Consider the following 57,671-nt stretch of genomic DNA (forward strand, 5'->3'; position numbering starts at 1 on the left):
CAAGGCCGTCAAGACGGCAGAAAGTGGTCAGGTCAGGGCTGTGGAAGGTAGCGTTGTTCACGAGGGCCTTGTGGAAGAGGGATCAGATCTAGACAATCCGATTCTCTCCCAAGGCCCTCACCTTGTTTCGGACCAACTCAACGAACTTCAGCTCACCATGCCGCGGAGCCCACTACACCCTCAATCCGGAAGAGCCGGTTATGCTGCCAATCACCAGAACACTGCCGATTTTGGGCACAGTAAACGTCATGGGGGTCCTTTTGTGTTGAAAAATGGGGTGTGGAAGTCCGCGGTTTAGGCTAGTGAATCGCTGGTGCCGAACAGGATTTGCGGACGGTCAGCTTCACCGGCAGCACCATGTGCCGAAACACCCGCCGTTCACCTTCATCTGCTTCTTCGATCCGAGCCAGGAGAAGGTCAGCCGCGGCATGGCCTTCGGCGATGGCCGGACGTGAAATCACGGTGACTGGTGCAGGCAGCAGTTCAGCAAGGTCGAAATCGTCAAAGCAAAGAAAGGAAAGGTTCTCTGGAATGGAGACACCGGCCGCATGGAAGGCCAGCAGGGCTCCTTGGGCCATCGTATTGTTGCCGACGAACACTGCCGTAATGCCTGTGTCAGCATCCATTAGTTCACACGCGGCCTGGTGCCCAAATGCCCTCGTGAACTCACCGATCTTGGTGTCCTCCCCCTTGACGTCAACACCAGCTGCGGAGAGAACGTCCAGGAACTCTGTGTGCCTGACTTGGCCGGGGAGTGTTTCCTGCCGACCGCTGATGATGCCAATCCGGCGGTGCCCCAGCGATAGGAGGTGCTCGGCCGCCATTCGGGCACCGCCAGCGTTGTCAACATGAACCAAATCGAACTCCGGGTTCTCACCCACGGTCCGGTCGATGAGAACGACTGGTTTGCCCAGTTCCGCCAGCATACGGCGGGTGCGCTCGCTCGCCTCGGCCGGCACAATGGCCACAGCGTCAACGGCATCGATGAGGCCGCCCAAAACATCAGATTCGGCAGTGAATTGTTCGTCACTGCTGGCCACAATGATCCGGAAGCCCTTGGTCATGACACGTTCCTCGATGCCACGAACCAACGTGGCGAAATACGGGTTGGAGATGTCCGGCACAATCACGGCAATGGTGTGGTGCCGCCCCAGTCGAAGTCCGCGGGCACTGGCGTTGGGGCGGTAGCCCAGTTCGCCGATGGCCCGTTCCACTGCCGCCCGGTTGCGGATGTTCTCGCCCGATAACATGCGGGAGACCGTGGCGATGGAAACGCCTGCGCGTTGCGCAACATCGTGGATGTTTGCCATGGTGCGCGCTCTCCTTTGAGTCGTATGAAGTTTCTTCCCTGCCGGGAATTCCAGGGTTCCGGAACGTTGCGTGAGTAGGATCACGCTCCGCTTGAATTACTGTAAACGTTTTCAGTTTGGATTGCAAGAGGTCGGGTTGACTCATGGAAGACCTCGGCGTAGCCGTATACGTTGCCTGGGATTGCCCCGGCTTTGCTCGACCCGGAGCCAACTGAAGCGGGGGGCGGGCCCAAACGTGATGTTCGAGCTGATTTGCCTCGAGTCTGGAACTGGCCGGATCTGGGAGAAGAACCAAGTCCTGTTGCAAATGTCTAGATCAAGGCGACTGTATTCGTGAACCTTTGATCGTCGGGCCGGAATAGGCGTCGCAAATGGTGCGCCCCAACTAATCTTGCGCAGCATCACCGGCCGGAGTGATAGAAGCCGGCGATCCAGAATTGAGGGTGTAGTTTCGGCCCCAGGGTGCTGAAGTCGACGAATGGTCGGGCAACGTTTCCGGTGAGGCAGCGGTCGGGCAGGGGTTCCCGCCACGTCATACAAAACTCATGCTTTTGAAGGCAGAACAGCCACTATTTAGTATCTTGCATTGTTGCAATAGCGCCATGTAAAAAAAGTTCAAAAGGGCCTATCGGCGGCTCTGAATGGCTCGTTGACCAGCTAGCGGGGTCCATAAACAGTTGATACCTGCCGATAGGTGCCTGACTTCGAGCATGCTCTGACCTGCAGTAACAATTTTCATTGCTAGTTAAGTAGTGCGATTCTTCTAGCTGTTCAGCCGGACTGTTTCGGTTCGAAAGTCCCCGAGTACTGGGTAGAACCGCGTCGTTGCAGTTTCCTCTGCCAGTGTTGGTGCCGGCCAGGCATGTGCGCGGGCACAGAGGTTGGGGGCGATAAGCGGGGGGAGGGAGAACGTAGAGGAAGTCCCATCTGCTGCTAACTCTGGCGGCGATAACACCAACATCCCGCCCAGCACGTCCACGACAGGTCCCGTGGCGACACCTTACAAACGCGACGGCCGAACCAGTTCCAGCCCATGAGCGGGCGGAAGAGATCATCGACGTCGTGTGTTTGGATGCGGCTGTCACCAGTGCTCGGGACATCAGCCATTCCATGCTGGCGGGGCAAAATCACCCCTGGCACTGTGGTCAACTGGGTTGACTTCTGCCCCTCAAGAGTCTGGTTGCTCAGCTTGCCCTTGTTTGTCGGCGGGCACGCTGAGCGACCGGGTCCGCACGGACATCTCCCAACGCGGCGTTGAGTAGCTGAAACACAGTATCAATTCGGCATCGAAACTACGGTCCAGCGCGCAGGGTCTTCTATCGATTTTGCCTGGCCAGTCCAGCACGCATTTGTGTTCGCAGTTTAGTTCGCCAAAACGATCGCATTTCATTTCGTCGACTCACCAACTGCAGCCTGGCCGACCTGAGGGTGCGGTGTCTCGGCTGGGCCGTGGGGGGCCGGGGGTTGCCTGCCACCTGACGATTAGGCGGGTTCCTGCTGGGTGGTGCAGTGGATGCCGCCTCCGCCGGCGGCAATTCCGTCAATGTTGATCTGCACGACCTCGCGGTCGGGAAACAACCGTTGCAGGGTGTCCCGGGTCGACGGGTCCGTGGTGGGGTCACCGAACTCGGGAGCGATGACAGCACCATTGCAGACATAAAAATTGATGTAGCCGGCGGCGAAGTCGTCATTGGCGAAGGTCTCACGCACTTTGGATGGGCCTTCGAGTACCTCAACTTTCAAGGGGCGGCCATGCAGGTCCGTGGCTTGATGCAGGATGTCGAGGTGGCGGTGGGTGACGCCGTAGTCGAAAGAGTCCGGATCATTGTCCAGGCCCGCGACAACCACACCGGGACGGGCGAAGCGGGCGTAGAAGTCGGTGTGTCCGTCTGTGATGTCTTTCCCTGCGATGCCCGGCAGCCAGATCACCTTCTCGATGCCGAGCAGGTGGGCCAGTTCCTCTTCGACGTCCCGTTTCGACCACTTCGGGTTGCGGTTGTTGTTAAGCACGCAGCTTTCGGTGATGATCGCCGTGCCCTCCCCATCAACCTCGAGGCCACCGCCCTCCAGCACGAGGTCGGTGCGTAGCCGTTCCACACCGGCACGCTCCGTGACGAGCCGGGCGATTTTGGCATCACGGCGGTGCTCCTGCTTCCCGCCCCAGCCATTGAAGTTGAAATCGACGCCGGCCCGCCCGCCGCTGCTCTTCACGAACACGGGGCCGGTGTCACGCATCCACAGGTCATCGATCTCCGCGGGAACCAGCTCGACGTTCGTGCCACCAACTAGGCTCTTCGCAAGGTCCATCTCGCTGGGGCGGACCAGCATCGTCACGGGTTCGAATCGGGCAATGGTGGTGGCGATGGTGGCGAGGTTGCGTTGCACCTCAGGGACAAGCTTCGCGCCCCAGATATGTTCGCTGGCACCGAACGTCATCCACGTTCGTGCATGCGGCTGACCTTCCTCGGGCATCATCCATTTCCTCCCGTCCTCAGGTGAACCACTCGAACCACCAGGGCCGGATGGCGGGTTCGATTCAGTGCAGCCCGCCATCAACAAAGCACTGATGGCGGCCAGTGAAGTCTGCACGAATGTACGTCGCTGCATGTCATGTTCTCTTCTGTTGGGGCAGGATAATTCCGACCCGGTCCAATGCGCGAGGTTCTTCGCTCGCACCCGATGTCAGGAGCCAAATCCGGCTTCAAGCCCGACGCTGGATGACGACTAGGCTACTGCGATTCAACAAGCATACCTGACTAAATAATCAGTCAGAACATATGAGAAACATATGAGGCGTGGGCGGACAGTCGTTCGGCGCCCTGCTGCACACGAACATCCTGGATCGGCATCGAAGCGCCACTCGACCAAGGCTGCGACTGACGCTTGCACTCGGAATCCAGTGGGCATGGTCATATGAAACGCCGCCACTGCTGTCTTGTCCAGCTAGTCTCGATTAAGTTTGAGGCAAAAGCTACCCGCCCCACAGTCGTTCAGCGGCACTAAACCCCGAGTGTCCAGCAAACAGGGCGGTCCCACGTCCGCCGAAAACGCCAAGGGGATCACCACCGTTGGATGGCAACATCCAGTTTTGCCGGCAGCGGAGGCATCGGGCCATTTTGTCGGGGTCGGCATGCTCGCCGGGATGGTTCTGCTCATCATTGCCCGCTGCAGGGTGTTGAACAACAAGGTTGATGAAGACACCGTTGTCGTGTACTGCCGTCGCACCCCCTATTCCGTTCTGTAACCTAGCTGCTGTTGTTGGACAGCCAGTTGATCAATTCGTTGATCGAATTGATCCCAGCCGAGTCGCTCGCGCTGGGGGCGACCCGGCTCCCGTTCCGCCGCAGAAATCTCCGGCAGATCGGCAGCTTAACGCCGGCCTTGGCGCGCCCTTAGGGTCAGGATTCCTTCTTCTGCAGGGAGGTCGAGGGGGGCCTTTAAAGGCTGCGCAGTCCCTTCAGTGCCGGCGAACGTGTTCATGTATTCCGCCTTCGATCAAAGATTGAGGGAACACCCGGATGTCGTGTTCGAGCCTGATTTCTATGACACTGCGGTCTTGAAGTTGCGTCCTTCAAGACCGCAGCTGCATACTGCAACGACAGGAACTGGGGCTGAACGTATGAGCGGACCTCGTTTACGCTTCTGGGCTACACATTTCGCCCACGGGCCGCGCTGGGCCACAAGGGATTATTGTCCTTGTGTTCCTGCTGGCCATCAGTCCACGGGCATTGAGAAGGAATTGCTTGATAGCCATACCCTCTCAGGCGGGTTGGGTGAGTGCTGCGTAGCTGTCGGGGCGGCGTGTTGCCAGGAGGGGGAATAGCTCGAGCCAGTCGCGGCGCTGATCGAGGTCGAGATCGGCGATGAGGACGGCGTCACGGTCCCGTGGTGCGGAGACAAGGACGCGCCCATACGGGTCGGAGATGAATGATGATCCGTAGAAGGTGATTAGCCCTTCGCTTCCCCACCTGTTGGGAACGACCATGAACGTGCCGTTGGTGATGCCGTGGCCCACAATGACGTGCTGCCACAGGGGCTGGGTGTCGAAGTCTGGGTGATCCGGCTCCGAACCGATCGCCGTCGGATAGGCCAGGATCTCGGCGCCTCCGAGGGAATAGGCGCGGGCCACTTCGGGGAACCACTGGTCCCAGCACGTGGGCAGGCCCAGCTTTGCGGCACTGCCTTGGGCGTCGGTGAAGTCGATGACGGGGTAGGGGTTGGCCGCGGCTGGCCCGGGACGAAAGTAGTTATCTTCGTAGTATCCGGCAGTCTTGGGAATGTGGAGTTTCCGTGTCCTGGCCAGGAGTGCTGCGTCGGGGGCGACCAGGATGGCAGTGTTGTAGCCGAGCCCGTCCGGGCCGCTGGTTTTTTCGAACAGCGAGGCATGGACGGTAATCCCTGTTTCTGCGGCGGCTTTCGCAGCGAAAAGGTGGGTGGGTCCGCCTGGAATCTGTTCGGCGAGGGCATCGGCGTCGCCCGCTGGCCTTTCATCGGCCATGTAGCGTGAGAGCGTGAGTTCCTGAAGGAAGACAATTCTGGCCCCGGCGTTGGCGGCCGTGCGGATGCCGTCCAACAGGATGGCTTCGTGCTCGACCGGATCTGCGTGCCAGCGAGTCTGCACGGCTGCCACGCGCAGGGGGGCCCGGTTGCTTGGATCAACTCGTGCGGGCGAAGGGAGTTGCTGGGCGGTAATGAGTTCCATCGTTTGTCCTTTTGGGTAGGTGTTTTCGCAGGGGGAGAAGCTGTGGTTCGTGGATCAATGACGCATATGACCTTCTGCTTTGCTCATTTCGAACTCACGAGTCAGGTCCTTTGTCCGGTACAGGATGAGGTAGGCGATGGCGGCGACCGGCAGGCCGACAAAGACGGAGTAGTCAACGGACCCGGCGGCGGCGGCGATGAAGCCAACGAACGGCCCTGTGACCATGAACGGGACCATCGCCAGCAAGGCGATGATGTACGCGCCGATTCCCCGCCAGCCCCAGCGGCCGTAGATACCGTTCGGGTTGAAGATTTCCGCTACGACGTACTGGCCCTTTCGTACGAAGAAGTAGTCAACGAGGTTGATTGCGGTCCAGGGCGTGAACAGGTAGGCAAGGAAGATCAGGACGTTGCTGAAGAATGAGTTGAAGTTCTCGATCCCGACAAATTGGCTGATGGTGAAAACTATGGTGCCCATCACCAGGATCGCGACGACACGGATGGTCCGTGTCGGGCGGATGTGTGTGAAGGAGTCAACGATGGAGATCAAGGCCAGGCTTCCGCCGTACTGGTTGATGACCATGATGGACAGGACGCCGATGAACAGAACGGCGATGCCAATATGTCCGAAGCCGGGGAAGAACCTGTCTCCGAGGGCAATGAAAGCCTTAATGGGATCTTCGCCGGGCGAAACGGCGGCCACAATGGATCCGAGGACGAAGACCCAGACGGAGGAAATCACGCTGGGCGCATACGTCCACCAGAAGGCCGCTTTGACGCCGACGTTCGCGGGCAGGTAGCGCGAGTAGTCGGACACGTAGGGAGCCCAGCCCAGCTGGAATCCGGCAACGATGACGAAGACGGTCATGAACGGTGCCAGCTGGAATGGCCCCGGTTCCCACGCCCCTGCCGGGAGTGCATTTGAGCTCAGGGCAATGACGGTGAAGACCACCAGGATGCCAATCATGGGCCAGGTCAGCCATTTGTTTATACGGTGGATGACCTTATAGCCGTAGATGGCCATCACTGCCGCGATGACAGTGGCAATGAGATATCCCACTGTTGCATTGATGCCCGTTATCTGCTCAGCGGCGCCTCCCGAGAGCAGTGCGTCCGAGGTGTTGTACGCAACATAGTTGATGAAGGCAAAGACGAGCACCGTCACTGCCGCGCCCAGATAGCCGAACTGTGGATGGGACTGCACCAGTTGCGGCAGGCCAAGTTGCGGGCCCTGGGCAGAGTGAAGGGCCATAAACAACGTGCCGAACAGCGAGCCGAGCACCGTCGCAACCGCCGTCCAGAACAGTGACGCCCCAATGGACAATGTCGCAACGCCCGTGGCGATACCAACGAGATTGACGCTGCTGGCAAACCAGATCGGGCCAAGATCGCTGACCCGCCCGAAACGCTCCGAATGCGTCACGAAGTCTATGGAACGGCTCTCGATCTTAGAACCAGACCGGGGTGCCGCGGTTTCAGCCGATTGCAACGAATCTTCGATTGCCATGTGAGGAACCTCTCAAGAATTTGCGGGAACGATTCTGCAATAGTGTCAGTGCGGGAACGATTCGGCAATAGTTTTTGTTAAACTTCTCGCGCGGCCATGGCTCCTCCACGGGGTCGTCCGAGGCTGCTAGAGTCCAGAGTATGCAACCGCGATCCTCCGTCACTATCCTCGACATTGCGCGGGAAGCAAAGGTGTCCCGCACCACTGTTTCGGCTGCCTTGAGTAGTACGGGCCGGGTTTCAATGGCTACAAGGGACCGTGTACGTGCCGTGGCCACGGAACTTGGCTATGCGCCGAATCACGCCGCTAGAAACCTGCGCCGGAGCCGAACCGGGGCCATTGGTCTTCACCTGCCCGACCAGGTGACCGGTCTCGCGTACTACATGGAATTCACCTTCGGGGTGGTGGACAGGGCCAACCGTGATGATGTCGCTGTCGTACTATCGTCATCGGCCCATTCTTCGGTGCTTGCGGCAAAGATTACGGACGGAATAGTCGCTGTGGACCTCATTGATGGCGACACCCTTGTCGACGGTCTGACATCCCGAGGGATCCCCCTGGTGACCGGTGAGCATGGGAAACAGGCGGTCGGCAGCAATGCCGGAACCATTTGGTCTGACCACCACGCCAGTATGTGCGAACTGCTAGACCATTTGCACAGCCAGGGCAGCAGACGCCCGGCGTTCCTTGGCCCGGGCCAAACCACCGACTGGGGCCGCTCGCTACACCGTGGCTATGAAGACTGGTGTTCAAAAAATGCTGTGCAACCAAATGCCGCCGATCTAGCTTTCAACGCAACCGCGTCGGAAGTCCGGGAGGAATCGCTGCGACTGTTGCGCACTGATCCGCGTCCGGATGCCATAATATGCGCGCCGGATGGTTCGGCCATCGGCGTACTCACCGCCGCTGCCGCGTGCAGCCTCACACCCGGCGTCGACCTTCTCATCGCGTCCTGCGTCGACAGCCCTGTGATGCAGATGGCCAACCCGCCGATCACTGCCATCGAACTCGATCCGCGCGGAATGGGCTGGCGCTGCGCTGATATGGTCCTACGACTCATCCAGGAGTCTGGAGCCGGACCTTTGGAAGAAAAACATCCGACAACACTGAAGATTAGGGCGTCGTCGGGCCCCCTTCGAATCATTCGGTAGACGGGTTTGACTTCACGCCCAGTACGGCCTGCTGGGGGATTTCATCCTGAATCAGGCCAGCCGAACAGTACAGGTCAAGACTTTCAAGCAGCCGAGAAGCCGAGCGATCCAAGCTAGTGGAGGAACCTTGCCTTGGGGCTTAGATTTGTTGGACGCGAGGCGCGAATCTTTGCGGGCTCAAAGGGGCACCAACGCCGACACTGACCACTGTTCTCCCCTCGGAAGCACCCATGCAGTTCCCCGCAGTTGCTTCGCATTGGGGCACCCAATTTTCCGACAGCGTGCCCTGGTCTAAGTAACAGGAAGCATGAAACCCTCGATGAGTTTGTCCGATCTCGACGAACGTCTTGTCATGTTCCTCCCCGGTCGCGGGCCCTTTTGCCCGGCCGTGAACTGTTCGTGATGATCCCCACGGCACATGTGCACCCAGTTCTCCGGCATTCGAGTTGTTGAGGCCGATATCGGCACAAGGTGAGGCGATCAGCCACCTCGAGGAAGTCGACTATCCGTTGGCACTGGCCGTGGCCTTGCCGACCGCTTGAGCCGTCCAGTCCACAATATGCAGAAGGCCGCTGGAGAACGATTTAGAAAGGGGAAAATTCACCTTCCTCCGATGGTATCCACTAGTCTGAAATGGTGAATGATCGCAGAACACAACTCCTTGACGCAACATGCCGGGTTATTGCCCGGGACGGCATCCGCGGCCTTCGGATTGAGAACGTCGCGGCGGAGGCCAGCGCCTCCACGGCGCTGATCTATTACTACTTTGGCGACCGGGCCGGCCTGCTGACCCATGCGATGGAGCACATCAACAACCGGGCCGAGACATACGCCCATGCCGACGAAGGTGGTACGGGCAGGGAACGGCTGGCCTTGCAACTGCTCGGGGAGTTCCAAAATGACCCAGCCGTCCAGGAGAATTCCGCTGTGTGGGGCGAGGTGCGCGGTGCTGCAGTGTTCGATGATGGACTCCGCCCCGTGGTGACAGTGGCCACCGATAACTGGATTATCGACCTGGCCGCCCTGGTCGTGGAAGGACAGCGGGACGGCAGCATCGCCAAAACGGTGGAGGCCGAGGCTCTCGCTGTACGGATGAGCGCATTGGTCGAAGGGTTGAGCAACCGTTGGCTGGCCCGGTTGATGACCACCGAGGAAGCGCGCTCTCATATCGCCGCGGCACTGGACAATGAGCTTGCCACCGTACACACCGCAGGTCACGCCGCCGCCCAACCCTTGGGATAGCACCCGTCCCGCCAGACCCCGGTACCGGCCACGGCACATACCCCGACCCCAGTTTCCCTCCGGAATCTCCCCGGACCCCCATAGTCGGTCCGCTCTATCCACACACCTGCCCTCGAGGGATTTCTTTCGCCTAAGACCTTGACTAATTTTTTAGTCAGGAGCATGATTGCTCCTATGACTGTTCAATCACATAAAAAGAAGCCAGCCCTTGCCGACGGTCCGACGACGTGGCGGATGCCGGCCGAGTGGGCACCCCACGAGCGGTGCCTGATGGCATGGCCCACCCGGGCTAGCCTGTGGGGCCCCTATTTCGAGGAAGCCAAGGCTGAATATGCCGCGACAGCAAATGCGATCGGCCGGTTTGAACCGGTCCTCATGGTCGTCAACCCGGGGCAGGGCGATGAGGCCAGGGCCGCCTGCAGCGCCGAGGTGGACATTGTGGAATTGGCCATCGACGATTCGTGGCTGCGTGACTCGGGGCCGCAGATCCTGCTCGACGGGTCCGGGCGCCGCGCCGCCGTCGACTTCGGCTTCAACTCCTGGGGAAACCGTTTCCTGCCGTACGACCAGGATGCCACCATCAGCCGCCGCGTTCTCGAGGTCCTGGGGATCGACCGCAACCCCTCGGAGATGATCCTTGAGGGCGGTGCCATCACCGTCGATGGAGAGGGCACCCTGATCACCACCGAACAATGCCTGCTCAACGCGAACCGCAACCCGTCGATGTCGCGGGAGCAGATCGAGAACGAGCTCAAGGCGCGTCTGGGCGTGAGGAAAGTGATTTGGCTACCCTACGGCCAATTTGACGACACCCACACTGACGGACATGTCGACGGCGTGTGCACGTTCGTTCGGCCCGGCGTTGTGATCGCCCAGACATGTGAGGACCCGGCCCTGCCCGATTTCGTACGGATGGCGGCGAATCTGAAGGTTCTGCGGGAAAGCACCGACGCCGCAGGCCGGCCGTTGGAGATTCTGCAGCTGCCGCAATTCCCCGTCCATACCCTGCCCGACGGCACGGAAACGATGGTGGCCTACGCCAACTTCTATATTGCCAATGGCGCCGTGATTGTCCCCACCGGCGGGCACGAATTGGATCAATCGGCGCTGGAGACCCTGGCGCAGGCATTCCCCGACCGGGAGATCGTCGGCGTCCCCGGCAATGTTGTCGCGTATGGTGGCGGCGGCGTGCATTGCATCACCCAGCAGATTCCTGCCGCGATCCCCGCCTCCGGGGCCCAGCGATGAGCGCGGACTGCGGCGGGCTCGGGCAGATCATCGACGACGACGGCGAATTTGTCATTGTTACCTCGATCGATTCGCCGATGTCTTCGCCCGCACGGGCCGAGGACGGGACAAGGATCCCGGTGCGGGTTGGTGCGGTGCAGACTTCGTGGCATGCAAATCCCGCCGAGCACCGGGCCGTGCTGGCCGCCGGCGTCCAGCGTGCCGTCGATCGCGGCGCACAGATCGTGTGCCTGCAGGAGCTGACCCTCAGCCCTTATTTTGCAACCGTCCCGGACAATGCTGGGGCGGCCAGCCACAGCGAGGCCATCCCTGGGGGGCCGACGACGTCCTTCGCCCGGCGGCTTGCGGCCCGGCACAACGTCTTCATCCATGCTTCCCTCTATGAACACAGTGACACCGGGCAAGGATTCAACACCGCGATCTTGGTGGCACCGGATGGCACGGTTCTGGCGCGAACCAGAAAATTGCATATCCCCGCGTTTCCCGGCTACCACGAGGACCGGTACTTTGATTCCGGGGACAGCGGGTTCCCGGTAGTTGGTGCCGCCGGTGCCCAGTTCGGCTTCCCGACTTGCTGGGACCAGTGGTTCCCCGAGCTGGCGCGCGTCTACTCGCTCAAGGGCGCCGAGATTCTGGTCTACCCGACAGCAATCGGGAGCGATCCGGATCTGGCAGCCTTCGATACCCAGCCGATGTGGCACCAGATGATCGCCGCCAACGGCTTGGCCAACGCAACGTTCATGATTGCGGTCAATCGTATCGGGCACGAGGACGGGATCACGTTCTACGGCTCTTCCTTCATCTCCGACCCCTACGGGCGCACCATCGTGCAGGCGCCACGGGACCGCGACAGTGTGCTCGTTGCCGATCTTGACCTGGACCAGCGCCGCGATTGGCTCACCTTCGGGCTGCTCGATACCCGGCAACCGGCCAGCTATGGCACTCTGACGGAACAGGCCCCGTTCTCCGCCGTCTAGCCACGCCCCATGTCCGGGCCTTGATCGGTTCCCGGGTCCAAGACCACAGATATGCTCCAGTCCAATTTCTCATAAGGGGTCAATGATGATCACCAAGGTTCGACTTAGGATTACGGCCGTGGCCGCCTGCGCGGGTATCCTGCTGGCAGGATGTTCCGGACGGCCAGAGACTGTCCCAGCCACCAGCAACAGCGCGGATTTTCTTAAACTTCAGGCCACAACACCGGCGGCCTCGGGGTCGGTGGACAAGGCAACCTGGGCGCTCTATCGCGACCCCACCACGATCGATCCGTCCACCGCTTTCGACTACCCGGAGAACACGGTGGTCTCCACCATGTGCGAATCCCTCTTGCGGCAGCAGCCGGACGGGACGATTGCCCCGGGCCTGGCCAGCGAATACCACTACATCTCGCCAACCACCCTCGTGCTGACGTTGCGAGCGGGCGTTCGTTTCTGGGACGGCCAGCCCGTCACTGCGGCGGATGTCGTGTTCAGTCTCCAACGCAACATGGATCCGAAGGGCGGGGGTTTCTACGCCACCGTGCTCAACCGAATCAAATCAGTCACGGCCGACGGGCCCAACACCGTGACCCTGACCCTGAACAGCCCCGACTATTGGCTCCCGGGCGAGCTGGCAGCGATGCCCGGTGTGGTCATTGAGGAAGACTATGCGCGCAGCCAGGGGGCCGACTACGGAACACCGGCCGGCGGTGCCATGTGCACGGGCCCGTACAAGCTGGAGAGCTGGACAGCAGGGGCGGACCTGAAGGTCGTGGCGAACCCGGACTATTGGGATACTTCGCTGAAGCCGCTGACCAAGGAGATTGTCTTCCGCGGCGTTCCCGACGCGGCCACACTCACCACGGGGCTCTCCACCGGAGAAATCGACGGCTCCTGGATCAGCGACACCTCCAACCTGACCCAGCTGCAGCGGACACCCGGTGTTGCCGTCCATCCGGGTCCCTCACTGGAAACGGCCTTCTTCATTCCCGCCAACCTTTCCGGGGTCTTGGGCGACGTGCGTGTTCGGCAGGCGCTGTCCCTGGCTTTTGACCGGCGCAGCTTCATCAACGCCGTTTACGCCGGCAATGCGCTCGCCCCGAAAATGTCCACCAACCCGGGAACGTGGGGGTTCGCCAAGGACACGTTCGCGGCGGCCTGGAACACGGCCCCTGAAATTGGCCAGGATCTGGAAAAGGCCAAGGAGCTCATTGCCCAGGCAGGGGCTGCGGGAAAACCGTTGGTGATCGGCACCTCGACTGGTTTGGCCACGGTGGCCACGGAGGCCAATGCCTGGCTGGCAGCGGCCAATTCCATCGGCCTGAAGGCGAGCCTGTACAACGTCTCGCCACAGAACTACATCAACTTCTTCACCGACCCCAAGGCACGCGAAAACGTTGATGCCTTCAGCACCACCACCTATGGCGATTATGCCGACCCCGCCGCGTTGCTTGCCACGTACGTCCAGCCCGGCGGCAGCCAAAACTACTCCGGGTACAGCAACCCGGCGATCACGGCCTTGCTCGACAAGGCCCGGGCGGAGGCGGACCCGGTCCGTCGGGCGGAGGCGACGATTGAGGCGGACAAGCTGGTCATGGCGGAGCTGCCGTGGATCCCTGTCGCGCACCCCGCCTCGTTTCTGGTGCTCAACCATAAGTTGACCGGTCCGCCCTCCTCCTTCGCCTATATGCAGGCACCCTGGCTGGCCAAGCTCGGGGCCGTGCACTGACATGCGCCGTTTCATCATCCGACGCGGGGCCCTGTTGTTGGCAACGCTGCTCATCGCCAGCATCGTCATCTTTGGGGCCCTCTATCTGGCCCCCGGGGACCCGATCGCTGTATTGACCGGCGGGCGGCAGATCACCCCGGAGGCGCGGGCTCTGCTCAGCGCCCGTTACCACCTGGACGAGCCGTTCCCCTTGCGCTATTGGAACTGGGTGACCTCCGCCCTGCATGGTGACTTCGGCTACTCCATCGCCAGCAGGGAAGACGTGTCGACGCTGATTGCCCAGCGGGCACCGACCACGATCGGGCTGGTGGCGTACACGGCGCTGATCATTGTCGTGGTTGGCATCAGTCTGGGGATCCTCAGCGCCCTAAGGCCGGGTTTCGTGGACACCTCAGTGTTGCTGGTGACCACGGTGCTGGCCGCCCTCCCGTCGTTCGTTGCCGCGCTGATCCTGATGAGCGTCTTCGCGGTGACCCTGGGTTGGTTCCCTGCGCTGGGAGAGGGCGAGGGATTTGCCGATCGGATCGTACATCTCACCCTCCCGGCTATCGCCCTGGCCAGTTCAGCCCTTGCCTTGGTCGCCCGCATTACCCGTGCGGCGGTGCGGGCGGAGTCAAAGCGCGAACACGTCCAAACAGCCATTAGCCGCGGCCTGCCCAAGTCCGCGGTGTTGAGCCGGCACATTCTGCGCAACGCGGCCATTCCTATCACGACCGTGACCGGGCTGAGTATCGCCTCACTCATCGTGCTGGCATCGATCGTGGAACAGGCGTTCAATTTGAAAGGACTGGGATCTACATTGGTCTCCGCCGCACAGAACAAGGACTTCGCCGTGGTGCAAGCAATCGCTTTGATCATGGTCGTGGCGTTTGTCCTCATCAACAGCATCGTCGATTTCCTCTACGCCCTGCTTGACCCGAGGGTCAGCCTTGGAACGGCGGCCACCTGATGGCCCTCGCTACGGGGCGCGTCCCCTCCCCAAGAACAGTGGCCGCACCGGCGGGTGGATGGCGGATGCCGGGCCTGCACGGGGTTGGTTGGCTCGGGTACGCCAGTGCCGCCATCATCGCTCTCGCTGCGGTCATTGCCATTTTTGGGCCGCTGCTTGCGCCGTTTCCGCCGAACCAAAGCGATCTTGGTCGCGCGTTTGTCGGCAGCAGTGCCGCCCACCCGTTGGGGTTCGATTCCCAAGGCCGTGATCTGCTCTCCCGGCTGTTGGTCGGGGCGGGCTCATCGATGATGGGTGCCTTCGTCGTCATAGCCCTCTCCATCACGGCAGGAACGGTCCTGGCTGTTGTCGCCGCCTGGCGGCGTGGCTGGGTCGACAGCATCATCTCCTCTGGCACCGACCTGGTCTTTGCCTTTCCCGGACTGCTGCTGGCCGTGCTGGCTGCGGCCGTGGTGGGACCGAGTCAGTGGTCGGCGGCACTCGCGCTGGCTGTTGCCTACACCCCGTACATTGCCCGTATCATCCGCGGGGCGGCCCTGCGCGAACGCTCCCTGCCCTACATTGAAGCCCTCGAGGTCCAGGGCAGCGCCGCCTGGTTCATCTGCCTGCGACACATCATCCCCAATATTGCACCCATGCTCATCGCCCAGGGCACCATTCTCTTCGGCTGGGCGGCACTGGACCTGGCTGCGGTTTCCTTTCTAGGGCTCGGTGTCCAGCCGCCACAAGCGGATTGGGGTGTCATGGTCTCCGAGGGCCAAACCGGGGTGCTGCAAGGATTCCCCTCAGAATCGATGGCTGCCGGCACGGCACTGGTACTCGTCATCGTCGCCTTCAACATCCTCGGCGAACGACTCAACGACAAACAGGCAAGGGAACTTTCATGAACGGGCCAATAGCACGCACGACACCGGGTCCAAACACTCGGGCCGCTGCGATGTCCAAGCAGCCGCTAATCGCCGTCGAGGGGTTGAATCTGACGCTGGATGTGGCAGGTCAAAAACGGCTGGTGCTCCGCGACGTGTCCCTAACAATCCAGCCTGGAGAAGCGCTGGGACTCGTGGGGGAATCCGGTGCAGGGAAATCCATGACGGCCAAGGCCATCGCCCGCCTGCTGCCGGAGACGGCGGAGGCAACCGGTGCCATCAGGTTTGGCGGACAGGAGTTGCTGGGTTTGCGGGGAGAGGCACTACGGCGTGCCCGCACCGACATGGCTGTCATCTTCCAAGACCCCCGGGCCTACATCAATCCCGTCCGCCGCATCGGGGACTTCCTCACCGAACAACTTCGAACAGTCAACCGCCTCAATCATCACGACGCGACCCACCGGGCCCAGACGATGCTGACCGAGGTGGGCATCACTGACACCGCACGCCGAATGCGCCAATACCCTTCGGACCTTTCCGGCGGAATGCTCCAGCGCGTCATGATCGCCGCGGCGCTGCTGGGAGAACCAAAACTGATCCTGGCGGACGAACCGACCACCGCCCTGGACGTCACCACGCAGTCGGAGGTGATGGCCATCCTCAACGAGCTACGCCACGACACCGGTGTTGCCCTGCTGTTCATCACGCACGATCTGGATCTTGCCGCCGCCGTATGTGATCGCACCGCCGTCATGTATGCCGGCCAAATCGTGGAGACCCAGCCGTCTCCACGGCTGCACCACCACCCGTTGCATCCGTACACCGCAGCTTTGGCCGCCGCACGCCCCGATCTGGAAAGGCCGCGGCTTCGCCTGGCTGCGATTCCGGGCCGCCCCGTGGGGGCATGGGAAGCCGCGGAAACGTGCGCGTTTGCCCAACGGTGCCCCTACGTCCAAGCCGGCTGCACGGCGTCGGGGCCGGTTCCCCTCGATGGCGGAGACGACCACGCCGTGCGCTGCCTGCGCGCCACGGAACTCGCACACACACTGCAGGAGGTATCAAAATGACGGGCCCAGTGCTGACCGTGGAGAGCCTGAGCAAAACCTTCGGCACCTTTACCGCCGTCGACGACGTCTCCTTCGACCTCGAACCCGGATCCTCACTGGGCATCGTCGGCGAATCAGGCTCCGGAAAATCCACCGTCGCCCGCATGATCCTCGGCCTGGAACAGCCCAGCGCCGGGACGATCACCTGCTGCGGCAACGACCGCTCGCACCCATCGGCCTCTACCCGTGCCCGGCGCGCACGCGCACGCGAAGCGCAGATCGTCTTCCAAGACCCCTACACGAGCCTCGATCCGCGACAGACGGTCCAACAGACCCTCACGGAGGCCGTTCGTCTTCACGTTTCCCGGCAGGAGTTAACCCACACTCACCGGGTGCAGGAACTCGCCGACATGGTCTCACTCGATGCACGGTTGCTCGCCTCCGTCCCGCAACATCTCTCCGGCGGCCAACGACAGCGGGTATCCATTGCACGTGCCCTCGCGGCCAACCCGCGCGTCCTTGTCCTCGACGAAGCCGTCGCGGCCCTCGATGTCTCCATCCAGGCTCAAATTCTGAATCTCCTGGCGGACATCCGCGACACCACGGGGATCTCCTACGTGTTCATTTCACATGATCTCGCCGTTGTCCGCCAGATTACCGAACACAGCATCGTCATGCAGAACGGCCGCGTTGTCGAACGCGGACCAACCGACGATCTGCTCCGCAACCCCCAACACCCCTATACGCGTACACTTCTCGAAAGCGTCCCTAGACCCGGATGGACACCGAGTCGGCGCAGCAGAACCACCGAGAACACCAAGGAGCACACCGCCCATGGACAATAACATCCACTACTACCGACAACCGATGGTTACCGCGATCGGCATCGTCCTCGGTTTCGTCCTAGCATTCGCTGGCAAATGGGCTACCGACCCGGCGACGGCAACGGACACCTCCGACTACTTTGTCGGGCTTGGCATGCTCGCCGGCATAGTTCTGCTCATCATTGCCCTCTACAGGGTATTGAACAACAAGCATGACCAAGACACCGTTGACCTGTACTACCGCCGCACCCTCAAGATGTTCATCGGCGGACTGATCTGTGCGTTTTCCGGCGTCGTACTGGGAATCCTTCAAACAATCTGGAGCCACTAACTCATGAAAACGCTCAATTCCCTTGCCGGTTCGACACGCGCAGCAGCCATGGACACAACCCGAGAGTAACTCCCCGTCGAAGGAAACCGTCGCCCTGTACACAATGCCAGAACGGGCCCAGCCGCACGAAGGCACTTAGCTTGAATGGCCCACAACCGCCAGTACAGAAACGACTACCGCGGCCATTAGCCAAGATGATCCGATGTTTCCTCCGCTCGCAATCCGGGAGATTTTGGCCAGCGCGTTGATCCACCAAGTCTTCAGCGTGGGTGGTTCAGGACCCATGTTTGAGATATTTGAAAACCAGATGTAGTTCACAAGCCCCGGCATTTGGCCTTGAATGTCGGATGTGTGGATGTCTCTGCTTACATGCTGATCGGGATGAATCAAGAGTAAAATTCGAGGCACAGCATTGGTGTCTGACTGGTTTGGCTTAGGGTCGTGCAGCTGTCGGACGGAGTTCCCACCACGTCATACAAAGCTCATACTTTTGAAGACACAACAGCAGCTATTTAGTATCTGCCATTGTTGCAACAGCGCTATGCAGGATCGGGTCAAAAGCTATTATTGGCGGCTCAGAATCGCACCCTGATCAGCTGTGACTGCTCTAAACGCACTCTATTTACTCATGGGGGCTATGTGAGCGGCATGTAGTCATTCGGCTTTCAGCGGTGTCGCCTGTAACTGGGCGGCTGCCTCGCTCGGCAAATATAGGCATATCGGTTGATTACAATGCACCAATAGGCATATGTAGAATGGTTGACTATGGAGTACTGTTGTGTCTATGTTTCAAACTTGGATGACCACCGTGGAAGCTGCCGAAGAGCTAGATGCCACCCTGGCTATGGTCCACAAACTCCTGAACAATGGAAGCCTGCTTGTCGCCGGCCGTGCTGGACGCTCGATCCTTATCGACAGTGCGTCAATCCAGCGGTATAAGAACCGGCGCACCCTGATGGGGCGAAGCTGGAATGCCACGACGGCCTGGGCTGCTCTCAAGATTATCGAAGGCGGAACCCCGCGCTGGATTGACGCGACGGCCCGCTACCGACTCAAGCAGCGCCTCAAAATCATGGACACAGCTGAGCTGGCGGCCGCCGTGGGCACCAAAGACCAGGTGAAGCGCTACCGCATTGCACCCTCCGGCATCCCCCGTGCCGCAGACTACTTCCTGCCTACCGGAACAACGGCACTGAACGATTCAGAAGTTGCGGATCGCTTCGGGCTGGCCGCCGGACGGACCGATGTTCTGGAAGGCTATCTCGACACAGTCAGAGCATCGATGATTGTCAACGGGCTGTCCTTGGTGGAGGACCCTGCCGGGAATATCATCATGCACATCGTCGATGACGGATACGCCTTCGAGGGTCCCTGCACGCCAGATGCTGCCATTGCCGTCGACCTCATGGAATCACTCAACTCCCGGGAGCGGGCCTCCGGCGAAAACATGCTCAAGAACATCCTCACCCAGTGGAAAGAAGCCCATGGCGGTTGAACGCGAAACTTGGACTATTGAGGCACCGGCCGGAGGCTGGACGACGCCTTGGCCGCAGTGCATGGAGTTGGCCGCCGCGATCCCTTCCGAACAGTGGACTCTTGTCGGAGGACTCATGGTTCAGCTGCACGCAACGGCGGCTGGTCTTCCGGTTAGCAGGGCCACCACGGACGTAGACATGGTGCTGCACATCGAGACAGAGGCCACTACTGCTCCCAAGATGCAGCATGCCCTCGGGGCACTGGGCTACGCGATCGAGCAGTCCCTCGACAAAGACGCACCCGCACACCGCTTCCTTCGCGGCAAGCAACAAGTGGATGTCATGATTGCCGACCACACAGCACCACGGAACATCACCAAGATGGCTGGCAGGGAGCCGTTCCAGATCGAGGGCGGCACCCAGGCACTCCGGCGCACGGTAAACGTGGTGGTCACCGGCAACGATGGTGCCCAGACCCAGCTGAGCATCCCCAACCTACACGGCGCACTTGTTCTTAAAGGTGCCGCCTTCATGACGGATTCCCGGGACCGCGGTCGGCACCTGGACGACGCTGCCATGCTGTGCGCATGCATCAAAGACCCCTACGCCATCGTCGAGGCGCGTCGCGGCATGGACAGGAAGAGGTTCAACGCCCTGTTTGGTGCGCTCGAGTCTCCGACGCACCACGGATGGATGCAACTCGAAGAATCGAACCGCCAAGCGGCACAAGACGTGCTTCGAATCCTGGCAACCGCCGACAATATGCCGGTGCTGCCGCCGATCGGCCGTTTGGGCGACCCCGCCTGATGCGGCCTACGAGGCCATCTCGTTTTCGTCGGCCAGCTCGTAAAACTGGTCGCCAATCAGGACTGTCCTGGTAATCGTGGCCAGCGGGTCGGCGGGTTCGACGGCGCCCCGGGCAGGCGCGAGAGCTCGGTAATACCGTCTGCGATCTCCCGTGTGCTCACTCCCAACTCATACTTGATAAGCCCACCACGACGAATCTGCCGACTGTGGTGGGCTCATTTGATGCTACATCGGCACAATCGCGGCGGGGGTTTTGCCTTCTGGCACCGCATTGTTGCCCATCACTGATATGGATGAAAATTTGTAAAGAGGCAAAATCCAAGGCTCTCCATCGCCATCACAAAGCTTAGAAGCTGGCTACTCCATTGCCTCTTCTGTGGTTCGCCGCGTGGAGCGGACGACAACGTGGGTAAGTGCGGCCGGGTTATCACCAAGCGGAAGTCCGCAGGGAGCGCCCGCTCGGTGCCGATGTTGAGTGACTCGCCTATTGCTGAGGTAACGAAGCTCCTAGCTGAGCACCCGCGACTTCGCGCCTTGACGGCCTCGGCCTAGAAATCACTTGGCAGTGTTTGTCCCAGACCGTGCGGTTCTTGCGTGACGGGTGGTTGATCCGGATGAGTGGTGCAAGAAGTGAGGCTCCCAGGGCGTTCCCCGGGATACCGTGACTCGCTGGCTGGGCCATGAACCCTTCGGCTGGCGGCCCACCATTCTGCTGATCAGGCTCCGCCGCTAAAGCTGCCCCGAATGCGGTCATGTGTGGCGCCAAGACATCACGAAAGCAGCCGAACCGCGGGCGAAACTCTCACGCCAAGGACTGCGCAGGGCGATGGAAGGCATCGTGTGCCAACACCTCACCGTCGCACGCGTAGCCGAAGGGCTGGGCGTGAGCTGGAATACAGCGAACAACGCTGTTCTGGCCGAGGGTAAATGGGTGCTGAAGGATGACACGCACCTCTTCAACGGGGTGAAAGTCATTAGTATCGACGAGCAAGTCTGGCGGCACACCCGCCCACGGGGACAAGTACGTCAGCGTCATCATCTTACGGGCTTTTTGGGATGAACCAGGAGTAAAATGACAGGCACGGCATGGGGCGCTGATTGGCGGCACTCGAGGCGGCGCAGCCGTCGGGGGTAGTTCCCGCCAAGTCATACAAAACTCATACTTTTGAAGACACAACGGCGGCTATTTAGTATCTTGCATTGTTGCAATCGCGCCATGCAGGAAAAGGACAAAACGGCCTATTGGCAGTCAGAAACCGAGAACTGGCTTGAGAGCGGGGTTCATAACGTTGATATCCGGTCATAAGGGCCAGGCGCAGAATATGCCTCTGACCTGCAGTGATAGTTTTCCGAGTGAATCGAACCGCAGAATTCCACCCGACTATCCCATGTGGCAATAGCGGTTCGAATCTCAGGGGCTCGGCTCCATGAGGATGCCGCTGTTTTGTCCTTCGATGCATCCGCATGGATGTTTCGAAGTAGGGGCTCGGCGCCGTATCAGGCTGTTCGCCAGTTCGGGGGCCAGTGCGTATCAAACTTGGAATGTTTCCTATTATTCAAAGAGCTAGGGCGGTCTGATCCGTGGATGGGGCCTTTGAGAACGAGTGTGGCATTTGCCAGTTCGCGAAGAGTATTTCGCGAAGATCATCGCTTGTCAGTACCATTATGTCGTTGGGGTCGATGTAGAGGTATCCCCCAGAGAGTCTGAATTTTACTTCGCGCTGGCCGAGGACATTTGAGCGCAGAGTGTCGGGGTCATTAGGGGTGAACTCAGTATCGTCCTCGATAAAGACGCCGCGGCCCTTGGCATGAATGACGACCGCTGCGTGATCGGCAGAAACGTCAGTCGCAAGAACTACCTTGGTAACGGCGGAAGGCACGGATCCGACCGCCGTGGCCAAGTCACCGTAGGTTGTCACGGCGCTTTTGGGGAAGTGTGCCAGGATGGTTTTGACGAGCTCTGCAACCCGCGGGAAGTTCAAGACTCTGGTGACGTCCTTGAGTGAGACGCCTTCGTTGATGGCTATTTCCTTGTACTGGACTTGAAGCGTACGGCCATCTTCAAGCATCGTACGGAGCAGATCGTCGTGCAGTCTGATGATGTGCTGGTACTTGCGGAAGTTGCTGGATTCTTCAGCTATGATGGCACTTTTCCTTTTCGGTCGTTGATGAATTGTAGTTCTTGCTCCAATATAGCGGCACTACTGCTAGAGCTAATAATTTTGATCAAGGATACGCGTCGCAAGCCGATGGAAACACCTTGGGTCCGAAAGTCAACGAAACCCGAGGCGGGCTCCTATGATGTGGCCGCTCCGTGGCGAGAACCTAACAATGCTGTAGCCGCTTGATGTATACGTATGCATCACGGATAATGGTGACATGAATCAAACTAACTCAGGTCCCCGAGCAGAGTTCGCGAATGCCCACCAGCTCATCGATGATGATGGCATATCGGCGATGGAAGAGGTGCGCCGGGCTCTGCGGCTGCCCTCGTTCAGTGACACAGGCGAGGGCATCGAAGCCACAGCTGAGCACTTTGCTGCCTTGTTGGCTCGGGTTTGTCCCGATGCGAGCATTGTTCAGACGGAAGGGTACCCCGTGGTTTTGGGGACTGCTCGTTCGGCAAAGCCAGATGCTGCCACCTTGATTGTGTATGGGCTCTACGACGTGACGCCAACGATGGCGGAGGAGTGGACGGTGGATCCGCTTGCCGCCGAGATCCTGGACGCCAGTGAGATGGGGCTGTTGGCCCATCTGGGTTCGGTTGTGGCCGGCCGGGGTGCAAATAACCATAAAGGGCCAGTTATCGCGGCCATTCTTGCCATTGAGGCTATGCAGCGGGCTGGGGTGGATCTACCGGTCAACTTGATTTTCGTCATCGAGGGGGAGGAGGAGATTGGTAGTCCCAGCCTGCCCGGTTTTGTTGAGAAACACCGGGATTTGCTGATGACGGCCGATGGAATCTGGCTGCCGTGCATGCAGCAGAATTCTGCCGGCGTCATGACAATTCGCCGCGGCTTTAAGGGCTGTGTTTTTGCACAGATTTCCTGTACCGGCGGGGAATGGGGCGGGCCTGCTGACGGGCGGCATATCTGGGCGGGGAATTCTGCGTGGATCGATGCGCCGATGATGCAGCTTGTGCGCGCTCTTGCGACGATGTACGACGACGGGCAGCGTGTCACTATCGATGGGGTTGGGGCAGTAGCGGAGGCGTCCTCGCTTCAGTTCGCCGATGATATTGCCATTGTGGAGTCTGGGTTCCGGGAGAACCCGGTGTGGGCTGCGAACATGCTTGGAAATTTGCATGTTGAGCGGGCCCTGGGAGGAAAGGAAATCGCGGACCATGTGAAGAATTACATGACCGGTGTGAATATGAACATCCAAGGAATCGTTGGCGGCTATCAGGGCCCCACGTATTACTCTTCGCTGCCAGGGTCCGCCAGTGCTCGGGTCGATTTCCGTTTCCCCCCGGGGCTGACGCCGGATGAATTTGTCCTTGCCCTTCGTGGACATCTGGACAGGCGGGGGTTCAACAATGTTGCGATTGATCTTCCACGCGGCTATGAAGGTGCGCCGGCGATGCCCAACAATCATGACGTTTTGCTCAACGCGGGGATTGTCACGGCGGCCCGGTATGGGGTGGAGACGGCGATCTGGCCCATCGCGAACAATTGCTGTCCGGCGTCGCTGTTTACTGCGTTGGGCAAGCAAATCCCCTTCTCGGTGGCCGGACTAGGTCACGGAGACCGGGCCCATGCCGCGGATGAGTACTTCACAGTTGGTTCGGTGGAGAAGCTGATGCACTTTACCGTCGACTATCTTGGCGACTTTGCCGAGGCGATGGCGAGCGAACCCGCGGCGAAGTAGGGCACGTTCTGCAGGACAAGAAAAGGGGTAGCCTCGCGGCTACCCCTTTTCTTGTGTTGCACTACTCAGGATTGGTCCGCCCAATCAGCGAGGCAGTTATCAATCGCAGACTGTGCGTTGAGCACGACCATCGATGCCCCCTGGGCCCAGGCCTGATTTGCTTGGGTTGCGGTGGAGACGATGGCCATCACCGGGGTGCCGGCTGCGGCCGCTGCTGCCCAGACTTGGAGTCTGGCAGTTTCTGCCCTGTCTGTGTCATAACCCAAGGCTGCGGCCAGGTCAGAGGGGCCAACGAAGATCACGTCAACATCGGGAGTTGTGGCGATTCCGGCAGCGTTAGCTACTCCTTCGGCGTCCTCGATCATCGCCACGACCATGGTCCGGTCCGCGGCGTCGGCGGCGTGCCCAGCTGGCGTGTTCTTGCCCCACCTGCCGGCCGGGGTGTAGGTGGCGAAGCCCCGGTTCCCCCGTGGCGGGTAGTGGGCAAGGCGTACAGCAGCATCCGCTTCTGGAGTTGTCCGGACATGCGGCACAATGACGCCTTCGGCTCCGGCGTCGAGCACTCTCAGGGCCAGTGCGGCTTCCCCTTCCCCGATACGCACCAGGGTGGGTAGCCCTGCGGCACGGGCCGCAATGATGTGATCTGCGATGTCTTTCTGATCTGCTATCCCGTGTTCGGTGTCCAGAAAGATGAAGTCGTAGCCATTGGTCCCGGCCATGTCGATCAGCATTGGTGCGGGAACTCGGACTAACAATCCGCGCAGCTTATTCCCGGCAGCCAAACGTGACTTCAACGTTGCTGACATTTGGTGTGCGCTCATCGGGCCACCATGCCCGCCGAGAGATCAATGTCTGCTGCGGTCAGCCCAGGCATGTGGAGCATGGCGACCAGAGCCTGACCTACCTCTTTCTCTTCGACCATCCGGCCCAGAGCTGACCGGGAAACGAAGACTGCTTCGGCGTCGTCATAGGACGCTCCGGTCCGTTCGGCTTCCAGCAGGAGGTTTCGTTCCATGCGGGGTCCTCGAACGGGGCCGGGGGAGAGAGTGTTGACCCGGATATCGTCGCTCCCGACTTCGGCGGCGAGGGTGATGGTGAGCCCGATGACAGCCATTTTCGAGGCACAGTATGGTGTCCTGCCCGCCAACGGCCGTTTGCCGCTGACCGATGCGATGTTCACGATGTCGCCGAAGCCGGCTCGCTTCATGCCGGGCAAAAATGCCTGGCAGACGAGGAAGACGCCGCGCACGTTGGTGGCGAAAACCCGGTCCCACTCCAAAGGGTCAACATCGACAAGGTCTGAGACAGGCCCTGGCACGCCAGCGTTGTTGACCAGGATAGAAATATCCTCATTAGCCAGGATTCGTGCCAGTTCCGCGACCGAGGCGGGGTCGGTGACGTCACAGGTTTCCACCCGGCATTGGGTGTCATCCAGTCCGAGCTCGTTGCAAGCCTGGATTAGTTTGTCCCGGTTTCGGCCAACCATAATGACCCGAACTCCAGCTAATGCTAGCTGCTCGGTCATGGCCTGGCCCAGTCCGTTGCCAGCGCCGGTGACTAGCGCAGTGCGTCCCGTCAGCGAAACTGCCATCGCTACTGCACGGCCAACGACGACGGGGCCCAGGCCAGCTCGGAACCGCTATATTTGCTAGCCCTTACATCCCCGGAACGGGCGTGGCCTTCAAAGGACTCAACACGACTGGCACGGCCGCAGATCTCGCCAAGCAAGGCAGAAGTCTCGGTGTTGGTGACTTCCTGATGGGTGACGGTTTTGAGATATTTACCGACCCACAGGCCCCCGGTGTAGCGGGCAGCACCCTTGGTGGGCAGGACATGGTTGGTGCCGATGACCTTGTCTCCGTAAGAAACGCATGTGCCTTCGCCGAGGAAGAGCGCACCATATTCGTGCATCTTTTCCAACGCTTCGCGCGGATTCTGCGTCAGGACTTCAACATGTTCGGAGGCGAAGGTGTCCGCCAAGGCATAGGCCTGATCCAGTGTGTCAACAACATGAATTTGCCCGTGGTCCCGCCAAGCAGGTTCGGCAAAGTCCTTGGTGGGCATATCAGGCAGGATCAGCTCAATGTGCTCCAGAACTTTGGCGCCAAGTTCTGTGCTGGTCGTGATGAGTACGGCGGGGGAGTCTGGCCCATGCTCAGCCTGGCTCAGCAGGTCCACGGCGACGATGAAGGAGTCAGCGTGTTCGTCGGCGATGACCAGGATTTCGGTGGGGCCGGCGAAGAGGTCGATGCCGACCTCACCGAATAGCTGGCGCTTGGCCTCGGCAACGAAGGCGTTCCCTGGTCCGGCAAGGAGATTGACCCGGGGAATGTTCTCGGTACCGATGGCCAGTGCGGCGACGGCCTGTACGCCACCGAGCAAGTAGATCTCATCCGCCCCTGCCATGTGCGCTGCGGCGATCGTGGCGGCAGGGATCTTTCCTCGAATCGGCGGGGTGCAGGCGGCGACTCGGGGGACTCCGGCAACTTTGGCGGTGATGATGGTCATGTGGGCCGAGGCGGTTAGAGGGTACCGCCCGCCGGGGATGTAGGCCCCTGCCGAGGCTACGGGGAGATGACGATGTCCGAGCCAGACGCCGGGCAGGGTCTCGATCTCGATGTCTTGCATGGAGTCGCGTTGGGCCTGGGCGAAGCGGCGCACCTGGTCTTGGACAAAGGTGATGTCCTCGATGACTTGCTGGGGCAATGAGGCAATGATCTCCTCGATTTGCGTCAGGCTGAGGCGAAAGTCTTCCGGGCTCCAACCGTCGAATTTCTCGGAGTATTCTCGAACGGCGGCATCTCCGCGCGTGCGGATGTCATCGATGACGGTCTCCACGGTGGCGCGAACGGAAGGCTGGCTGCTGCCGGTGTGACCAGTCGGAATGGCGGATTTCAGTACGTGTGACATGGGGTGCTCCAAGGGATTGAAGGGTTAGACGGTGGTCGCTGTTGGGGAAAGGATTATGCCTCGGTGGGCCAGGCTGAGTTCGTCGTAGGTCAGCCATTGCGCGGTGATCTGGCCGTTGTCGAGGTGGTGGTGGCTGATGAGGCTGAACTCCACGGGACCGTCGGGACCATTTCCTTCCATCCGCCATTGGGTGGCTACGCGCAAAGGCAGCGTGTCCGAGGCGGGCTGGGAGTACTGGTCATCGATGTGGGCAGTGAGCGGTCCGAGACGAGCACTGAGCACGTTTGCCCAGTTGGCCACGGCGGTGGCTCCGTCGAGTTGGATGTCCGGGGCAAAACTACTGCGGCACTCAGCTGCATACAGTTCTGCCTCGATACGTCCGTCCAAGGCGCTGGTGAAGGCCCTTTGAACAATGTCGCCCTCGAGGCTGCTGGTGAAACCGAAAGATGGGCGCACCACCTGGGAAACAGTAGGTGTTGGGGTGGCCTGAACAGCATCCTGAAGGGAATAGCCCAGCTGCCGCGCCTGGGCGAAGGGGTTTGCCCCCAGCCATTCCTCAATGATGACCTCACCGCGGACCACGCAGTTGGCGATAGCCGTAAAGGTCACCTTCTTGCCGGTCGCGGGGCCATAAATGGTGCCCCCGACATCTGTCCCGGTCCAGGTCCACCGCATAGAGGTGCGGTAGCCTTCTTCCTCGGACCCGGTCCAGATGGTGTCATCGATGATGCCATGGAAGTCTGGGTAGCTGCGCAGCCGGGCATTGGTGTTGGCGATGACAATTTCGTCACCAATCAAGTCCCCGGAGTCCAAGTGGATGATCGTGTGTTGGGCGTAGTACTTGCGGATCAACTCCGGATCTCTGTGCGGCAGGTTCCAAATGTCGTACGTGATGCGCTCGATGTAGTCAACGGGACCGTCGAAGCCGTAGGGTTTCAGGCCTGGATGCGTGGCGGGGGTCAAGTGGTTCTCCTTAGATTCCAGAGGTTGATGATGTTTGCTGCCGGTGCCGGGCTCTCCAGCGTCAAGAGGTGGCCCTGACCAGAAAGGACATGGAGTTCGGAGTTTGGAATGCCAGCGGCAATGTCTTGATGAACTTCACGGTTGCATAGCTGGTCCATGGACCCCGCTAGCACCAGGGTGCTTGCGCGGATCTGGGGGAGCTCTGGGCGCAGATCTCGTCGGCTGGATTGGATTCCGAGCTGTTCGACAAATGGGGCTTGGCCAATATTCTCGGCCATGGCCCGTGCCGAGTTGAGACGTGCAGTTGTTGCTTGGGATGGAGCAAAAAGCGCAGGTTCCAATACGTTCAGGACTGTCAGGAAAGCACCATTTTGTGTTTGCTTAGCCATGGCATCCCACGCCGTGATTTGTTCGGGGCGAGGGCCCCTCGGTGTCGTGGATATCAAGACTGCAGCGTGAAACGCCTTAGGGCTTTTTATCATTGCGGCCATCGCCACGATTGCGCCCAGCGATAGCCCGATGATCCCTACAGGTCCCTCTTGACTCCGGACCAGAGCCAACAGATTTTCTGCAGCATCCTCCAGGGTCCCGCCGTGGATGTGGGTGTCCAGGTTGGTTCCTCCGAGGTCCAAATAGGGATCCAGGACGGTAAAGATCTCTGCGGTGCACAGCATCCCGGGTAGCCGGATCCACGTGCGAACCTGTTGTTTCCCGGACTCTAGTGCCATGTTCGTGTTTCCTGCTAGTCGTCGATGGTGGAGTAACGGACCACGTTCCACGCGGCAACGTATCCTGCAGCATCGGAGGCATAGCCCTTGTCTTCTGCATGCCGAAGAGTTTCAGCAGGCCATTCGAGTCGGACACGCCCGTCGCCACTATTGACAACCAACATCTGGGCGTCATCGTCCAGGGCCGTGAACGTCCGCCACGCCCCGACCGGGACGGAAATTGTGTCGTAGGGATGGAGTGTAGTTACCACTCGCTCATCGCCTTCGTTGAGGGTAACCAGCCACGTGCCTTTGTATCCCATGAGGACTTGACTGTGATCGTGGCGATGCTGGAGCATGCCTTCGTCCTTGGCTGCCCGCAACCAGGCGAGGTTGAAGTTGTGCGGGTAGTGAATGGGCGGGACTTGGTCCCGGTCTTCGGTCATTCCGTAGCCGATGACCGTGGCCAGTTCGGCACCGCCACCGGGGAGTTCGTTACACAGGAACGGCTGATGGCTCCAATTCAGATCACGTTGGCGAACCACACGCTGCTGCATCTGCTCGGCGGACCAGGTTCGCAGCTTGTCGATCTCTGCCTGTGGCAGTGGCGGGACGACTTCGGCGTTCTTGGGGACAACGTCGCCGGCAACGGTATCAATTAGTTCGTTGTCAAGAGTGAGGAACAAGCCGTGTTTTTCAGCCTCCTTGAGCACGGACGGACCCCAAATAATACCCCCGGTGTTATCGAAGCCGAGGGCGGTGAACAGCCACCCATGTGATCCGCCGATGTTGGTGAATCCGCGGAAGATCCAAGTTGGAACGCTGACGATGTCGCCCTCTTCACAAATGAAGTCGCCATCGCTGCCATCTGCACCCCAGCGCATCTTCCACGTGCCGCTCCAATTCAGGAAGACCTCGGCGGTGAAATGCAAGTGGAGGTTGTTGACGACGCCGTCAGGCATCGCGGCCGCACCGATGTTGAACCCGTGGGGCTCACGGAGATTGACCACCTGCTGTGCGCTTTGAGTCACCCCGGGGCCAATGATCGAGTAGTTTTCCTTGGTGTCGCTGCCGGGGGTCCTGCAGTCAATGAAGGCCTGATTGCAGCTGACGTAGTCACTGCGGCGGATGGTGCGTCGCTGGAGCTCGTTGTCATCAACAAATGGGGAAGCTGTTTCTTGGTTAATATTTATGCTCATAAGTCATGTATACGTATGTATCGCATGCATGTCAAGGGTCTTTCTGAAAACGAAAACTCTAAGAGTCGTTGCTGAGCGCGTGTGTGCCACGGAGGACGGGGTGGACGGGGTGGACATGATGGACGGGGGTGTCAGGCAATTTTCCTGTCATCCGATCGACCAGCAGATTCGCTGCATCTTTGGCCATTTCGGGCAGCGGAATGGAGACTGTGCTGAGGTTGCAAATGGACCAGCTGGCGGTGGGAACGTTGTCGACGCCAACAAGGGCAACGTCCTCTGGGACCCGCAGGCCGAGGTCATGGGCAGCATTCAGTGCCCCGATGGCCACCGAATCGCTGACGCAGATGACGGCGCGCGGAGGGTGTTCCTGGGACATAAGTTTGCGCATGCCGGCATCGCCGGAATCGTGGCCAAACCAGCCTCGAACTACATTGTTTTGGCGCAGGGGGATGCCAGCATCGGCCAATGCTTCTCGAACTCCGGCTTCACGGTCGGAGCTTGTCGATGTTTCGACCGGCCCAGCGAGCATTCCGATATCACGGTGACCTACTGCCGTCAGTATTGTGACGGCTACCCGTCCGGCGTCGAAATTGTCCGCCACAACACTGTCTGTATCGATAATTCCGCCTATCCGGTTCAGCATGACCATGGGAATCCCTCGCTGATGAAGTTCAAAGGGAAGTGTGGACTTCTGCCTTGTCGTCGTCAGCAGGACGCCGTCGACCGAGCGGTCCAATAGCGGGGAATAGCCGCTGCTATCGTCGTCGCGTTCAGCGAGAAGCACCATCCGGTAGCCCCGGGCGGCCAGGGCGTCGTGGATCGGCGGCACGATGAGAGGATAAAGGGGGTTGCCTAGGTCGGCAACGATGCCTACGCGCTTGGTGGCCTGGGTGGATAAGGAGCGGCCCAGCTGGCTGGGGACATAGCTGAGTGCTAGCGCCGCCGCTGCTACGCGTTCTCGTGTCTCCGCGGTGACCTTGGGGTCTCCGCGGAGTGCCCTGGAGACGGTGGGTTGGGAAACTCCGGCGAGCCGGGCAACATCGCGACTGGTGGAGACCATTGGATTGCTCACTTTCCTTGATATTGACACATCATTGCATTTGCTGCGGCTAGTTCGGAGTGAAGATTGCTGATTGGCAGACTGTTGACAAACAGTGAGCCATAGCACATTGTATTACATACGTATTCATGCCCGTTCGGGCACTAGCCATGAGGTGATGACTTGAACTCTTCCAATTTTGTAGGGCGACGTCCTGTACTACTCGCCGTTGCCGCCGTCGCGGCGGCAGCGCTGACTGGCTGCGGGGCAGGCAGTAAGATTCCGGGGACAACAGGTGCTGTGGGCACGTGTTTGGCGCCGGCCCCGGGAAGTCCAACCACAGTCAACGTGTTGGCCTATGGTGCCCCCGGCATGGATCCTTTCTCGAAGGCCATGACGAGTGCTTGCAGTGGCGTCGCAAATCTCACGGTCAACCATTCTCCCGTTGACTTTTCCGCCCAGCTGGAAAAGGCGGCCCTTTCATTATCTCAGCCGCAGGACCGGGCTTCTTACGACATCGTCCAGGTTTACAATACGACTTTGGTGGAATATGCCTCCAAGGGATGGCTTGCCCCGTTGGACGACTGGGTGGCCAAGAATGGGGAGGCCTCCGGCGCCAACGACATTGATCCTGCTCTGCTGGAAAAGATGAAATATGACGGGCACCTATATGCCCTGCCCAATCAGCAGAACGTCCACATCCTGATGTACCGTAAGGACATTCTTGACGGTCTGGGGATCGCGGCGCCGACAACCTACCTGGAACTGTTTGACGCTGCCGACAAGATCAAGTCCGCAGGCAAGTCAGCAACCCCCTTTGTTGCATCATTCAACGCGGACAGCGACATCTCCACAGCGTTCAACAACGCGCTAACCAGTCACGGCGGATCCTGGATCGACGGTGCGGGATTGCCGACTCTGGCGACTCCGGAGGGCGCTGCTGCGATCACTGACCTGCGCAAGCTCAAGACGTACATGTCCAACGACGCCTTGACCCTGAACAACGCGAAGGCCGTTGCTGCACTCCAAAACGGCCAGGCTGCCATGGGCATCATCTATGCCGGACGCGGTGCCACATTGATTGACCCATCCTTGTCGAAGTTCTCGAAGGATTTCGCCTTCGCCCCCGCACCGGCAGCAAAAGCTGGCGGAAAACCGGCAGCCCAATGGACTCAAGACGGATTCGCCGTCGCGAAGAACTCAAAGGTGGACTTCGAAACTCTTGCCGGTGTCATGGCCACCTCCATCGGGGACGCTGCCATGACCAACGGGGCCCCATTTGCTGTTGTTTCAAGGACCAGCAAGATCAACGATCCCGCGCTCCAGGCCAAGTCTCCCTATTGGCAGGCGGCCCTGGACACGTTGAAGGCAGGGGCTGAAACCCTGCCGCTGAAACCGTTCATGCCCACCATCCAGCAAAGCACTAGGCCCTTCGTTGTCGAAGCCGTCAATGGCAGCGGTGACCCGCTAGAAGCTCTGCGCAAGGCCGATGCCGCCGCCACTGCAGCGCTTAAAACGGCCGGCTTCCAAAAGTAGTCTTATCCGCGGCGTGACCGCCACAATAGTTTGAGGAGGTGGGCCCATGAGACAACGCGAATTCTTCATCTTCGTCGGCCCCAGTATTTTGGTCATGACAATGCTCATGATCGGCCCCTTGGTCATCACAATTTTTGACAGTTTCAGAACCGTCACCTATGGCCAAGAAGGTTTTTTTGTGGGGTTGGCCAACTACGCAGGAACGCTTAGCGACCCACGATTCTGGGCGGCCGCCGGATTCACCACTTTATACACCGTTGCCATGACCATTGGCAAGATCGTGGGTGGTTACGTCGTTGGACTCATGCTTAACGCCGTCCGGGCAAGGGCACGTGCGATCTTCCTGGGCCTTTTGCTGGTCCCCTATGTGGTGCCGACAGTGATCGGCGCACTGGTGTTTTCCTGGCTGTTCAACACTACCTTTGGTGGACTCGTCAATGTTCTCCTAGAGCCCTTTGGTATTGCGCCGGACTGGTTCACGGACCCGACAGCTGCAAAAGTTTTGTTGATTTTCCACAGCATCTGGCATGAAGCAGCCTTCGGTATACTCGTCCTTGTGGCGGCCCTGCAGTCTGTTCCACGAGAGCGGATCGAAGCAGCAGCCTTGGACGGCGCTTCCTGGTGGCAGACTCAATGGCTAATCGTCATGCCATCCATTCGGGGATTCATTGGCTTCATAGCCCTCATCTCGATCATGGACGGCTTTAGGGTCTTCGACAGTGTTCGCATGATCACCCCGGCAGCCTCAACGGTCGGCACCGAATCGCTCATGACGTACGTGTACAACGTCGCGTTGGGAGAAACTCAACAACTAGGCCTCGCAAGCGCCATCAACGTCATCACGATCATTATTATTCTGATCTTCCTCGTTCCGTTCATTCGCCAAACATGGCGGGAGATGAAAACAAAGTGACCATGACCCATAAAGCCAGCGCCACCGTGGCTGCGAACCAGCCGATATCGCATCAGAGCAGGCAGTCTAGAATCGGGGCAACTCGAAGGCGCCGTGGATCAATGAGCAACACAACGATTGGCCGGCGCCCACCGTGGCGGACAGCCTTGGCCTACATTGGCCTCAGCGTTGCTGCAACCATGGCTGTTTTTCCGTTCTTCTGGGCCTTTCTAACATCGATCAAGCCTTATACAGATGCTTTCATCTCACCGCCCGTGTGGCAGTTCGTCCCTCAAACGACAGCGTATGAGCAGCTGTGGTATGCCACAGATTTCGCGGCCTTTAGCATCAACACGGTGGTAGTGGGTGTTGCAACCGTCATCATTTCACTCATCGTCGGAGCGCCTGCGGCTTATGCCCTGGCCCGGTTCGATTCACGGATTTCCCTGTGGCTACTGGTGTTGGCTCTGGTGTTCCGGTCATTGCCGCGCTTTGTAGTTGTCTTGCCGTTCTATTCGATCGCGCAAGCGCTGAACCTCTACGACACTCGGATAATGCTGATCATCGCCTTGGTTGCAGTAAACCAGCCCTTCACCATTTGGTTGCTGCGGAATTTCTTTGTTGAGCTTCCTCGAGAGCTGGAGGAGGCAGCCCAGATTGACGGCTGTACCAGGTTTGGTGCATTCCGCAGAGTCATCCTGCCGATCGCAGGACCGGGTCTGGTAACGGCAGGAATCTTCACTTTCTTGCTGGCCATCCAGGAATACTTGATCCCGGTTGTGCTCACGCAACAGCACGCAACCACTCTGTCGGTCTTCATCGCGTCCTTCGGAATTGCCGAAGATACTTCTCTATACCAACTCATCGCAGCAGCCAGTATCCTGTTGGCCCTGCCGATCATCGCCCTAGCATTTTTGGCCCAGCGATTCCTGGTCAGTGGCCTTACCGGCGGAGCCATCAAATAGGGCCAGGTGCAGGCTGAAGCGTAGCTCAGGGACGGTGAACTATTGGGTTTGAGCTGCGACATTGAATTCCCGACATGCGTGACTTCTACTCAATCCCTGCCCAGCCTGACCGGAGGGATCACTCCGCAGACACCTGACCAAAAGTGAACGGCAAATAAATGACGAACCCGGCAAAACCTCACAGTCCGCGACGGACCACTGCCGCACAGCCAACCACTGAGCATGTGCTGACCCTCGATTGTGCCGAATCATCAGGAATCATTCACGCGGTCTCAGGATTCCTACTCGAACGCGGCTGCAATGTTCTCGATGTCAAGCAGTACGGCGACAGTAACAAATCACATTTCTTCCTGCGCATACGTTTCTGCTCACCAGCGCAATCACTTGACGTAAGGGATCTGCGCCGTGACTTTACCTCGCTAGGCGAGGACTGGGGCATGACGTGGCAGATTGAACCAGAAGGGCGCCGGCGCCGGGTGATCGTCATGGTCTCCGGACTGGACCATTGCCTCAACGCGCTGCTCTACCGTGAGCGAACTGGAGACCTCCCCATCGAGATCGCTGGAGTAGTGTCAAACCACCGTGACCACGAAGCCTTGGTTAGTTGGCATGGAATTCCCTTTTTCCATGTCCCAGTATCGCCGGACACCAAAGTCGAAGCCGAGGCCGCCCTCCTACGCATCGTTGACGAACTCGAGGTTGAGCTCGTGATTCTCGCCCGGTATATGCAAATACTCAGCGACAATCTGTCGTCGCGGATGGCCGGACGAATCATCAACATCCATCATTCTTTTCTGCCAAGCTTCAAGGGCGCCAAGCCCTACCACCAGGCCTATGACCGTGGTGTGAAAAGCGTCGGGGCCACGGCACACTACGTCAACGAAGCCCTAGATGAGGGACCCATCATTGCCCAGGAGGTCATTGAGGTAGACCACACTTTCACGCCGAACGATCTGATTGCTGTAGGACGTGATGCGGAATGCGCTGCACTAGTAAAGGCCATCCGCTGGCACTGCGAAGGCAGGATAATACTCCACGGCAACCGAACCGTAATTCTGCGCTAGACTCGCCCAGCAGTTCCGTCTTATACCCCGTTGGCAATGCTTGAAATTGGATTGACGAACGCTGCGCTCTGGAAGGAACCTTTCCGACTAATCCACCTGAAACCTACCGGATTGAAGGAAAAACAACGGCAATATAGTAGCTCTCGTTGTTGCGCCTGTGCCCCAGGAACAAAGGTCAAAAGCCATGAATGGCAGGTGTAAAGCGACCCTCGGGTCTACAGCGGGGGTATAAACGCTGAAAACTGTCAGGAGGTGTTAGGCGCCAAAAATGCCGCTGACCTGCGGCGATAGTTTTTCAGATGCATTGGAGCGGGCAATTTCGACTGACTATCCCATGCGGTAGTATCGGTTCGAATGCCCTGCGGCCCGGTTTGCTGTTGGCGCCTCTTTCTTGGACTCATGTTGTTCTGCTGGGTCTGCCCAAGGTTTGAATGAAAGAGTCAACGAAACCCGGGGCATTCCCAAGTGGTGAATGTCCTCAGGAACCAGGGGAGGCTGCTTGCTCCGACTCAGCACATGAATCATAGGGAAGGGTTCCGATCGGATACCTTGAGATGTGAGGAGGTGCCGTGATGCAGGTTAAACGTGCCCACATGGTGTCAAAGGGCTATATTCGCGCGTGGGCAGATGCAAAAAACATTGTTGACGTGCTCGACCTTCAGGACGGTCGAGGCTTTCCCTCGTCCTTTGTGAATGCCACGGTCGTTAGCTACGGCTACGACACCGAAGTCCTCACTCATGACCTAGAACGTGACTATGGGCGTATCGAAGACAGGGGTATCCCTGCGATCGTAAAACTGCGCAAAGGGCACGTTTTGACGGGCGTAGAACGGGGAGCATTGATCGCCTTCATGGACATGCACCTTGATCGGGGGCGGTACGCGGATCAAGCCAAGAGCCGAGTGCCCGCTGTTCTGTTGAAAATCGATGGACGGATCGAAAATGCCGAGCTGACCGTCGGTGACCGGTTGCTCATGTCACGGTTCCTTCCAGATGCCCTCTGGCTGACATCGCTCGGGCTCGAACAATGGACTTGGCAGGTGAAAGAGATGAGGGGTCTCGCAACTGGAGACGGCGCGGTCCTTCTTTGGCGGCCAACCGACGGCACCGACATCTCCACTGTCTCCTTCCCACTTTCCCCCACCGAACTACTCGTTGTCGGAGAAGACCTCCCTGACGGCGTGGCCATCAATCCACTGGTCGCAGAGAAGAGCAGACGTTGGATCGTCGGAGTTAGGGGATCACTGAATTTTGACTTCGCTTCCCGTATTACGGCTCTGCGGTCTCAGGATTGATCTTGCCGCTCATAAGCCTGACCGATTAACTGACGAGTGAAGGCGTGTGGAATTCGGCGCTCATTGGCGGAACCCGACCCACGCCTGGAGTAGATGCAGCGCCTCATGAGTGCATCCTTCCTTCAACACCCGGAATCCACGCCGACAACTGGCACTGCCTCGAAAGCGGAATCAAGGAGACAACAGCAACAACACCAACCACAGACTGACTACGAACGATGCATACTGCGAGGTGGTTGCCGACCTACATTGTCGTAGCCAATTGATAGGAGGCACCAACCGCGAGCTGGGACTTTCGCGGCAAAGGAATAGCACGGACACAGAGTCCGTGCTATTCCTTGCACACTAGGGTGTGCCACAGGAGACAGTCGCTCTACCAAACTGAGCTACATCCCCGTGATTGTGGAGATGAGGGGACTCGAACCCCCGGCGCACTGTTTTGTGGGCAGTTCGGTCGTGAGCCGGCGGGGAGCTTTCTTCCCTTGCCCTAAATCAAGCGGACGCTCTGCCACATGAGCTACAGAGCCATGAAGTGGCCCCGGAGGGGTTCGAACCCTCGGCCTTCCGTTTAGTGAGCAGTCCAGTCGTGAACCGGCAAAAAACTGTCTTCCTCTACTCCATTACTACCATTCTAACATTAAGTCAAGCCTTTGTCAAATAATCTTCCACGCCCCACCCTCAGCTCCCGCCGCAAGAACTTGGTCAGAAACGACCGTTTTTGACAGGCCCGTCAAGTCTCTTATGGACGTGGCGGGTGGAACGCGGCCGTAAGTGGCTCTCACGTCAGTCGGATTTCATGCCGAGGTAGCGGTAGACGGTGGCTCGGCTGGCCCCGATGATCTTTCCGATGTCGGCTGGCTTCAGGCCCTGGGTTTTCAAGTCGTGGGCCCGCTTGACATTGGGGTGGTTGGCGGAGACTTCCCGTCGGCCTGCTTTGTGGCCGTGGGAGGCGGCGATGGCCATGCCGGCCTTGGTTCGTTCGGATAGTTGGTCGCGTTCGAGCTGGGCGAAGGCGGAGATGATAGTAACCATGGCCTGGGCCATCGCACCGTCCAAGTCATTGCCAGGATCGGTGGCAATGCCATCGCGCAAAGAGCGAAACTTGATGCCGCGCGCCTTGAAGTCGTCGAGGAGTTCGAGCAGGTGCCGGGTGTGGCGTCCGAGCCTGTCCAGCTTCCAGACCACGACTTCATCGCCGTGGCTGAGTCGGTCCAGCATCTTATCCAGCTCGGGCCGATTGGCCGCTGTCCCGCTGACCCCGTGGTCACGGTAGATGCGTTCACACCCTGCGGCTTCCAGCTCCCTGATCTGCAGTTCGGTGTCCTGATCCGCAGTACTGACCCGAGCATACCCAAGACGTGTCACGTGCGCTCTTTCCCTTCGTCCCGTTAAAGGGTGATTCCCTATGATGATGAGAATATTAGGATGAGACACATTGTTGAGACGGCTCTGGGCTCCGATACGCCGCGCCACTAAGAGAAAAGGGAACGACTGACGGTTGTCTTGTTAAAGGTTCCATTGTTGAGACGCATTGCCCGACCGGTCTGGGCCCAGGTTTGGACCATCCCTGTACGAACAATGACCCGAGTGGGACATTGCCCCGACACCCTTGTCGGTATCTGGGCCGTGGCGACATCTTTGGTCAGGGAAGGGTCAGCCGACTGAGAACGTTATGGCTTGAGGTGCCATCCCCGCGACCACCTCCTGGATTGGTGTTACCCGCACCGCGAGAGCTCCTCCGGGTCCGCACGGTGAGCCTGGCAATGGTGCTGGCGGGTCCACCCAAGCGTCCGGGATCTTGCGGGTAGTCGGGCTGTCAGTGTCGCCGTTGACGTCGTATGGCTGGACACGACGTAATGCCAGGCTGACCTGGAGCCCTCCGCCCACCGGCACCATCATCCCGGGAGCGCTGCGAGGATCCCACCATAGGTGAGCGGTCGCGAGCGGGTCGTCGAGCACCGTTGTCGGGACACCGAGGTGCTCGGACCAGAGCCGCGCCCGGACCCGCGCTGCGAACGGTCGCCCGGCGGCATCAAGGTCCCCGACGGTCGCGGCGACCACCTCGGCGTCGGACTCCCATCCGCGGCGGTTGCAGTTCGCTGACCCGATGAGGGAGATTTCGTCGTCGACCATCATCGTCTTGGCATGCACGTACGTGTGCGGCCCGAACATACCGGTGATGGGTGAATGCAGCGTGAATACATGAAGCTTGTACCCCAGTGGATCACGACGGATGTGCTCGACGAACCGCTTGCGCCACGCCCATTTGTGCGGCAGTTCCGTGATGGGTGAGTCGGGCATCAGCAGGATGATGAACTCGACACGCGGCAGCGCCTGCCGCAGCGCCTCGGCAGCACACATGCTGACCATGTACTGGTCCTCCCAGTAAATGTAGCGCCGCGCACCCGCTATGGCGGCGAGATAGATCTCCTGCACCGTGCGTGGACGTACATAGCGGACAGGAGATACTGGCGGCGGTGTCGCGCACGAGCGGACCGGACGCACGGGCAAAGCGACGTGCGCGTTGAACGTCTCACCGATCCGTACGAATGCCCGGCCAACAGGCGGTGACGCAGCTTGGCATAAGCCCAGCAGCGGGCCCTTCACCCGGTCGTGGGCGACGTGGTCTGTGTTCGCATACCACCGTGTGACGAACGTATCGAGCAGGTCGTCCGCAGCGGGCCCGACGAGTCGGATATGGACATCGTGTTGCGGCGCTCCTCCGCCGCCGCTGGATCCGGATCCGGAGCTTTCGGGGAGCGCACCGCTGGCCGCGACCGCAATCTCTTTGCCCTCGGGCACTGACTCGCGCCGGGCAGCGAGAATCGTACCCGGGCCACTGGGCAAGCTGGGGATGGAGGGGGCAGCGCCGCCCGGGGTTGCGGGCAGGACCGGAGGTGTGAAGATGGGGCAGAGCCGGTCGTCGTTGATGTCGAGTCCACCGCAGAAGCCGATCAATCCCTGAAACCCACCAACCAGCAGCACCTTCTGATGCTGGCTGCCGAACGTGTTGCTCAGCTCGTTGTTGTCGAGGATCGCCGCGCCGCGCGCCAATCGGTTGACGAAATTAACTTCGGCGCTGTTCTGCGCCAGGGGCTGGTCCCACAGCATGACCCGCACCTGAACCCCCGCTGCCGATGCTGCCGCCAGCAGGGTCCTCATGGTCGACGCAGCGACCGTTGGGTTGCGGGTTCCCCCACAGTACGCCGGACCGTCCGGCCGATTTAGCGGCACGTCGAGATCAAGGAACCAGCCGAGCAGGTAGATGAAATGTCCCTCGCCCCGGGCGGTGCGGATGGCATCCAAATAACTCGCGTACGTTTCGGCGCCATCGATGAGCGCTGTCGCCTGATTGCCCGGGCGAACCTGGGGGCCCAATGCCCGCACCCAGCGTGTCACCCGGTCTTCTGGGTTCGGCGGTCGGGGGGTCACCGGCGGGTCGATGGCGGGTATCACCACTGGCCCGGGCGGAGACGATGGGGACCCACCCGCTGGCAGTTCGGAGTCAAGCCGCCGTACCGTCTGCGGTCCGACGACGGGGTCGGCGGGATGGATGCCGCGGTCTCGTTTGTAGCGGGCGACCGCATTTCCAGTGTCAGACCCGAATCGTCCGTCCGCCCCCGATGTCCCTGGTGGGTAGCCGAGGCGACCCAGTGCCTCCTGCACCTTGACCACACCTGTGCCGGTGGACTGGGCTGGCGCCGGGTACGGCGCGGTTCCGCGGGTGCCGAGGCGGATCTGCCCGGCCGCAACTGCGGCCAGCTGGGCATCACCGGTGAACAGAGCCGATTGCAGCGTCGGTGACCCGGTGGCGTCTTCTTGCTGGGGCCGTGTTGCGACCGCGTATCCGTCCAGATCGTCCGTCGCCACGGATCGCACGGGCGCCGGCACCCTACGCAGGATGCACTGGTTCTGCGGCATCAGCCCGCCCAACCCGGTCAACCGTCTCGCCCAATGGTCCGCACGTGTGTGCGGATGGTGGCCGTCCTCAACGACAAGGGTGAAATAGCCAGAATGTGTCCCTTCGAGATCCCACCCAACCCTCTCGGCACGGTCACGCCTCAACACCCTGCCGTCGACGAGTACGCTGACCCGAGCGTGTCCCTCGCCGACCGCCGCGCGGATGAGCAAGTCGCCCGCCCGTAGCACCGGGTCGAGGCGTTCTCCCGGCCCGGTGACGATATCGAGCCAGACGCCGAGGCGATCCCGCACCGCCGTTGCTGAGCCCGTGAGGAAGGCCCCCGCCAGTTCGTGCGCCGTGGTCCCCAGTGCGGTAAGCACTTCCTCAGGGGACACGCCGCCCTCGGGCACACCGCTATCGCGAATGCTCTCATCTATCGAATCTTGCCGTTTCATGATGATCTCCTTTTTATTCAGGACTGAGGCCACCGCCTCGGCGGGGTCGAGATACCCGAAGCCGGCACGGCCCAAATCGGCTCCGGCATACGGACGGGAAGTCCTCGCGAGGACGGATCGCACTTGGTCGCCGTCCAACGGCCCGGCCTGGAGCAGGCACGCGACGAGGCCGGTGACGTGAGGGGCAGCCATACTCGTTCCGCTCATCACTGTGAGCATCCCGGCGGTGCCGGATGCCGGCGCGCTGCGGGCAACGACAGTTCGGGTCCCGGGCGCCAGGCAATCGGGTTTGTCTCGCCCGTCTATGGTTGGTCCGCGGCTGGAGAACGCGGACACTGCGCCATCGGGATCGTGGTGGTTATACGCTCCGACGACGATGGGCTGCCAACCGTTGCAGATTGTTCCAGTTGTTGTCTCTCGCGTCACCCATTCGGTGGCGAAGTGCGCTTGGGCGTATGCAGGACCGGGATCTCGCTCGATCCATGAATCGAACCGGCCGTCCCGCACATCGATCCCATTCAGAACGAGTTCCCATCGCCCTCCCTCACGACTCGGCGCGATTCGCACAAGAATGTGGTTGCGACCGTCGCCGGGATCATCATGGCGTTGCACGACCTGGGCCACGATGACTCCACCGGCCGTCAACGTCGCAAGCCCCTCGCCTCCAAGCCGTGCGACATCGGGCAAGCCACACCGATTCAGAGAGACACCGAGGCGGTCGACGCCGCCATACCAGACCTCAATCTCATGGGGCACAAGCGTGCCTGCGGGCACGACCACGGGCAGGTGTACCTTCTTGCCGGGGGCGACTCGGCCCTGTGCGTGCTTGCGGGCGGTGAAGTAGTTGCCAGCGGACTGGACGACGAGCTGGCCATGGCGCTCCCGAACGAGATTATCCATGGCGCGTTCGAGCAGGCTGGTGCCGTCGTGAGGACCGCCACAGCCGCCGAGGCTAAGGTTGATCACGAACGAGCGACCATCCGCCACCGTCCGGATGAAGTCGAGCGCCTCGGCCAATGCGACGCAGTCACCAAGCCGCTGCGGTCCAGCTGGACCCCATGTAGAGAGCTGGACGAAGACGATGACCGCGTCCGGAGCCATTCCCGGGAGTCCGCCGGGCCATTCCCTACCCGCCGCGATCGAGGTCGTGGCAGTGCCGTGAGATCCCCGGCCAGAGTCCGACGCAAAGGCGTGATAGCCGAGGGCCGACCCCGGATCGGAAGTGCCCAGCGCCCTATCGATCTCGGCGGCGGTGTAAATCCGTCCGTAACCGTATCGATTCAGATGTCCGGGCACTGGACCCGGTTGTTGGTTCCACAGCGCCTCCACAACCGTCGAGCCGTCGCTACTATGTCGAAACGCCGGGTGGGTGAAATCGAGTCCAAAGTCAACCACACCGATGACGACACCCTGCCCGGTGAGTGGCAGTCCATCGAGACCGCGGGCCGCCCGTTCCCGAGTCAGCCCGCCCGCGTAGCAATGACACCGAATCCCGCGGTACGCGCAGCGTCACGACATCACCGAAAACCGCAACCACACGAATCCCGGCTGGAAGCTCATGTGCCGGGCCGAGAAGCCTTGCCAGCACCGCGACCTCGTCCTGACTCGCACCCTCCTCTGTAAGCAGGCGCAACCGGGGATCCATCTATGCTCCTATGGCTGGTCAGCTTGGTTGCGATGTGATGGTTTCAGCCTTCGCGGCGGAGCTGCTCGTCTTTGACGACCTCTCGGGTGGAGTTTCCACGACGGAGAGAATGACGATGTCGCCACTAAAGGCCAGCTCGCCCGCACCCGGGTCTTGCTTCGCCACCTCACCCGGCTTCCCAGGGAGGTCCATGAATTCAACCTCGCATTGGAAACAAGCTGCATCCAAGGCTAATTGAGCGTCGGTGAGAGCAATCCCCGTCACGTCCGGTACGATCAGGCCGGCGTTGACGAGGATGGACACCTTGGCGCCCAGCGACACGAGAGTACCGGCCTCCGGGGAACTGCCGAGGATCGCGTCCGGCGTCGAGTCGGAGAGGACATACTGCTGCTGCCCCACAACCAGCCCATGCGCCTTGAGCATCCCTTCTGCTGCTGTGAGGTCCTCCGCGTCGCTTACGTCGGGTACCGACGCCTCGGTCGGCTTCTTCGGCTTCTTCGGGTCGGTCGGCTTGCTCTCCGTTGCCTCTTTGGCAAGTGTCGTGAGCAGGACGAGGCCCATCGGGGATGCGCCGAGCACACCCCCGAGGATCTCAATCTGGCTGGCGCGAGCCCGGTCCTGGACGTCGCGAGCCAGCGCGGCACCGACCACCAGTCCGATCAGGCTGAAGGCCATCACGGCACCGCCTTACCGCCCAGGCCGCCGGTAAGGGCAAGCAACATGATCATCGTCGTCATCTGGTCACCACCGCCGAACATACCGCCACCCGAATTGGATGATCCAGCAGTCTGGTCAGTGCCAATGGAGCCGACGAGCATCATCGGTACGAGTGCCGACATGAGGGGGTTGCCGCTCCCGAGGGTGCCTGCGAGCATCGGCCCGATGACGACAGCATCTCGCAGTGTGGAGATGTCTTTACGGATGCTCGTCGTCGAACGCCGCGCCTGGGTCACATCGCGGCCGATGCGGCCGACAGTGCGGTTGACCGTCGCGATCGCTGCCGAGTTGGTGCGAACCGACTTGTTGACACTCTCGATGGCCATCTGCAGCTGGGCCTGCGTCACGGGCCGATCAGTTGGTCGAGCCGGTGGCGTGTGGGGGCGAGCGAGCCGGATCCGGGACGGCCGGACCGCCTCGTCGTACCCCTCGTCGTAAGCCTCGTCGTAGGCTTCGTCATACGCTTCGTCGTAGGCCTCGTCGTAGGCCTCGGGTAGCACGGACATGCGATCTTCCTTCCGTCGTTCTCTCGGGTGATAAGCGAGTGATGGTGGAGTCACAATTGCGATTCAACGTGACTCGATACAGTTCAGGTCAAGGACACCGGCTCCCTGGTCGGGTCCCCGTTTGGGGATGATGTCGACCCCGGTGCGGGCATCGCGCCCGCCCGAGATGCCCTGCGGCGTTCCACCGCCGGCGCGACATACCTCGCGAACGCGCTCTCAACGGGCACGCGTCCACCTGAGGACCCTCGGCCGCGACACGTCGGACACCACGTGTCGGTCTCCCCCCAACACGTCGCACACGCACCAAGCGCGTCCGACAGTGCCTCGTTGCGCGCCCGAAGGACGGCGACCTCGTCATAGAGCCTACGCAGGACATCTGCCACCCCTGGATCCTGCCCGGCACCTTCAGGCTGCTCATCCTCTTCAGACACTTCGGCGTCGAGAGCGGTCGCCCCAGAGACGGACACGTTGTCAGCGGCAAGAGCCTCACGCTCACGACGCCTTCGCAGAGCGTCCAAGACCGCCGCGGTCATCGGGTCCTCGGGCCCTTTTGCGAGGAGATCGTCCATCGAAGGGCCCGCCGGAACAGGATCCCCGGCCAACTGAGCGAGCAGGAGCTGCTGCAGCGGGTCAACACCGGGAACGTTAGGTGCGTCCATGGTCGTGCCTCTCTTCATTGGTCAGCCGATCGCGCAGGCATCGGCTCCACACGTTCAGCCGTCATCCCGGTAGTAGGCAGCTTCCATCTCGTCATACATATCGTCGAGCCAAACCTCCTCATACGCCCCCTCCGGGGCAAGTACGGACACGGGCTGCGGCAGCGGAGAAGCCAGCTGCCCGTAAAGCCACTCAGCACGGTCCTCCTCGCTTGCGGTATCGAAACTCTCGTCGACATACGCCTCGAGATAGTCCTCGCCCGCGTAAGGTGACTGTTCCTCCCACTCGGCGGATGCGCGGGAGGCGAGCATGCTTAACAGGTTCGAGATAGCGGCGAGCGGGATCGGGTTCCCGTTCGCCGAAGGCACGGTGGGTGATCCAGCATTCCCCATCAGCATCGACGTGACGCCGCGCTGGACGGTCGGGCTGCCCAATGCATTAACGAGCTGGAAGATCGCACTGTTGGAACGTGCCGCACCCGCCGACCCGGTTGCTTGTTGTGGTGGTACAAATCCAGCTGTCAATCCGCCCGGCTGGGCAGAAGGGCTTCCACCCGGGGCTGACGGCCTGGGCGTTGCTGGGCCACTAGGTCGTGATGGTGCTGATAGGGCACTGCTCAGCCCGCCGACCAATCCGCCGGCCAGGGCACCCCATGGACCGAGCGCGGTGCCGGTCGCGGCGCCCGAGGCGACACCCGGCAATGCCCGGCCGAGGTAGGGTGCCGCTTGCTGGGCAACGCCGTTCACCGCGCGACCGACCCCTGACAGAGCGTTGCTGACGCCGTCGAAGAACCCTTCAGCCATTTCCAGCGTCGTACCGGCACCGAAGATGCCTTCGACGACCTCCTCGATTTGCTCCTGCGACATCCCCTGGTACTCCGGCGCTAAGGAGCGGTGGACGGTGGGATATGAAGCCGCCCAGCTAGACATGACCGAATAAAACGTCGACGGGCCGGCCAGCAATGCGTAAATCGACGGTGGCCAGATCTGGATCATCGCCCGCAACGGTCAGAATGTCCTCACTTAGATCCCATTGTGGGTACCTGTAACGAATTTCTAAACAAGTTGTCATAGTTGCATCCCTATCCCGACGCTCCTGACATTGTCTGCATGCCGGATCTGCAAAGTGTCGCACAGCCTGCGTTACTCGCGCGTTATTGATGGAGGTTGTCTTTTCCGTACTCGGTTGCACGAGTGTCAGCCCGACTGCACCGTTCATTCAGACCATTACGCTCTTGGCATTGTTCCCACAAGCGGAACCGGCAACCGGGGTGGTGGCTCACATCATTGGCCCTGCATCAACTCGATCGGGTCCGACGTTCCGGGCTGTCCGGGCTCAGTCTCCTTCGACAGCAGATCCTCTTCCGCCCACTGGGGACGCAACTTAGAGGCCACCCAATTGAGTGGTGAAGGTATCGACCGTTTTTGACGGGCCGGCCCGTCCAAGCTGGTGTAGTTTTCAGAAGTCGTCTGCACATGCACACGCTCTCACGGAATTCCGGTGTTGTGCAGACGACTCCGATCTGCATAAATACTGACGAATCTCGAATCTTTCCAACTTACCGCAATAGACAACTAGATGAAATTGCGGCCAGAAGTAGTATTCGTGTTGCCGTTGGCGCTAAGCGCTTTGGGGGTTGAGGTTCGGATGTGGCGGTAGATCGTCATTGGTGTGACATCGCAGTTCTCACTCCACCGTCCTTGGTTGGAGGCTTGTGTCTGAGGGGCTGCATTCGTGGCATGCCTAGGATGCCCAGGCATTCGTCTTGGCTAGAAATCCTTGTCGAGTGTGCCGGTTTCGGTTGCCGGTGCGAGGGAGCAGGCGGCGCCGGATGTGTTGGTGACGGAGGAGGTCGGTGTCCATACCATCGCGGCAGCCGTGCTGGAGGTGCGGAGGCTGCCGGTCCCGCTGATGGGGGCTCCTAGCGTCACTGTGACCACGGTTTTGGGGACCCCGGTAATGGTCACCGTGGTGGCCGTCATGGTGGCGTTGAAGGTGATGGTCTTTTTAGTCTTAGCGAAGTTGCCCTTCGTGTTGATTGAGCCAAGGTTCACTGTGCTGCCTGGCCGTTGGATATCCACGGTGTCCCCGCTGCTGCCCGTGCCCAGGCCTTGGAGGTTGCCGTCACGCAGCCGGACCGTCACCGGTAGGGCGGTGCCGGCCCATCCCGGGGTGAGGGATGCCAGATTGATCTGCTGGCTGTAAGTAAAGTTCAAGGTGTCGCCGGCGTCGAACTTGCCCAGGATTCCGGTGCCGTTGGAGGCTTGGATGTCGGCGCCGCGCAGGGGGCTGTTGTCCACGCGTCGCCCCGTCACAAGGGTAGAGATTGTTTCCTTGCCCACACCGTCAGTGAGGACTGCACGGAAGTCGTACATCCCGTCCGCCACGGTCCTCGTGTCCCAATCGCACACGTACGGTGTTGCTGCCCGGGTGCAGCGCGTGGTCCAGGTGTTCGTCCCGGCGGGCGATGACTGGATTTGGACACCGCCCACGCCCGCCGTCGAGTTCGCTGCTGCTGTTAGGGTTGCGCTTCCCGAAAGGTAGGTGCCCGGATCCTCCACCGACACCGATGACAGGGTGTTGTCTACTATCCTGTTGGCGACTGGGGCCGAGGTTGTGCTGTTGCCAGCCGCATCCGTGGTGGTAGCCCGGAAACTGTAGGAGGCGCTGGTCAGGGTTGTGGTGTTGAACCGGCAGGAATAGGGCGACTCCGTGACCGTGCAGAGCGGTGTCCAGGTGCTGGTGCCTGTGCGGGCGTACTGGATCTGCACCTGGTTGATGCCTGAGTGTGCGTCCGCGGCGACGGCGGTGAAGGTGCTGATGCCCCGCAACGGTGAGCCGGGATCGGTCATGGCCACCGTGGGTGCCAAGTTGTCTACGAGCACGTCGGTGATGGTTTCCGAGTAGGTGGAGGTGGCCCCGGAGACGGCAACGGCGCGAAGATCATAGGAATCGTTGGTGAAGGTGCCGGTGGGCCAGGTGCATTGGTAAGGGTCACCCAGGCTCTGGCAAAGCGTGTTCCACCTGTTGGCCCCCGCCACGGAGTATTCCGTCCGAACGGTGTAGGCGGTGCTGCCCGGACTGTACAACGTGGTAGCGAGATTCACGTTGCCACGCACGATCTCGTCGGGGTTGCTCAGAACCACTGCGAAGGTGTTGGCCACCGTGGTTTGGACGGTGGTTGAGGTGGCGGTGAGGCCGGAGTTATCGGTAGCAATGGCCCGCAGGCTGTAACCGCCATCCGGCAAGGCCGGGGTGTTCCACGAGCACGAATAGGGCTCAGCCAGGCGGGCGCACACTGTGGTCCATGCCCCGTTGGGTGGCAGGTATTGAATGGCCACGCTGCGGATACCCGTTTCGGTATCGCCGGCTTCCGCGGTGAGTGTGACACTTGCCCGGACCGTGGTCCCGGGGCTGGTCATGGTGACCGTTGGCGGCGTCCAGTCCGCGGCGGTGCCGAAGGTGTTGCCGGCGTTGGTTGTGGTGGCCGTAAAAGCTGCCAAGGAAAACGATGTGGAGGTTGCCAACACCAAGACGGTCAGGGCCGCCACGATGCCGACGGCGGCACTTGCCTTCCAGCGCCGGGATCGGCCATCGGGTGCCGACGGTCCGCCATCGTCCCCTTCGGCACGGCTGTCTGCGTCATCTGCATTTTCGGAGTCCTTGGAGTGGCGGGCGCCGAACACTGCCACGGCGATGGCGAGCAGCGTCAGCACGCTCCACCACGCCAGCGCGGGGAAGTTTCCGGTGCCCAGCCAGAGCCCGGGGAGCCCCACCCCGGGAATCAGGAGCCTGGCTTGGCCGGTGATCTGCCCGCGCTCCAGCGGGGTGCTATCCACCTCGGCGTTGGCGTCCCCGGCTGTCACAAAGGTGCCATCCGGGTTTTCGGCCACAACCCTGTGCAGCCTCGTCTTTTCCACTCCGCCGGGTTCGGCTTCCGCCGGGCTGGTGAACTCCACAACGCCGCCGACCGGGACCTGATGGGCGGCGTCGAAACCCGCCGCGAGCACAACGTCGCCGGCACTGATGTGCGGTTCCATCGACCCGCTCTGCACCACGGTGCCGTGCCAGCCCAGCAGGGCAGGCAGCACCGCAAACAGGGCAAGGCTCAACAACACGCCCAGATACAGCCGCGAGGCCACAGACGCTAGGAACAGCGCCCAGCCCTCTTCGGACAACAGCGGGCCCCACCAGGAGGGCTCCCGGGCGGACCCGGGTTCCTCCCGGTTCACAGGTTAAAGCTTCCGCAGCCTCCCGGTTACGGCAGTGTGGGGGACTCGTCGGATTGGAGCTCCCACACCAAGTCGAGGCCCACGCGGGCGCCCTGCAAGGCGTTGATCGCGTCCTGACTCATGCCCGTGGTATCGAACCGCCAGGTACCGCGGTAGCTTCGGGTTTCGCCGGGGGTGCCCGCCGTCACCCAGGGGGAGCCGCCGGTGGCGAAATCCCGGTTTGTCGCCGCCAGTGCGGCGAGGGTCATTTCCGGGGTGTTGTTGGTGACAGGTGTGAAGCCGGTGCAGTCATTGAACGAGCCGCCCGTGCCCTGCTCCAGGTCGAAGAAGATCCGATCCTCTAGACCCTTGGCGCTGATCAGGTTCTGCGTGTAGGGACGCACCACTCCCGGAACATCGGAACCGGAGGTGACAACGATGCATTTTTGGCCGGTCTGGCCGGGAACGATGTTCTCCACCGTGAAGGCGGCCGCACCTAGGTCGTCGTCGGTGAGGACGACGTTGCCGGTGCTCCAGGAACTGCCGGAGTTGCGGGTAGAAGCCGTGAAGGCGGCCTGGGATCCTTGCCAGACCATTCCACCGGCAATCAAGACAGCCAGCGGGGCGGCGCCGAACATGGCGATCTTACGGGTACGCGAAGAAGGAGTTTTCATGACTGAGACCTGTCTTGGAACCGAAGTAGTTATTGTACTTGCCCGGTTCGCCAAACGGACCCTCCCAGGTATCCACAAGCCCCCCAAGCGCTGATACTGCCAACTGTACGGCAATGTCAAGTTATTTATTGACTCTAGCTGCCACGTTCACGGCGCACCACCCTGCGACGAGACTCATCTAGAGTGCTCGTGTAATGGGGTGCGTGCCTCATTTGGAAAGTGTTCGCCTGCACAACCCCGAAAACAAGCGGCCCACCGTGCAGACGAATACTGCAAATCACAACCCCAGATTCTGGGACGTTGTGTCCAGTGGAGGACCCCCCCATGCGGGATGCGAATATTCCGTCTGGTGCGGCTTTATAAGAATTTCGAGTCTTCCGTCGTGGAGTCATTGCCAGACTCCCTCCAGGCTTTTCTTAGTTCTTCTAACAGTAAGGCGCCCGCAGAAATGAACGGAGTTCCGCTTTCACGTTCTTGGGGACAGCCTGCCGAAATTCCTCCTGCATCCTTTCTATTTCCTCCTCCAACACTGCCAGGAGTACATAGCTCGCTGCTTCGTCGCGGAGTGTCAATGTGGCTTGATAGGGGATGAATTCCATCGCTATTGTCTAACTTCTTTCTGAAACGTGGTTCACGATGATGTGCGGGTATATTCGTGTGAGCAGCATCAGGGCCACTTTCAGTGACGACGGAAGGCTCTTCAAACACCAAATCGTCGCCATGCCCCACTGTGGATGAGCTTCACTGTCTTCTTCACGGCGCACCCCCTTCCGAGCAGGTGCCGTCGGAGGATCGACCAAGGAAACTAAGAATCTTGCCGGGAAGTTACTACGGTGGGAATTCAGGAGTTTTGTGACTAGAACATGCTAGCGGGACGGATCAGGTCCCAGTATCGAGGCACGCAGACATTGCGGGAATAGATCCGACAGCACAGCGTATTTGACCGGTAGTCGTTGGAAGTGAGACCTCCGGCGAGACCCGGCCAGGCTCAGAGCCTCCGGCCTCTGATAATTAACACGCGGCTTGATTCGCCGGACATAGCTGGTCAGCGATTTCCCGTAACTGTTGGGGCCGAAATGGTTTAGTCAGGTACGCGGCCGCCCCTGAGGCCATGCCCGCCATCTCATCATCGGGCCCGGCACGGCCAGTCAGGAACAGCAGAGGGACTTTGGATACCTCCCGGATCTGGCGTGCGACTTCGTACCCACTCATGTCAGGCAAACCGATATCCAGGGTCACCAGCACAGGATCCAGACCTCCAGCAGCTACAACACCTTCTGAACCCGAAGCAACAGCATGGACTTCGAACCCAGCTCGGGTCAAAATAACGCTGATCAAATCTCGAATATCCCAGTCATCTTCGATAACTAGGCAAACTCCTCGCGAACTCATAGCATCCCCCCGGCGCCGTCAGCCCAAGTCTAAGCCCGATCCCTGCCAATGCCTCCAACCAAGGACGGTGGAGTGAGAACTGCGATGTCACACCAATGACGATCTACCGCCACATCCGAACCTCAACCCCCAAAACGCTGAGCGCCAACGGCAACACGAATACTACAACCGCCGAGTACGAGCGTGAGTCAATCATCAAACGTGCCATTGCCGGAATCGTCGCAGCAAAGGCTGGAGGGACACGGTTCAGTCGACCCCTATCCGAACCAGTTGTCATGGCCGACAACGTCGCGATCGCCAAGGAAGCCCGAGCGAAAGGGCGAACCGTACAGGAAGCAGCACTCCTCGTTGGATGGTCCCGCGCCACCTACTACCGCTATGCTGCCGGCAGGCCCGCGACAACCACCCAACACTCCCGCTACGGGGCCCTTGAGGGCTTATCGTGTAATTTCGTTCCATTACTACCAAGACGCCACCTAGGATACTTTTCGCGTCCCGTGCAATTTCCGGGTTGTCACCTTCACTGCACTTAATCTAGTGAAAGGGAAGCTCAGCACCTTGGTCATAGAGCAATACGCCCTGGGCGGGCGTCATGGTGAACCATTCACCACCTTGGTTGGCGGCGAAGATGATCATTCTTCGGCTCGAGTCCAGGGGATCGCCGTGGGGGTAAGACTCGCCATTGCCACAGGTCTGAGGCATTGAGGAGATCCGGACAGGACCCACCCCGGGATCGCCTTTGAGGATCTTCTCGACGGTGACCAGATGGGTCTGTGCCTTGTACCCGTAGGCGTTGGTCTCCCCGTCCCTGCCCGCCGGCTTTCCAATGAGCACCATGGCAGCGCTATCAAATTGTTCTTGAGGCGTTTCAAAATGGACCCAGTCAACACACGTTTCGGTAGTGCTGCCTGGCAGAATGCTGCAACCGGTTACGAGTAGTGCGGAGGACAAGATGAACGCTTGTGCCAGCACGGCATATCCCCTCATGTCATGAACTTACGCCTACTTGAAAACTCTGTCGAGGAGACTCTTCAAATCGGATTTGCTATGAGCTGCTGGCCTTACCCAACCCCTGACACGTAGGGGTGACGCGTAGACCGTTCCTGCTGCGGGCTGTGGCTACTCATGCCAATGTTCATGGCTCACGTGGAGGAGCTTGGCTGTCGAAGCGAGCTTAGAGGCAGGATTTGTTCACCGAAGCTCCGCGAACAGGACTCGAGTAATGTCGGAATATGATGCTCACTTCTTGCACCGAACATTCGGCTGCGGCATGGATCACTGACGCGGACCTACCATGGCAACAGCTAGTCACCTTCGGCCCATCCAGCTTCCCAGCGTATGCACGGCTGCGGTTCCTCCCTGACCCCCAATACATAGGCCAGAGCGAGGACACTGCTGAAGTCGGTGACGACCGACTCTCAGAAACTGAGCAACTTCGAGTGGTCATGATCGAATTGAGTACTCACAGTCGCACGCCGGACGATTTCTACTTCAGCTTCTGGGACGGTTGTTGGGGCTCTCCCTTTTCAGGCCCCAAGGTGGACGTACCGAATCGCTCATATTTTCTGTTCCGCGGCAATGTGTCCGAACTGGGCGAATGGAACATCGCTGGGCGTAAGAAGCACGCCCTTGGACCAGAAGAGCCCATTCCCGCGCTTATCTGGCCGGCGGATCACGCATGGTGTGTTGCCAACGACGTCGACCCGCATTGGGCTGGCATCGGAGCAAGACTCGAAGCCATTCACCAGTTGATGGCAGACCCTCGCCTGGACGTTGTTTTGGCCGATCCAACCCGGCCCCAGCCAACCTACCGGTAACGGGTCAGCCCGAAGTACCATGAAACAGCTCGGTCTCGGCAATGGCTGTATTCGAGAATCCTCCAGAGACGGATGATTGGAATTCGGAATTCACGCCGTTGACACCGTCCGGTTTGGGTTCCCCTGCGAGCAAGTAGTAGTTGTGCAGTCGAATTCGGACATCCGCGCACTCGTCTTCGGAAAATGACAGATGGCGCATAACTCGACGGCGAAAACTAATAAGTCGAGTGCGGAATCAAAGCTAGTCAAAAGGATGTTCGCATCGTTTTTGATGTGGAGGGGGTATTGATGGAACTTGCACAGTGGACGCCATGGGCGGTTGCCGGTGTCGCAGCGCTTGCACTCGTCTGGAATGCCTATCAGGTCTTGAACCGAAGGGCTGTCGCCTACACGAGAGCCTCCAATTTGCTGGGATTGGCCAAAACACTGAGCGAGTTGGACGTGGCTGCCATGGATAAAACAGAGATTGAGGAAGGGAAGATCCTCCATCAGCGCTCACTGGAGGGCGGGTTTTTCCATACTCAGCTTTATATTGGCCCCGCGATTCCTTGGATGACAAGCCACCGGATATCCACTGTTTTTTTCTCGGGCAGCTTTATCGCCCTATTCACGGCACCCCTCCAACAACCGCTGACGGGATCCTATGACGACGACGTATCGATTCTTGCTTCGCTGCTACCGGGGGTTTTGCTGCTGGCCACATCGGTATTTGTCTACTTCAGGGTTGATAGGAACAAGATGGTGTTGAAGCAACTTAAGGAACCTGCTCATCTCTTCCTTCTCCAGACAGGCGGCGATGATAGGGGCGGGTTCGTGAGTAGGTTTCACACGCTCATGATGTTTGCCGGGGGAACTTCTTCCAATGCAGAAAGGGATGTGTGAGATGGCAACATTGATCGGCTACGCCAGGGTGAGTGCAACGGAGCAGAACGTTGACCTGCAGCACGCTGCGCTCAACACCGCAGGTGCTTATCGGATCTGGACTGACTACGCCTCGGGCGCCACGGCGAACCGTCCACAGTGGCAGGAATGCCTGGACCATCTCCAGCCCGGCAACGTGCTTGTCGTGAACGACTTGTCCCGGTTGGGGCGAAACACTGCCGACCTAGCTGCGATCGTGAAGTCTCTTGCCGAGCGGAATGTGGGGCTCCGGTCCTTGGCGGAGACCTGGTTGGATAGCACCAACTCCCAGGGGCTGCTGATGTTCCGCTTCTTCTCCGCCATTGCCGAGTACGAGCGCAACAGACTCCGCGAACGCACCCTAGACGGCCCGAAAGCTGCCAGGGCCCGGGGTCGGGTTGGTGGGAGGCCGACGAAGATGACACCTGACAAGTCTGCCACGGCACAGGACATGCGCGCCAAGGGGCGGATGATCAAGGACATCGCGAAAACCATTGATGTCAGCGAGGCCACTGTGGTGCGGCACCTGTCCGGGGCGAGTAAGGACCAACGCCCCGCTACCGAGTAGGAGCTCGAGGTGTCCAACGCGGCCAACCAATCCCGACTCGGCTCCTACCGGGACTTCCTGATCCAAGGGAAAGGTCTGACAGACACAGCCACGGCGTTTAGTAGGCGGGAGATCATGGAAGCGGGCACTGGGCTGGTGACTATGTCAGAGAACCGGGTCGCCGACAGGTGTCCTCAGGGATCACTCGATGCCCAACATGCCGCACATCTCTGTTGATATAGCCTCAGGCAGCTTGGTGGGCCAGGCTGACTCATCGTCAACCTAAGTTGACATATTCATTACTATCGGGGCCGGGGCTGTCGGTACGTTGTTCAGCTGCGTGTCATTCGACGAGGGGGTCCCTGAATGCAGTTCGCCTCTTTGTGGATTGCAAGCCTGGCACACGGAACCCTAATCCACCCAGCCGGTGCGGCGGCCTTGGAAAACGGCATCACCAATGGCAAGGACTACCCGTGCAGACTAGCCCTATCCGCCAAGGAAGGATGGAGCCAAAATAGACTGGGACGCTGATTGCCACAAGGAAGGTAGCTGACGATTATGACTGAGCCGCCTGAAACCTACCGGATTGAATGAGAAACAACAGCAATATAGTAGCTATCGTTGTTGCGCCTGAGCCGCAGGATCAAAGGTCAAAAGCCATGAATGGCAGGTGTAAAGCGACCCTCGGGTCTAAAGCGGGGGTCGTCGGTTCAAATCTGGTGACAGGCCCAAGGAATTAAATTCGGCTCTGACCTGCTGCTGTGTTTAGGAAGTTGCCCCGCAATGTACCGGCGACCCTATGAGCGGGAAGGCTAGACCTTCTGGGTGGCTCAGCCGGCGGCCTTGTCGAAGCCGCCAAGTCGCTCAGCGGAAATAGGGTATCCAGCCCAGTGCCTGTCTCGGCTTGGAGGGAAAACCGTTGCGGCACTGAACATCCCATGGCGGTGACGGCCCGAGGCGACAGCCCACACCACGCGTACCCGGCTGCCAAGCTTGGCTTCAACGTATCCGTGGATCTCGATGCCGGCAGCACGGACCACCACCTTCCGCGCTATGGCGTGGAACCCGATCGAGGACTGGGCGGGACCGGGATCAACGGGACGTGGCCCAAGCTGTTGCGTGGTGGTGGGCGTCATGACTGCGCCACCAGGCCGTCCTCAGTGCCGGGGGCCGTTCCGGGGTTCTCTCGGTTGGGGTTGCTGCCGTTCTTGAGTACGAGTCGGTGGTGCTGCAAGGCCGCCACAATATCTTGCTCGCGCCGGGCCAGCGCCGCGAACTGTTCGGGCGTGACGACGCCTCTGCGTTCGTCCGCGGTCAGAGCCAGTTGCACGATCAGTTCCCGAACAGTTTCCTGGCCCAGGTCCTCGCCCTCGGGCATGATGCTGTTCCTGGTTTGAGTTGCATTCATCCCCGTAGCTTAGTTCCGGCTAGGGGTGAACTTCTTCACCCCTAGGGGTGGACTTTGGTGCCCTATAGTGAGGGCATGGAAAGCCTTCGCATCGCACTCGTCGATGACTATGAAATTGTGCTCCGGGGGCTGGAGATGATGCTCCGGTCCTACGGGGATACCGTGGAGGTCGTCGAACTTGACCTTAACCGTAGTGTGGCCCAACCCGTGGACATCACTCTTTACGATACGTTTGCCGCGACCCCCGGAGATGGTGAGGACGTGCATGAACTGGCAACAAATCCGCTGGCGGGCAAAGTAGTTGTCTATTCGTGGGATCTCGATGAAACCCGGGTTAAGGCTGCGCTGGCAAACGGTGCCAGCGGGTACCTCTCGAAAGGTCTGCCCGCCGCCCGCTTAGTTCACGCGCTTCACGATATTCACCGGGGTAAAGGTCAGGTCTTCCACGGACCCGGCGGACAGGCGAAAACGAGTCTTGGTGACTGGCCCGGCCGTGAAGAAGGTTTGACTCAACGGGAAGCCGAAGTCCTCGCACTCATCACCCAGGGGCTGAGCAATACCGAAATTGCCGACAGGGCCCAACTATCAATCAATACCGTCAAGACGTTCATCCGCAGCTGCTACCGCCGCATTGGCGTACCGAACCGCGCCAACGCCATCCTCTGGGGCCTCGAGCACGGGTTCTTTCCAGACCACAAGCGAGTCCGCCCGCGGCCATAAAGAAGAACCCTGAACAGGTAGCCCTCTGAAAAGCACTACTTGCGCAGTGAGTGTGAGCACTCAAGTCACTGGGGGAGCCGGCGGTTCACAGGGAACCGGGGCGCAGCATCACGATCGTCGCCGCTGCGTAGCTTCGGAGGTAGTGCACCATCTCGCCACTTGACATGATTGACGGCCGCGAATCCGGATGACTGCAATTTCCCCGGGGGAGTCACAGCCCTGCAGAAAGCTGCCCGCTGGCACCGTCGCGGCAACACAGAGAGTGCTTTTCATTGGCTGGATCTTCCCATAGGATCTGGCTAAAGGCAGGCATTTTGCGGCTGCCCACACCTAGCCGAGGGGCCACGATGGCTGACAGGCCCGAATCGTCCGGAACTTCCATGGCTAAAAGCGACAAATCCCGCCGCACCAGAAAGCGCAGCACCACGCGCAGGGTGATCGCTTGCGGCCTGATCGCGGCAGTGCTCCTGGTGGCTCCGGTAGCCTCCCGGCTCATTGATTTTGGCGTCCGGGTCGGGGAAGGTGCCCTTGTCGAAACCGCTGTTGCCTCGTTTTACATCGCACCGACCCCGGCCGCGGCCGCCCCGGGAACAATCGTCCGGCAGGAACGAGTCGCGGCAGCCCCCGACGGTGCCATCGCGTGGCGGGTGCTTTACCACTCCACCGACGTTGACGGAAAAGACACGCTTGTTTCCGGGATGATCATCGCTCCAGCCACTCCCGCCACAGCGAATAACCGCACCGTCGTGTCCTGGGCGCACCCCACCACGGGCACCGCGCCACGGTGTGCGCCATCCAGTGGCGTTGCGCCGTTTGTGTTTATCGAAGGACTCTCAAATTTCCTCGCCGCCGGGCATGTGGTGGTGGCCACCGACTACGCCGGTATGGGCATCGCCGGTCCGCCGTCGTTCTTAATCGGTGCCACCGAGGCTGCCAACGTTCTCGACATTGCGCGCGCTGCCCGTGCCATCCCGGAGACGGGCGCCAGTAGCCGGGTCGTCTTGTGGGGTCATTCCCAGGGCGGGCACGCCTCGATCTTTGCGGCCAAACGGGCGGCGAGCTACGCACCCGAGCTGTCCATCGCCGGGATCGCTGTTGCGGCGCCAGCCACAGACTTAGGAGACCTCCTCACCGCAGACATTGGTGATGTGTCCGGTGTCACGATCGGGGCCTACGCCTTCACATCCTACGCAAAGGCTTACGCCGCGCGCCTGCCGCAGGATCCCCTCGCCACGATCCTGACGCCGGCCGGCGCCGCAGCGGCACCTCGGATGGACGCTCTCTGCTTGCTGGGCCAGAACAGAGAGCTGCATGCCATTGCCGATCCGCTCATTGGCGCATTCGTCTCCGCCGACCCGAGCAAAGTGCCGCCGTGGAACCAAATCCTCGCGGAGAACACCCCCGACAACACTCCGCTGCCCATGCCACTCTTTGTGGCACAAGGAGCCAAGGACACCCTCGTCAGGCCTGCGATCACGGCCAGCTTCGTCGCAGCCCAGATGGCGGCCGGAACCACCGTTG

The 57,671-nt window shown here is 60.2% G+C and carries 48 protein-coding genes and 1 pseudogene (1 of these 49 running past the window's edge); 26 read left to right on the forward strand and 23 right to left on the reverse strand.

The window, feature by feature from the left end; genetic code table 11:
• Nucleotides 1-298, forward strand: a 298-nt coding sequence (locus ACX80Q_RS06900; protein ID WP_459329789.1) for a hypothetical protein, incomplete at its 5' end; no start/stop codon positions are given.
• A 1-nt stretch (nucleotide 299) separates the two neighbouring features.
• Here the strand turns inward: ACX80Q_RS06900 and ACX80Q_RS06905 are convergent.
• Nucleotides 300-1,310, reverse strand: a complete 1,011-nt coding sequence (locus ACX80Q_RS06905; protein WP_459329790.1) for a LacI family DNA-binding transcriptional regulator — start codon at nucleotides 1,308-1,310, stop codon at nucleotides 300-302.
• A gap of 1,482 nt (nucleotides 1,311-2,792) precedes the next feature.
• Entirely contained in the window at nucleotides 2,793-3,917 is a 1,125-nt protein-coding gene (locus ACX80Q_RS06910; RefSeq protein ID WP_459329791.1) for an agmatine deiminase family protein, read from the reverse strand.
• A 403-nt stretch (nucleotides 3,918-4,320) separates the two neighbouring features.
• On the opposite strand from ACX80Q_RS06910, the gene ACX80Q_RS06915 reads away from it, so the two are divergent.
• A complete protein-coding gene (locus ACX80Q_RS06915; RefSeq protein ID WP_459329792.1) occupies nucleotides 4,321-4,554 on the forward strand; it encodes a hypothetical protein in 234 nt (77 codons plus the stop codon).
• Between the two features lie 516 nt (nucleotides 4,555-5,070).
• On the opposite strand, the gene ACX80Q_RS06920 is transcribed toward ACX80Q_RS06915, so the two are convergent.
• A complete protein-coding gene (locus ACX80Q_RS06920) occupies nucleotides 5,071-6,012 on the reverse strand; it encodes a nitrilase-related carbon-nitrogen hydrolase (RefSeq protein WP_459329793.1) in 942 nt (313 codons plus the stop codon).
• Between the two features lie 54 nt (nucleotides 6,013-6,066).
• The gene (locus ACX80Q_RS06925) at nucleotides 6,067-7,518 is read right to left on the reverse strand and encodes a purine-cytosine permease family protein (protein WP_459329794.1); all 1,452 of its coding nucleotides are present in this window, start codon (nucleotides 7,516-7,518) and stop codon (nucleotides 6,067-6,069) included.
• Between the two features lie 140 nt (nucleotides 7,519-7,658).
• Here ACX80Q_RS06925 and ACX80Q_RS06930 point away from each other — a divergent pair, with 140 nt between their 5' ends.
• From ACX80Q_RS06930 to ACX80Q_RS06990, 13 genes and pseudogenes are all read left to right on the forward strand, one after another.
• On the forward strand, nucleotides 7,659-8,669 hold the full coding sequence (locus ACX80Q_RS06930) for a LacI family DNA-binding transcriptional regulator (protein WP_459329795.1): 1,011 nt from the start codon (nucleotides 7,659-7,661) through the stop codon (nucleotides 8,667-8,669).
• A 636-nt stretch (nucleotides 8,670-9,305) separates the two neighbouring features.
• Complete coding sequence (locus tag ACX80Q_RS06935) at nucleotides 9,306-9,911, forward strand: TetR/AcrR family transcriptional regulator (protein WP_459329796.1); 606 nt, start codon at nucleotides 9,306-9,308, stop codon at nucleotides 9,909-9,911.
• A gap of 174 nt (nucleotides 9,912-10,085) precedes the next feature.
• Nucleotides 10,086-11,159 carry an agmatine deiminase family protein gene (locus ACX80Q_RS06940; protein ID WP_459329797.1) on the forward strand — a complete coding sequence of 358 codons (1,074 nt, stop codon included), beginning with the start codon at nucleotides 10,086-10,088 and terminating at the stop codon, nucleotides 11,157-11,159.
• Nucleotides 11,156-12,136 carry a nitrilase-related carbon-nitrogen hydrolase gene (locus ACX80Q_RS06945; RefSeq protein WP_459329798.1) on the forward strand — a complete coding sequence of 327 codons (981 nt, stop codon included), beginning with the start codon at nucleotides 11,156-11,158 and terminating at the stop codon, nucleotides 12,134-12,136. The genes ACX80Q_RS06940 and ACX80Q_RS06945 overlap by 4 nt, the downstream gene beginning before the upstream one ends.
• Before the next feature lie 82 nt (nucleotides 12,137-12,218).
• Nucleotides 12,219-13,865, forward strand: a complete 1,647-nt coding sequence (locus ACX80Q_RS06950; protein ID WP_459329799.1) for an ABC transporter substrate-binding protein — start codon at nucleotides 12,219-12,221, stop codon at nucleotides 13,863-13,865.
• A 1-nt stretch (nucleotide 13,866) separates the two neighbouring features.
• Nucleotides 13,867-14,814, forward strand: a complete 948-nt coding sequence (locus ACX80Q_RS06955) for an ABC transporter permease (RefSeq protein ID WP_459329800.1) — start codon at nucleotides 13,867-13,869, stop codon at nucleotides 14,812-14,814.
• Nucleotides 14,815-14,879: 65 nt separating this feature from the next.
• Complete coding sequence (locus ACX80Q_RS06960) at nucleotides 14,880-15,701, forward strand: ABC transporter permease (RefSeq protein WP_459329801.1); 822 nt, start codon at nucleotides 14,880-14,882, stop codon at nucleotides 15,699-15,701.
• A gap of 50 nt (nucleotides 15,702-15,751) precedes the next feature.
• Nucleotides 15,752-16,747 carry an ABC transporter ATP-binding protein gene (locus ACX80Q_RS06965; RefSeq protein ID WP_459329802.1) on the forward strand — a complete coding sequence of 332 codons (996 nt, stop codon included), beginning with the start codon at nucleotides 15,752-15,754 and terminating at the stop codon, nucleotides 16,745-16,747.
• Nucleotides 16,744-17,571, forward strand: coding sequence for an ABC transporter ATP-binding protein (locus tag ACX80Q_RS06970; RefSeq protein ID WP_459329803.1), 828 nt, complete (start codon nucleotides 16,744-16,746; stop codon nucleotides 17,569-17,571). Before ACX80Q_RS06965 ends, ACX80Q_RS06970 begins: the two co-directional genes overlap by 4 nt.
• On the forward strand, nucleotides 17,561-17,881 hold the full coding sequence (locus ACX80Q_RS06975) for a hypothetical protein (RefSeq protein ID WP_459329804.1): 321 nt from the start codon (nucleotides 17,561-17,563) through the stop codon (nucleotides 17,879-17,881). Before ACX80Q_RS06970 ends, ACX80Q_RS06975 begins: the two co-directional genes overlap by 11 nt.
• A gap of 784 nt (nucleotides 17,882-18,665) precedes the next feature.
• Complete coding sequence (locus ACX80Q_RS06980) at nucleotides 18,666-19,376, forward strand: helix-turn-helix domain-containing protein (RefSeq protein ID WP_459329805.1); 711 nt, start codon at nucleotides 18,666-18,668, stop codon at nucleotides 19,374-19,376.
• Nucleotides 19,366-20,163, forward strand: coding sequence for a hypothetical protein (locus ACX80Q_RS06985; protein WP_459329806.1), 798 nt, complete (start codon nucleotides 19,366-19,368; stop codon nucleotides 20,161-20,163). Before ACX80Q_RS06980 ends, ACX80Q_RS06985 begins: the two co-directional genes overlap by 11 nt.
• A gap of 530 nt (nucleotides 20,164-20,693) precedes the next feature.
• A pseudogene (locus tag ACX80Q_RS06990) lies at nucleotides 20,694-21,203 on the forward strand (transposase); the annotation flags it as partial.
• Between the two features lie 516 nt (nucleotides 21,204-21,719).
• Here the strand turns inward: ACX80Q_RS06990 and ACX80Q_RS06995 are convergent.
• Nucleotides 21,720-22,232 carry a hypothetical protein gene (locus ACX80Q_RS06995; protein ID WP_459329807.1) on the reverse strand — a complete coding sequence of 171 codons (513 nt, stop codon included), beginning with the start codon at nucleotides 22,230-22,232 and terminating at the stop codon, nucleotides 21,720-21,722.
• Nucleotides 22,233-22,542: 310 nt separating this feature from the next.
• Between ACX80Q_RS06995 and ACX80Q_RS07000 the strand changes: the two genes are divergently transcribed.
• Nucleotides 22,543-24,030, forward strand: a complete 1,488-nt coding sequence (locus tag ACX80Q_RS07000) for a M20/M25/M40 family metallo-hydrolase (protein WP_459329808.1) — start codon at nucleotides 22,543-22,545, stop codon at nucleotides 24,028-24,030.
• Between the two features lie 65 nt (nucleotides 24,031-24,095).
• On the opposite strand, the gene ACX80Q_RS07005 is transcribed toward ACX80Q_RS07000, so the two are convergent.
• Genes ACX80Q_RS07005 through ACX80Q_RS07035 form a run of 7 tightly spaced genes read right to left on the reverse strand, consistent with a single transcriptional unit; the run spans nucleotide 24,096 to nucleotide 30,881 of the window.
• Nucleotides 24,096-24,851 (reverse strand): HpcH/HpaI aldolase family protein, encoded by a 756-nt coding sequence (locus ACX80Q_RS07005; RefSeq protein ID WP_459329809.1) that lies wholly within the window; start codon nucleotides 24,849-24,851, stop codon nucleotides 24,096-24,098.
• A complete protein-coding gene (locus ACX80Q_RS07010; RefSeq protein WP_459329810.1) occupies nucleotides 24,848-25,621 on the reverse strand; it encodes an SDR family NAD(P)-dependent oxidoreductase in 774 nt (257 codons plus the stop codon). Before ACX80Q_RS07010 ends, ACX80Q_RS07005 begins: the two co-directional genes overlap by 4 nt.
• A 2-nt stretch (nucleotides 25,622-25,623) precedes the next feature.
• Complete coding sequence (gene hisD, locus ACX80Q_RS07015) at nucleotides 25,624-26,940, reverse strand: histidinol dehydrogenase (RefSeq protein ID WP_459329811.1); 1,317 nt, start codon at nucleotides 26,938-26,940, stop codon at nucleotides 25,624-25,626.
• A 24-nt stretch (nucleotides 26,941-26,964) separates the two neighbouring features.
• A complete protein-coding gene (locus tag ACX80Q_RS07020; protein ID WP_459329812.1) occupies nucleotides 26,965-27,903 on the reverse strand; it encodes a nuclear transport factor 2 family protein in 939 nt (312 codons plus the stop codon).
• A complete protein-coding gene (locus ACX80Q_RS07025) occupies nucleotides 27,900-28,631 on the reverse strand; it encodes an alpha/beta fold hydrolase (protein WP_459329813.1) in 732 nt (243 codons plus the stop codon). Before ACX80Q_RS07025 ends, ACX80Q_RS07020 begins: the two co-directional genes overlap by 4 nt.
• A gap of 14 nt (nucleotides 28,632-28,645) precedes the next feature.
• Nucleotides 28,646-29,809: a cupin domain-containing protein gene (locus ACX80Q_RS07030; RefSeq protein WP_459329814.1), complete on the reverse strand. Its 1,164-nt coding sequence runs from the start codon at nucleotides 29,807-29,809 to the stop codon at nucleotides 28,646-28,648.
• Nucleotides 29,810-29,867: 58 nt separating this feature from the next.
• Nucleotides 29,868-30,881, reverse strand: a complete 1,014-nt coding sequence (locus ACX80Q_RS07035; RefSeq protein WP_459329815.1) for a LacI family DNA-binding transcriptional regulator — start codon at nucleotides 30,879-30,881, stop codon at nucleotides 29,868-29,870.
• A 339-nt stretch (nucleotides 30,882-31,220) separates the two neighbouring features.
• Here ACX80Q_RS07035 and ACX80Q_RS07040 point away from each other — a divergent pair, with 339 nt between their 5' ends.
• The 5 genes from ACX80Q_RS07040 (at nucleotide 31,221) to ACX80Q_RS07060 (ending at nucleotide 36,600) form a co-directional block, all read left to right on the forward strand.
• Nucleotides 31,221-32,384 carry an ABC transporter substrate-binding protein gene (locus ACX80Q_RS07040; protein WP_459329816.1) on the forward strand — a complete coding sequence of 388 codons (1,164 nt, stop codon included), beginning with the start codon at nucleotides 31,221-31,223 and terminating at the stop codon, nucleotides 32,382-32,384.
• 94 nt (nucleotides 32,385-32,478) lie between these two features.
• Nucleotides 32,479-33,297: a carbohydrate ABC transporter permease gene (locus tag ACX80Q_RS07045; protein ID WP_459329817.1), complete on the forward strand. Its 819-nt coding sequence runs from the start codon at nucleotides 32,479-32,481 to the stop codon at nucleotides 33,295-33,297.
• 146 nt (nucleotides 33,298-33,443) lie between these two features.
• Nucleotides 33,444-34,241, forward strand: coding sequence for a carbohydrate ABC transporter permease (locus ACX80Q_RS07050; protein WP_459329818.1), 798 nt, complete (start codon nucleotides 33,444-33,446; stop codon nucleotides 34,239-34,241).
• A gap of 158 nt (nucleotides 34,242-34,399) precedes the next feature.
• Complete coding sequence (gene purU / locus ACX80Q_RS07055; protein ID WP_459329819.1) at nucleotides 34,400-35,305, forward strand: formyltetrahydrofolate deformylase; 906 nt, start codon at nucleotides 34,400-34,402, stop codon at nucleotides 35,303-35,305.
• 569 nt (nucleotides 35,306-35,874) lie between these two features.
• Nucleotides 35,875-36,600 carry a hypothetical protein gene (locus tag ACX80Q_RS07060; RefSeq protein ID WP_459329820.1) on the forward strand — a complete coding sequence of 242 codons (726 nt, stop codon included), beginning with the start codon at nucleotides 35,875-35,877 and terminating at the stop codon, nucleotides 36,598-36,600.
• A 783-nt stretch (nucleotides 36,601-37,383) separates the two neighbouring features.
• Here ACX80Q_RS07060 and ACX80Q_RS07065 read toward each other — a convergent pair.
• The 9 genes from ACX80Q_RS07065 to ACX80Q_RS07105 form a co-directional block, all read right to left on the reverse strand.
• Nucleotides 37,384-37,965, reverse strand: a complete 582-nt coding sequence (locus tag ACX80Q_RS07065) for a recombinase family protein (RefSeq protein WP_459329821.1) — start codon at nucleotides 37,963-37,965, stop codon at nucleotides 37,384-37,386.
• Nucleotides 37,966-38,253: 288 nt separating this feature from the next.
• Nucleotides 38,254-42,447, reverse strand: coding sequence for a S8 family serine peptidase (locus tag ACX80Q_RS07070; protein ID WP_459329888.1), 4,194 nt, complete (start codon nucleotides 42,445-42,447; stop codon nucleotides 38,254-38,256).
• A gap of 172 nt (nucleotides 42,448-42,619) precedes the next feature.
• Nucleotides 42,620-43,276 carry a PASTA domain-containing protein gene (locus ACX80Q_RS07075; RefSeq protein WP_459329889.1) on the reverse strand — a complete coding sequence of 219 codons (657 nt, stop codon included), beginning with the start codon at nucleotides 43,274-43,276 and terminating at the stop codon, nucleotides 42,620-42,622.
• A complete protein-coding gene (locus ACX80Q_RS07080; RefSeq protein WP_459329822.1) occupies nucleotides 43,276-43,824 on the reverse strand; it encodes a hypothetical protein in 549 nt (182 codons plus the stop codon). The genes ACX80Q_RS07075 and ACX80Q_RS07080 overlap by 1 nt, the downstream gene beginning before the upstream one ends.
• A 713-nt stretch (nucleotides 43,825-44,537) precedes the next feature.
• Entirely contained in the window at nucleotides 44,538-45,476 is a 939-nt protein-coding gene (locus ACX80Q_RS07085; RefSeq protein WP_459329823.1) for a hypothetical protein, read from the reverse strand.
• Between the two features lie 774 nt (nucleotides 45,477-46,250).
• On the reverse strand, nucleotides 46,251-48,713 hold the full coding sequence (locus ACX80Q_RS07090) for an Ig-like domain-containing protein (RefSeq protein ID WP_459329824.1): 2,463 nt from the start codon (nucleotides 48,711-48,713) through the stop codon (nucleotides 46,251-46,253).
• A 26-nt stretch (nucleotides 48,714-48,739) separates the two neighbouring features.
• The gene (locus ACX80Q_RS07095; protein WP_459329825.1) at nucleotides 48,740-49,366 is read right to left on the reverse strand and encodes a hypothetical protein; all 627 of its coding nucleotides are present in this window, start codon (nucleotides 49,364-49,366) and stop codon (nucleotides 48,740-48,742) included.
• 1,011 nt (nucleotides 49,367-50,377) lie between these two features.
• The gene (locus ACX80Q_RS07100; RefSeq protein WP_459329826.1) at nucleotides 50,378-50,758 is read right to left on the reverse strand and encodes a response regulator transcription factor; all 381 of its coding nucleotides are present in this window, start codon (nucleotides 50,756-50,758) and stop codon (nucleotides 50,378-50,380) included.
• 534 nt (nucleotides 50,759-51,292) lie between these two features.
• Complete coding sequence (locus tag ACX80Q_RS07105; protein WP_459329827.1) at nucleotides 51,293-51,595, reverse strand: hypothetical protein; 303 nt, start codon at nucleotides 51,593-51,595, stop codon at nucleotides 51,293-51,295.
• A gap of 395 nt (nucleotides 51,596-51,990) precedes the next feature.
• Between ACX80Q_RS07105 and ACX80Q_RS07110 the strand changes: the two genes are divergently transcribed.
• The 3 genes from ACX80Q_RS07110 (at nucleotide 51,991) to ACX80Q_RS07120 (ending at nucleotide 54,043) form a co-directional block, all read left to right on the forward strand.
• The gene (locus tag ACX80Q_RS07110; RefSeq protein ID WP_459329828.1) at nucleotides 51,991-52,575 is read left to right on the forward strand and encodes a hypothetical protein; all 585 of its coding nucleotides are present in this window, start codon (nucleotides 51,991-51,993) and stop codon (nucleotides 52,573-52,575) included.
• Nucleotides 52,576-52,863: 288 nt separating this feature from the next.
• A complete protein-coding gene (locus ACX80Q_RS07115; RefSeq protein ID WP_459329829.1) occupies nucleotides 52,864-53,457 on the forward strand; it encodes a hypothetical protein in 594 nt (197 codons plus the stop codon).
• Between the two features lies 1 nt (nucleotide 53,458).
• Nucleotides 53,459-54,043 (forward strand): recombinase family protein, encoded by a 585-nt coding sequence (locus tag ACX80Q_RS07120; RefSeq protein ID WP_459329830.1) that lies wholly within the window; start codon nucleotides 53,459-53,461, stop codon nucleotides 54,041-54,043.
• An 809-nt stretch (nucleotides 54,044-54,852) separates the two neighbouring features.
• On the opposite strand, the gene ACX80Q_RS07125 is transcribed toward ACX80Q_RS07120, so the two are convergent.
• Complete coding sequence (locus ACX80Q_RS07125) at nucleotides 54,853-55,158, reverse strand: hypothetical protein (protein ID WP_459329831.1); 306 nt, start codon at nucleotides 55,156-55,158, stop codon at nucleotides 54,853-54,855.
• Nucleotides 55,155-55,430, reverse strand: a complete 276-nt coding sequence (locus ACX80Q_RS07130; protein WP_459329832.1) for a hypothetical protein — start codon at nucleotides 55,428-55,430, stop codon at nucleotides 55,155-55,157. Before ACX80Q_RS07130 ends, ACX80Q_RS07125 begins: the two co-directional genes overlap by 4 nt.
• A 75-nt stretch (nucleotides 55,431-55,505) precedes the next feature.
• Between ACX80Q_RS07130 and ACX80Q_RS07135 the strand changes: the two genes are divergently transcribed.
• Both ACX80Q_RS07135 and ACX80Q_RS07140 read left to right on the forward strand, forming a co-directional pair.
• Nucleotides 55,506-56,150, forward strand: a complete 645-nt coding sequence (locus tag ACX80Q_RS07135; RefSeq protein ID WP_459329833.1) for a response regulator transcription factor — start codon at nucleotides 55,506-55,508, stop codon at nucleotides 56,148-56,150.
• 380 nt (nucleotides 56,151-56,530) lie between these two features.
• On the forward strand, nucleotides 56,531-57,671 hold the 5' portion of the coding sequence (locus ACX80Q_RS07140) for an alpha/beta fold hydrolase (RefSeq protein WP_459329834.1). 89 nt of this gene lie beyond the right edge of the window; 1,141 of the gene's 1,230 nt are visible here — the first part of the coding sequence; the start codon lies at nucleotides 56,531-56,533; its stop codon lies beyond the right edge, outside the window.

This window comes from Arthrobacter sp. HLT1-20 (genome assembly GCF_054510895.1).

Coding starts and splice junctions, on each gene's coding strand:
- ACX80Q_RS06905 (WP_459329790.1), bottom strand. CDS start 1,310: ATGGCAAACATCCACGATGTTGCGCAACGCGCAGGCGTTTCCATCGCC.
- ACX80Q_RS06910 (WP_459329791.1), bottom strand. CDS start 3,917: ATGCAGCGACGTACATTCGTGCAGACTTCACTGGCCGCCATCAGTGCT.
- ACX80Q_RS06920 (WP_459329793.1), bottom strand. CDS start 6,012: ATGGAACTCATTACCGCCCAGCAACTCCCTTCGCCCGCACGAGTTGAT.
- ACX80Q_RS06925 (WP_459329794.1), bottom strand. CDS start 7,518: ATGGCAATCGAAGATTCGTTGCAATCGGCTGAAACCGCGGCACCCCGG.
- ACX80Q_RS06930 (WP_459329795.1), top strand. CDS start 7,659: ATGCAACCGCGATCCTCCGTCACTATCCTCGACATTGCGCGGGAAGCA.
- ACX80Q_RS06940 (WP_459329797.1), top strand. CDS start 10,086: ATGACTGTTCAATCACATAAAAAGAAGCCAGCCCTTGCCGACGGTCCG.
- ACX80Q_RS06945 (WP_459329798.1), top strand. CDS start 11,156: ATGAGCGCGGACTGCGGCGGGCTCGGGCAGATCATCGACGACGACGGC.
- ACX80Q_RS06950 (WP_459329799.1), top strand. CDS start 12,219: ATGATGATCACCAAGGTTCGACTTAGGATTACGGCCGTGGCCGCCTGC.
- ACX80Q_RS06955 (WP_459329800.1), top strand. CDS start 13,867: ATGCGCCGTTTCATCATCCGACGCGGGGCCCTGTTGTTGGCAACGCTG.
- ACX80Q_RS06960 (WP_459329801.1), top strand. CDS start 14,880: ATGCCGGGCCTGCACGGGGTTGGTTGGCTCGGGTACGCCAGTGCCGCC.
- ACX80Q_RS06965 (WP_459329802.1), top strand. CDS start 15,752: ATGTCCAAGCAGCCGCTAATCGCCGTCGAGGGGTTGAATCTGACGCTG.
- ACX80Q_RS06970 (WP_459329803.1), top strand. CDS start 16,744: ATGACGGGCCCAGTGCTGACCGTGGAGAGCCTGAGCAAAACCTTCGGC.
- ACX80Q_RS06975 (WP_459329804.1), top strand. CDS start 17,561: ATGGACAATAACATCCACTACTACCGACAACCGATGGTTACCGCGATC.
- ACX80Q_RS06980 (WP_459329805.1), top strand. CDS start 18,666: ATGTTTCAAACTTGGATGACCACCGTGGAAGCTGCCGAAGAGCTAGAT.
- ACX80Q_RS06985 (WP_459329806.1), top strand. CDS start 19,366: ATGGCGGTTGAACGCGAAACTTGGACTATTGAGGCACCGGCCGGAGGC.
- ACX80Q_RS06995 (WP_459329807.1), bottom strand. CDS start 22,232: ATGCTTGAAGATGGCCGTACGCTTCAAGTCCAGTACAAGGAAATAGCC.
- ACX80Q_RS07000 (WP_459329808.1), top strand. CDS start 22,543: ATGAATCAAACTAACTCAGGTCCCCGAGCAGAGTTCGCGAATGCCCAC.
- ACX80Q_RS07005 (WP_459329809.1), bottom strand. CDS start 24,851: ATGAGCGCACACCAAATGTCAGCAACGTTGAAGTCACGTTTGGCTGCC.
- ACX80Q_RS07010 (WP_459329810.1), bottom strand. CDS start 25,621: ATGGCAGTTTCGCTGACGGGACGCACTGCGCTAGTCACCGGCGCTGGC.
- hisD (WP_459329811.1), bottom strand. CDS start 26,940: ATGTCACACGTACTGAAATCCGCCATTCCGACTGGTCACACCGGCAGC.
- ACX80Q_RS07025 (WP_459329813.1), bottom strand. CDS start 28,631: ATGGCACTAGAGTCCGGGAAACAACAGGTTCGCACGTGGATCCGGCTA.
- ACX80Q_RS07030 (WP_459329814.1), bottom strand. CDS start 29,809: ATGAGCATAAATATTAACCAAGAAACAGCTTCCCCATTTGTTGATGAC.
- ACX80Q_RS07040 (WP_459329816.1), top strand. CDS start 31,221: ATGGATCCTTTCTCGAAGGCCATGACGAGTGCTTGCAGTGGCGTCGCA.
- ACX80Q_RS07045 (WP_459329817.1), top strand. CDS start 32,479: ATGACAATGCTCATGATCGGCCCCTTGGTCATCACAATTTTTGACAGT.
- purU (WP_459329819.1), top strand. CDS start 34,400: ATGACGAACCCGGCAAAACCTCACAGTCCGCGACGGACCACTGCCGCA.
- ACX80Q_RS07075 (WP_459329889.1), bottom strand. CDS start 43,276: ATGGCCTTCAGCCTGATCGGACTGGTGGTCGGTGCCGCGCTGGCTCGC.
- ACX80Q_RS07080 (WP_459329822.1), bottom strand. CDS start 43,824: ATGTCCGTGCTACCCGAGGCCTACGACGAGGCCTACGACGAAGCGTAT.
- ACX80Q_RS07085 (WP_459329823.1), bottom strand. CDS start 45,476: ATGATCCAGATCTGGCCACCGTCGATTTACGCATTGCTGGCCGGCCCG.
- ACX80Q_RS07095 (WP_459329825.1), bottom strand. CDS start 49,366: ATGAAAACTCCTTCTTCGCGTACCCGTAAGATCGCCATGTTCGGCGCC.
- ACX80Q_RS07100 (WP_459329826.1), bottom strand. CDS start 50,758: ATGAGTTCGCGAGGAGTTTGCCTAGTTATCGAAGATGACTGGGATATT.
- ACX80Q_RS07105 (WP_459329827.1), bottom strand. CDS start 51,595: ATGGTGCTCATTGGAAAGCCGGCGGGCAGGGACGGGGAGACCAACGCC.
- ACX80Q_RS07110 (WP_459329828.1), top strand. CDS start 51,991: ATGATGCTCACTTCTTGCACCGAACATTCGGCTGCGGCATGGATCACT.
- ACX80Q_RS07115 (WP_459329829.1), top strand. CDS start 52,864: ATGGAACTTGCACAGTGGACGCCATGGGCGGTTGCCGGTGTCGCAGCG.
- ACX80Q_RS07120 (WP_459329830.1), top strand. CDS start 53,459: ATGGCAACATTGATCGGCTACGCCAGGGTGAGTGCAACGGAGCAGAAC.
- ACX80Q_RS07125 (WP_459329831.1), bottom strand. CDS start 55,158: ATGACGCCCACCACCACGCAACAGCTTGGGCCACGTCCCGTTGATCCC.
- ACX80Q_RS07130 (WP_459329832.1), bottom strand. CDS start 55,430: ATGAATGCAACTCAAACCAGGAACAGCATCATGCCCGAGGGCGAGGAC.
- ACX80Q_RS07135 (WP_459329833.1), top strand. CDS start 55,506: ATGGAAAGCCTTCGCATCGCACTCGTCGATGACTATGAAATTGTGCTC.